We start from the raw sequence: 40,665 nt of genomic DNA, 5'->3' as shown, positions 1-40,665 counted from the left end.
TTACCTGTTCCGGACGCTTCGATTGACGCGTTGATCAGCACAAATACGATCTACTTCATCGATGATGTGTTCGCCGCATTCAGTGAGCTCAATCGGATTCTCGCTGGCAACGGCTGCGCCGTTCTCGGCATCGCAGATCCGGATGCTTTGCGAGCGATGCCGTTCACGCAGTACGGGTTTCATGTCCGGGAGTTCGATGCGATTGTCGACGAACTCCAGCGAGCCGGCCTGCATGTCGAGGAGCGGATCCGCGCCGGCAGTGTCGACTTTCCCTACTGGTTACTCGTCGCACGCAAGTCGGGTGTCCGGTAGCGGTTTTCGATGGCTCCGCTGCCTGGGTGCGCCTGACCGCCTCACTGTGCGGTCCGGCTCGCCCCGCAGCTTCGGGTAGGCGACGTCGCTGAAGGAAACTCGTGGCGGACAACAGCATCAATGCTGTTCAGTCCAGGGCGGTGTGACGTGGGGAAGGCATCTTGGGCCGTGACGACCGAATGCCTGAAGTTGTCGGCCTGTGCCCCGGTCGGTGCAGGCGAGACTCGGTCTGCCACGGTCGGCGGGCGTACTGTTGGATCGACGGTGAATGAGGTGTAGCGATGATGTTCTCTAACGGCGGCCACATGGGCAGTTTCGGGCACGGTTGGATGCTGCTCGTACTGATCGCAGTCTGGGCGTTGATCGCCGTCGGAATCACTCTGGCGATCCGTTCGTCGATACGCGCCTCTTCAAAGCTGGACCCCGAGTCTGTCCTCGGCCAGCGTTTGGCGTGCGGGGAGATTTCGGACGTGGACTACACGCGGATGGTTCGGCTGATTCGCGACGACCCCCAGGGGCCTCCAAACTGGTGAGAGCCGACCAGTCGGCGCAGTGGTCAGGCCTGTGGGGCTGGTGATAGTTCCCGTTGAACAGTGAGCCAGGACATGCCGTTGTGCGTGTTCCAATGCTGGCGACGGTGAGGGGCCACATTCGTATCGTCAGCATCGGTTCAAGGTTTCCTCAAGATCGTCCGCGAGGGTCGCTACCCGGCGCGTCGGAGACGACTCTGGGAGTGGACGTCCGCGATACATGCTCGCGGATTCAGTGCGGACCAGAAAGGCTGATCAGGATGGTTGAGGTTTCGAGGCGATCGGTGCTCATCGGAGGGTTGGCGGCGCTGGGGGTCGGGGTACTCGGCGCGTGCAGCCCGGACCGCCCTCAACGCCCTGAGTCGTCGCCGTTGCCGGGACCACCGTTGCAGGCGTCGCCGAAGCCGGGGCAGAAGGTGGTGGAGGCGTCTTTGACGGCCCGACCGGTGGCTGTCGACCTCGGTGCGGGCATTATCGCGAACACCTGGGCCTACGGCGACGAGGTTCCCGGGCGAGTGGTTCGCGCCACTGCGGGCGACTTCCTGCGAGTCAACGTCGACAACCAACTTCCTGCGCCGACGACCGTTCACTGGCACGGCATCCGACTTCGCAACGAAGCCGACGGAGTCCCAGACGTCACGCAGCAGGCGATCGCACCCGGAAACCGGTTCGTGTACGCCTTCACGGCCCCCGATGCTGGGACGCACTTCTTCCACCCCCACGTCGGGGCACAGCTCGATCGAGGTCTGTACGCGCCGATCATCATCGATGATCCGGCCGATGCGGGCGACTACGACGCGGAATGGATCGTCGTCCTCGACGACTGGACGGACGGGGTCGGGAAGAGCCCCGATCAGATTCTGGCCGACTTTCAGGCCGATTCCGGACCGTTGAAGTCGGGCATGGGCGGGATGGATCACTCGTCGATGCCGGGAATGAACCACGGCAATTCGTCGCTGGGTGACGCCGGAGACGTCGCCTACCCGCACTATCTCATCAACGGCAGGGTTCCGGAGGCGCCGACCGAGTTCCGCTGCCGACCGGGTCAACGAGTCCGGGTGCGACTGATCAACGCGGCATCGGACACGGTCTTCAAGGTCGCACTCGCCGACCACACGATGACGGTGACGCACAGTGACGGACATCGGGTCAACGACAAGCAGACCGGAGCCCTGTACGTCGCGATGGGTGAGCGCTACGACGTGACCATCACCGCCGGAGATGGCGTGTTCCCGCTTGTCGCGGCGGCCGAAGGCAAGAGTGGCCAAGCCTTGGCGCTCCTGCGGACAGCTTCGGGACAGGCCCCGCCGAGCACCATCCGCCCGCGCGAACTCGAGGGTCCAGTACTTCTTGGCGCCGATGACCTGGCCGCGGCGGAATCGGCACGATTGCCCGACCGCGATCCCGACACCACACTCAAAGTCACTTTGAACGGGCAGATGTCGCCGTTTGCCTGGGGGATCAACGGCAAGAAGTACGGCCAGGACACACCGCTGACTGTCCGGCCCGGCCAGCGGCTGCGAATGCAGATCACGAACTCGACGATGATGGTGCATCCGATGCACATCCACGGCCACACCTGGTCGCTGCCCGACCGATCGGGTTTGCGCAAGGATACGGTGCTGATCCGTCCGATGGGCCGCGTCAACGTCGACCTCGACGCCGACAACCCCGGCGCCTGGGCTCTGCACTGCCACAACATCTATCACATGGAGACGGGCATGATGACCACTCTCCGATACGCGTAGACGCACCAGCCCTGCGGCACCTAGACCGGTACATCGCGGGCCGACTGAGACACCTCGATCACCCCATCTACTAAGCTGCTTAGTAGATGGGGTGGTTTCGCCCCTCGCGGTCGCGTTCTGTGCACACGAGAGGTCGTATCCCATGGTCAAATTCCCTAGAGGCGGTACTGCCGCCTTCCTTCTTGCTGCCGTCCTGATCATCGCAGGGTGTTCGCAGCCATCCCGGGATCTGGTGGCCGATCCGTCGGTTGCGTCGGCCGCGCCGTCGATCGAGCTCACCCCCGACGACGGGGCGAGCGGAGTCGATCCCCTTGCCCCGGTCGTGGCCACTGTGCGCGGCGGCACCCTGGAGAACGTGACGCTCGTCAACGATGGGGGGCGGCCTGTCGTCGGCATCATGACACCGGACCGCTCCTCCTGGAAGGTCGGTGAACCGCTCGGTTATGGCCGGACGTACACCGTGACCGCCACGGCTCGCGGCGGCGGACAGCGCGCCTCGCGCACCGGGTCGTTCACCACGCTCACCCCCGACAATCAGGCCGGCGTCACCCTGCAGACGACCGGCGGCACGCCACTGTCGACCGGAGGGACCTACGGCGTCGGAATCGTCATCGTTGCTCACTTCGACGAGCCGATTGGTGACCGCGCCGCAGCCGAGCGGCGACTGTCGGTCCGCACCACGCCCGGAGTCGAGGGCTCCTGGTACTGGCTCGACGACCAGAACGCTCACTGGCGGCCGCGCGAGTACTACCGTCCTGGCACCGAGGTCACCGTTGAGGCGCGGATCTACGGCGCCGACCTCGGCGGCGGCCTCTACGGTCAAGAAGATGCCGAGGCGACTTTCACGATCGGTGACTCGCACGTAGCGATCGCCGACGATCGCACCAAGCAGGTCAAGGTGTACGAGAACGGCAACCTCGTCCGCACGATGCCGACCTCGATGGGGATGGGTGGCACTGAGGTCATCGGGGGCACCGAGATCAGCTTCTGGACTCAGCGTGGCATCTATACGGTGCTGGATAAGGCGAATCCGGTCGTCATGGACTCGTCCACCTACGGTCTGCCGATCAACTCCAGGCTCGGCTACAAGCAAACCATCGCCTACGCCACGAGGATCAGCACCGACGGTGTCTATCTGCATCAACTGGACGAGACCGTCTGGGCGCAAGGAAACACGAATCTCTCGCATGGCTGCCTCAACCTCAACGGCGCCAACGCCCGCTGGTTCTACCAGTTCTCGATCCCGGGCGACGTCGTCGAGGTCCGCAACACCGGCGGGGCGCCGCTGGAGCTCTGGCAGAACGGCGACTGGGGCGTGCCCTGGGAGCAATGGCGAGCAGGCAGTGCGCTGGCCTGATCAGAACTCCTGCGAGACGATCACGAATAGATCTCACTCCCGCAACGATCTACTAAGGCGCTTAGTAGATCATTGGGTCGACATCGACGGCGTTGCAGCCCGCGCTGACATCGACCTGTCGACCGCGCTGACCTCCATGTTCTGCGATTGAAGGCGGCCCGCACACGCATTGCCCATTCCGTCGAATGTCCGGTTTGGTGCTGGTGGTGCCAGTGGTGCGCAAGTGTCATAGTGGCGTCCATGACTAGAGATCCCCTCGTCGGACTCACCTCCTCGCCATCATCGGCAACGCTCGCACCTCGGGTGCGGCACTGGGTGGGCACCGCCCCTGTCGCTCTTGGTCTGGCCGCGGCGGTTGCGGCGGGGACGCTGAGTCCAGCGCCCGCCGTGGCTGAGACCGCCAACGGTGTTGACGGTCACGTCGTGGTCGAGCTGGCGGCCATCGTTAAAGACAGCGTGCGGGCCGTGGCCGGACCTGACGGACTGGTGAAGCTGCTGGCCCCGATGGCCACCGTGACCTCATGTCTGACCGTCTCTGCCGAGACCGACCCCGCCGCAGGCGATCGGGTCGGAGCTCTGGGGTGCTTCGCGGCCGCCGGGACTGCCTTCGGTGGGCAGGCGCCATTGATCCTCGACGCGGTCCCTGTGGGGCGCCTACTGGCGACACTCGCTGCCGCGGTCGCGCCGCACGACCCGTCGATTTCGCACGGGGGATCCTCCGATCACCTCGCCCCGGACGGCGCCCGCCCCGCTCCCGGGCAGACTGCGGCCACCCCCACCCCCGGCGGTGTCCTGACCTCCACGTTCGGTGACGGTCGCGGTCATCAGGGCATCGACATCGGCAACCGCCTGGGAGCGCCCATCCTGGCGGTCGAGGACGGCGAGGTCATCAACTCAGGGCCTGCGGAGGGGTTCGGCCTGTGGATCCGTATCCGTCACGCGGACGGTGCTGTCACGACCTACGGTCACAACGATCAGAATTCGGTCAACGTCGGCGACCGTGTGCGTATGAGTCAGCAGATCGGCACTGTCGGCAGCCGCGGGGTGTCGAGCGGGCCGCACGTGCACTTCGAGGTCGCCGACCCCGCCGGGACGGCGATCGATCCGCTGCCGTGGCTGCAGGCCCGCGGCGTCACCATCGCCACCGAGGCATCGCCGCCGCCGACTGCGACGCCTCCGGACGTGTCGGTGCTGGCTCGGGGGCAGGTGCGCGACCGCCGACACTGACCTACTATGTTGCTTAGTAGATGGAGGGGTTGGCAGTGACGCGAACAAGGGTCAGTCATCGACTCGCCGTGGCGGTCGGCGTTCTCGCAGCAGTCCTCAGCGGTGCAATGATCTTGGTCTATGCCGAGACCGTTGACTTGCGAGGGCGCCCGCATGCGCACCGCCTCGGCTGGCCGCCGACCTGGCATTGGGTGTGGGCGGCAATAGTAGCGGCGATCGTGGCGCTCGCCGCGCGAGCGCTGCTGCGGCGACTGGTATTCACCGCGCACGTTCGCCGTGATTCGACGACTGCCGACCCGGCGGACGAGACCGACTCGACTCGACGGGCCGAGACACAGATGCTGACCAAGACAAGAAGGAGTGGCCATGCTGCGTGAGTGGTCCCTGGTGCGCTGGGTGGTGGCAGCAGTCACGGCCATCGCGATCGGATTGGCCGTCGGTATTCCGTCCGGACTGATCGACACGCCGTGGTATTCACGCATGACGCCGACCCTGTGGTGGAACTACCCGATTTGGCTGGCGACCGCGGTGTTGGGCGGCCTGATCGCGGCCACCTACATTCAAGCCCGGACGGCGCCGCGGATGGAGAAGAAACTCTGGGCGACGGTCGGTTCGGCGTTGGCTGTCGGATGCCCGGTGTGCAACAAGGTGGTGGTCGCGGTCGTCGGTGTCAGTGGAGCATTGACCGTCTGGGCGCCGTTGCAGCCGATCCTGGCTGTGGTGTCCGTGGCATTGTTGGGTTGGGCCCTGCAGCGACGGCTGCAGGGCGAACGGCGATGCGCGGTCGCGGCCTGACTGCGCGGTTTGCCGCAGTCAGTGCAGTGGCGTGAGGGAAAGGTGTGCGATGCACGGTCTGGGCGAGCTGGAGGCACGCATCATGGAGGTCTTCTGGCGCGATGACGCGGACAAACGTGTCCGCGACGTGCTCGAAGGGCTGGACGCGGAGCGCGAACCCGCGTACACGACGGTGATGACGGTGATGGACAACCTGTACCAGAAGGGGTGGCTGGGACGCGACCGGCGCGGCCGGGCGTACTGGTATCACTCGCTCAAGTCGCGTGAGCAGACCGTCAGCGATGCCTTGCGTGCGGTGCTGGCCGACGCCGGCGACCCGTCTGGGGCGCTGCTGCATTTCGTGCGGCACGCCTCCGACCAGGAAAGCGCAGCAATCGCTCAGGGCCTGCGGGAACGGGACTGACGCGGTGGTCACGGCAGCACTGTTGGGCGTGAGTGCGCTGGCTGCGGCTCTGATCGGTGACCGGGTCCTCGACGTCCTGATCGCGCGTGATCGACTCACGGCCAGGACCCTGCTGCGGGTGTGGGCGGCGCTGACCGCTGGCGTGTTCGTCGCCGCTGCGAGCTCGGTGGCCATCGTCGCCATTCCCGGCCACGCGAGCGTCGTGGGTGGGGTGTTGCAGACCTGCCTGAACGGACTCGACAGTGCGGTCAGCCGCACCCTCGAGTTGGTCGCCGGGCCAGGCGTGTTCGCCCTCGTCCTGGCCGTGTCCGGGTGGCGGGCTGCGGCGTTCTGGCGGACCGCCCGTCGCCGTGACCTCGAGATCGGGGCGCACCACGCACTGCTCGCGCGGTTGCTGAACCCGACGGGCGCCCGGTCGCCACTGTGGCTGCCGACGAGCACACCCATGGCCTACAGCACGCCCGGACGGACCGAGGGCCTGATCGTGGCCAGCGAAGGGCTGCGGCAGCGACTGGACCCGGCGGCGTTGTCGGCGGTGATGGCTCACGAACAGGCGCACGTCCATGGTCACCATCATCTGTTCGTCCGCGTCGCCGACTGTCTCTCGCACGCGGTGCCCTGGCTACCACTGACTCGGCAGGCGAGTCCCATCGTGCGCGCCCTGGTCGAGTTCGACGCCGACGCACACGCCGCGCATGAGCACGGCGACGCTGCCGTCGTCCGCGCGATCACGCACGTTCACCCGACCGCGCCGGCGGGCGCTCTGGGGATCGCTCGTGACTGCGTCGATCTGCGGTTGCATCGATTGGGCCGTTCCGCCGCTCCCGGCACGCGACCGTCGCGTAGTTCGTCCTACGCTGCCCCGACAGCGGCCGCGATGTTCCCCATTCTGCTATTCCTCGCCGGTCTGGCCACCGTCTTCCTGGCTGCCTGCCCCGCCTGACCCTCCTGGGAACCGGCCGGTGCTCGCCCGGCCCGTCGCATCGATCGTGATCGAGAGTCCGCACGCCGACGCGCACCGTCAGGCCGGGGCCAGGCTCGTTGGGCGCCCGGTCACACGGGCAGGACGACGTCGTTGATCAGCGCCTTTCGGACCCAGTCCACGAACACATTCCACAAGCCCGTCACCAACATCACGCCGACACCGACCAGCAGGACGCCCCCGACGATCTGAATGGTGCGGGCGTGGCGGCGGAGGAAGCCAAGGCTGCGGACGGCCCATGCCGATGAGAACGCCAGGACCACGAACGGGACACCGAGGCCGAAGCAGTACGCGACGACCATCAGCGCGCCGCGGAACGGCGCGTCGCCGTTCGTGCTGATCGCTAGCCCGATGACGGCACCGAGGGTGGCACTGCTGCACGGTATCCACCCGATGGCGAACACGGCCCCCAGCAGCGGCGCGCCGACCATACCGGTGCGGCGGTGAGGCGTCATGCGGCGTTCTCGCCGGAAGAACGGAACCACGCCGACGAATACCAAGCCCATCACGATGGTCACGACCCCGCCGACGCGTTGCATCACTGCCAGGCGGGCCTGATCGAGGAAGACCGAGGTCACACCGAACAGCGCCACCGTGGCCAGGACGTAGACGAGCGTGAAGCCCAGGACGAACAGCCCTGCCGCGGCAACCACCCGCCACCGGCCGGACTTGGGGCCCTCACCGACCTGGACGGCGGGAGCTTCGGCACCGACCAGCCCCGCCAGATACGACAGGTAGCCCGGCACCAGAGGCACCACGCACGGCGAGGCGAAAGAGATGATCCCGACCAGCGCCGCGACACCCAGGCCCAGCAGCAGCGGACCACTGGTGACCGTGGCCGCGAACGTCGTTCCCAGATCCGCCAGAAACCACTGATTCACTGCGGCGCCGCCTTCTCCTCGGCCACCGTCACAACGGCAGCACGCAATTCGGCCTCGGTGATCGCTCGAAGGAACAGCTTCGCTGGGCGGTGCTGGCGGTCGAGGATCAGAGTGGTCGGGACAACACCCACGGGGACTCCGAGTGCGGCAAGGGTGGCGCCGCCGTAGTCGAAGATCGACCGATAGGGCACCTTGCGGTCGGTGGTGAAATCCTGTGCGGTCGAGCGCGAATCACGAAAGTTGATCCCCACGAACTGCACCCCACGGGCGCGGGTGTCGCGGTAGACGTTCTCCAGTGCCTGAAACTCGGTACGGCACGGTGGGCACCACGAAGCCCACACGTTCACCACAACAACGTCACCGCGGTAATCGGCGAGCCGGACAGCTCCCCGGTCGAACAAGTCCTCACCCTCGACCGCGCCGATCGCACGCCGCATGGCGGGCGCGTAGTCGATGACCGTCTGACCGTCAGGGGAGACGAACTGATTGGCGCGCACCGCAGACACGGCATCAGTGCCGGTACCGCACGCGGTCAGCACCGTGGCACCGATGAGCATCGCGCCGACGAGCGCCTGCGCGCGTCGCCGACGGCCACGCGCGCAGTCCGGCATCCTCTCGTCGATCCGGTACCTGTCCTCGGAAATGTGTCCGGGTGCCACACAACCACCTCCATCTACTAAGGAGAGTAGTACTAACTTGCTTAGTAAATGGTGAGAGTGATCGATGCCCGGGTGCTGACGGTGGCCGGCGGCGGACTAACCCGGCTAGCGGTCCAAGACTGCGCGCGTCGTTGATCCTGGATGCAGGTCGAGTCTGCGCAGCAGTTGTGCGTTCAGGGCCACGACGATGGTCGACAACGACATGAGGATCGCGCCCACCGACATCGGCATGACAAATCCGATGGGTGCAAGCACTCCGGCCGCGAGCGGGACGGAGATCAGATTGTAACCGGCCGCCCACCACAGGTTCTGTTTCATCTTGCGGTACGCCGCTCGCGACAGTTCGATCACCGAGAGCACGGAGCGGGGATCGTCGCTGGCCAGGATGACACCGGCCGAGGCGATAGCGACATCAGTACCTGCGCCGATCGCCAGACCGATGTCGGCCTGGGCGAGCGCGGGAGCATCGTTCACCCCGTCTCCGACCATCGCCACCCTGCGACCTTCGGTCTGCAGTTCCTGCACCTTGGCGGCCTTGTCTTCGGGACGGACACCGGCGAAGACACGGTCGATGCCGAGTTCATGAGCAACGGCATTCGCGACAGCTTCAGCGTCACCGGTGATCATCACGACCTCGACGCCCTGCGCATGGAGCGCATCGACAGCCTCGCGTGACTCGCGGCGGATCTCGTCGGCGAGTTTCAATGCGCCGATCAGCCGCCGGTCTTGAATGACATGCAAGATGATCGCCCCGTCCGCACGCCAGCGATCAGCGACAGGCAGTTCGTTGAGGTGTTCTTCGGCGAGCAGGTGCGGGCCCCCGACCCGCACTGTCGTTCCCTCGATCGTCGCGGTGACCCCCACTGCGGGCGATGAGGAGAAATCGCTGCTGGTCGGGACTCTGAGGCTGTGGCGATCGGCGGCGCCGACGATCGCGCGTGCGAGGGGATGCTCGCTGTCGGACTCAGCGGCCGCCGCCAACGCCAGCAACTGATCCTCGTCGACGTCGTCGACGGCAAAGACATCCGTGACAGTGGGTTCGCCCCGGGTGAGCGTGCCGGTCTTGTCGAATAGGACGCTGTCGACCGTCCGCATGCTCTCCAACGCAAGTCGGTCTTTGACGAGTACGCCGCCCCGGGCCGCACGCTCGGTCGCAATCGAGACGACGAGCGGAATCGCTAGGCCCAGAGCGTGCGGGCACGCGATCACCAAGACGGTGATCGTGCGAACCACCGCATCATCGGGCAAGCCGATCGCCGTCCACACAATCGCGGTGATCGCCGCGGCTCCGAGGGCAAACCAGAACAGCCATCCGGCCGCGGTGTCGGCGAGTCGTTGAGCACGAGACGACGAGTTCTGAGCATCGGTGACAAGCCGTTGGATCCCGGCGAGAGTCGTCTCGTCGCCGGTGGCCGTGATCACGATTCGTAGTCCTGAATCGGAAGCGACCGTCCCCGCGGTCACGGTGTCGCCAACACTGCGGGTGACCGTCTGGGACTCACCGGTGACCATCGATTCGTCCATCGCCGCACGCCCCTCGACGATCCGGCCGTCGGCTGGGATGCCCCCGCCGGGGCGAATGACGACGGTGTCGCCGACCTCCAGATCGGCGGGGGCCACGGCCTCGATTTGCCCGTCTCGGACACGTTCTGCTTGGTCGGGCAGAAGCGCGGCCAGGGAGTCCAGGGCCGAGGTGGTCTGGGCCAGCGACCGCATCTCGATCCAGTGGCCCAGCAGCATGATGACGATCAGCAGCGCCAATTCCCACCAGAACTCCAGTTGATGACTGACAAGTCCCAGCGTCGCCGCCCAGGACGCGAAGAACGCCACCGTGATCGCCAGTGCGATCAGAAGCATCATCCCGGGTTTCCGCGTCCGCAGCTCGCTCAGAGCGCCGGCCAGGAACGGCCAGCCGCCCCAGAGGTACATCACGGTGCCGAGCGCGGGCGCGATCCATTCGGCCCAGCCGGGGACCGAGTAGCCGACCAACATCGCGAACATCGGCGAGAAGGCGATTACCGGAACCGCGATGATGAGGTTGATCCAGAACAGTCGGCGAAACTCCCCGACGTGGTCACCGTGCCCACCATGCCCCCCGTGCGCACCGTGGTGGTCCCGGTGCCCACTGTGGTCTCCGTGTCCACTGTCGTGGTCCAGGTGCCCGCTACGCCCGCTGGGGGTGCCATGCTCTCCGTGATGGTCGGCGTGGTCGTTGTGATCTCGACCGTGCTCGCCGTGTTCGTTGTGCCCGCTGTGCGGTGGGTCTGCGACAGCATTGTGGCTCTCAGGCACTGCCGCGTCATGGCGGTCGACGCCGTGTATGGGGGCGCCGCCGACGTCTCGGTGGTGGTGGTGCGCGTGGGGGTCAGTCATCCTGCTGCCTTCCTCATCGTCATTCCCCAGCTGGGTTGGTGACTGTTGAAGTCGTCACCACCCCCCGGCTCAAGACGTCGGTTGAATTTCGCTCTCGACGACCCACTTATGGTTGGTCATCTTCATGCCGTCCGCCTCGTAATCGACCATGTAGACGGTCTGGTCGGTGGAGCTGGCGATTGTTGCCTTCGCCCCCTTCATGCCCGTCATGTGATCGGCCTCAAGGGTGACTTCGGTGCCATCGGCCAGACGTCGATCTCCTGCGTTTTTGATCTCCTGTTGGACTACCCACTTGTGATCCTTGACCGGCTGGCCGCCGGTGGTCGGGGTGAAGTTCACCGAGTAGGTGTAGGTGTCGAAGGCGCCGACGATTGTGGCCCGCGCACCGTCCATGCCCGCCATGTGGTCTGCGGTCAGCATGACCTGGCTGCCGATCGGAAACTTGGGTGCTGAGACCGCCTTGATGCCGGCAGGTGCCGGTCCGCCGTCCATCGGGTGGTCCATCGGCGAATCGCTCATTGCTCCGGCACTGCTGGCCATGCTGCCACTGTCATGGCCTTGGTGGTCCTGGCTTTCGCCGGCACTGCAACCGGCCAGAACCAGTACTCCGACGAGTATTCCGGCCGAGACGGCCGTCATGAGAGGCTTGCGCATGTGGTCTCCTATCCACTCTGATCTCACCGAACGACGCACCGGTGTGGTGCATCGCCGTTTTCTCCGTTGTCGGCCGATTGCGCTTTGCTCGGCGGCCGCACAGGGCTGAAGGTGTAAAAGTGCGTTAACCCGCGAACGTCACGCCGACAGCAGGACGCGAGCTGGCGTCCATCAAATCCGCACTGCCGAATAGCCGGCCGCTGTGACTGCGTCGACCACCGCGGCCTCGTCGACGAGGCCGACGGCGGTGACCACGAGCCTGCCGGTCTGCGCGCTCACCTGAGCGTCCTGAACACCCTCTACGGCTGCGACTTCCTCGCGCACCGAGGCCTCGCAATGCCCGCACGTCATGCCTGTTACCTGATACTCGCTCGACGACATGTCTTCCCACCTCTCCAGTTGATACCCCATGGGGGTATGATGTTCCGATGACGATATACCTGCCGCCGGCCGTGATGCAAGAGTGCCGCCGCGCATCGCAGGTCAGGCGACCTGGGGAGAGCTGCCAGGTGTGGGGCGACTCGGTCAGTTGCGGTTGACTACGTCTGCACGTGACCGTTCGGGCGTCTCGGCGGTGTACTGATCAGTGAGACCGAGACGGAGGTGTTCGCTATGATAAACGGCCTCGTCAAGCAGTTGAGCGACGTGGGTGTCATAGAGGCTGTACACAATGCTGCGGCCGTTGCGTACCCCCGTGACCAGGCCCAGGTTCCGTAACAGTCGTAGTTGGTGCGAGACCGCGGACGGCTCCATCTGCACGGCCGCCGCAAGTTCTCCCACAGCCATGGCTCCGCCTTGAAGCTCGGATAAGATCCGCAGCCTGCTCGGAGTCGCCAAAGCCTGCAGGGTGGTGGCGACGCGGTCGGCGGTCGCCGCGTCGAGTGAGGTCGTTGTCTCGCCGCCACTGCCGATCCGGTGTCCCATGATCAACATCATACTTCGCACTACTCACATGAAGAGGTGTTCATATATTCTGATTTGGTGATTGATTCGAACCAGAGAGAGTGACCCGGGATGGACATGGCGACGACACAGGTCGACCAAAGCAGGGGTGCCGCGAGGCGTGGCTATGCCGGGGCGCGGACCCGTCCATGGGACCTTGCCGAGGTCCGATGGGCAGTGGCCGCATTGGTGTTGTTCGTGGCCGGGCTGGCCGCGCAGCTCGGCGGCACGGCGCCGGCAGTGTGGTGGACGCTATATCTGGCCTGCTATGTCGTCGGTGGGTGGGAGTCGGCGCTGTCCGGTCTGCAGGCGTTGCGCGAGAAGACTCTCGACGTCGACCTGCTGATGGTTGTGGCCGCGATCGGTGCTGCCGCGATCGGGCAGGTCACCGACGGTGCCCTGTTGATCGTCATCTTCGCGACTTCCGGCGCCTTGGAGGCCTGGGCGACGGCTCGCACCGAGGATTCGGTGCGCGGACTGCTCGACCTTGCGCCGAGTCGGGCCACGGTCCTTGGCGCCGGCGGGCACGAGCAGATCGTTGACGCCGCGGGGTTGGTCGTTGGCGACGTGATCCGGGTCCGCCCCGGTGAGCGTATCGCCGCCGACGGCACCGTCATCGACGGTGCCAGTGAAGTCGATCAGGCCACCATTACTGGGGAGCCGCTACCGGTGATCAAGCGGGTCGACGACGAGGTCTTCGCCGGTACGGTCAACGGCACCGGCGCACTGACAATCCGCGCTGACCGGCCTGCCGCCGACTCGGTCGTCGCGCGTATTGCGGCGATGGTCGCCGAAGCGTCGCAGACGAAGGCGCGAGCACAGCTGTTCATCGACAAGGTCGAACAGCGGTATTCGATCGGCATGGTGGCCTGCACGCTCCTGGTGTTCGCGATTCCGCTCGCGTTCGGTGCCGAACTGCAGCCGTCTTTGCTGCGAGCGATGACGTTCATGATCGTTGCGTCGCCGTGCGCGGTGGTCTTGGCGACCATGCCGCCGTTGCTGGCCGCCATCGCCAACGCAGGTCGCCGCGGCGTCCTTATCAAATCAGCGGTGGTCATGGAAAATCTGTCGACGATCGACACTGTCGCATTCGACAAGACGGGCACAATCACCTCCGGCCGTCCTGTCCTGGCCACCGTCGACCTCACCGGGCAGGGCCTCGACCTCGGCCACGGCATCGACACGGTCCTCAGCGTCGCCGCAGCCGTCGAGTCACTCAGTGAACACCCACTGGCGGCGGCCATCGTCTCAGCTGCCCATGAGCGAGGGCTATCGGTCCCGCCGGTGGAAGGCTTTGCCGCGCAGCCGGGGAGCGGTGTGACCGGCGTTGTTGGCGGGCACCAGATCGCGGTCGTGTCTCCACACACCTCGGACACCCCCGCGGCGGTCGAGGTCGCCGAACTCGTTGCTGCCGCCGAAACGCGAGGCGACACCGCGGTCATCGTCGTCGACAACGGGGCGGCTATCGCAGTGTTGGCTCTGGGCGACTCGCAACGCGTCGACGCGGCCGCCAGCGTGGTCGCTCTGACTGGCGATGGAGTGAGTACCGTCCTGTTGACCGGTGACAACGCAAAAGCCGCGGAACGCGTCGCGGCCGACGTGGGCATCGTTGACATCCATGCTGAATTGCTCCCGGAGGGCAAAACGGACGCCATTGCCGCCCTGCACGCTGGCGGTCGCACTGTCGCTATGGTCGGCGACGGGGTCAACGACGCGCCCGCGCTCGCTGCGGCCGAGGTTGGGATCGCGATGGGCGGCGCCGGTTCTGATCTGGCGTTGCAGGCTGCCGATGTCGTCGTCGTCCGTGATGATCTGACCGCAGTGCCCTCGGTCCTCGCTTTTGCTCGGCGGGCGCACCGTGTCGTCGTCGCCAACCTCATCATCGCGGCGACGTTCATTGCGGTACTGGTGCTCTGGGACCTGCTCGGCACGCTGCCTCTGCCACTCGGTGTCGCCGGCCACGAAGGGTCCACCATCATCGTCGGGCTCAATGGTCTGCGACTGCTCCGGCGTTCTGCGTGGCCACGAATGATTGGGCACTGATCAGCGGAGCCTCCGAAAAACGGCGGCGAATCAGGCGGCTTGTGTGTGCGACGATGACATCCATGGAATCGGTCCGGCCCTCGGTTGCCGCCGTCCACGATCGTGTGACAGTGCATCTGGACGCCCTCGACGACGCGACACTGGTCGACCAACTGCGCACGCTGCTCGGTGCGCGTTTGGTTGCGTATCTGGCCGGCGCGCCCAGCACCGCTGCGGTCAGCGACTACATCACACACGCGGCCGCAGTCCCGGACCACGTCCGAGCCCGTTTGAAGGTGGCCTACAGCGTGGCGGCCCTGCAACACCAGCTCGGCGCTACCCCATCGTTGATCCAAGCCTGGTTCCAAGGACGCAATCCGCGCCTGGATGATCGAGCACCGGCACAGGTCATCGCCGACGATCCCGGCCGCTTCCGAGGCACGCTCATCGCGGCCGCCGTAACTCTGGTGGGTGGCTAGGTGGACACTGACGCCGCGTTTGCGGCCTCCTGGCGGATCGGCAGTCGAATCAATGCCGTTGCTCAGGCCGAGATCCTCGTCGACTCCGTGGTGGGACCGCCACAGCACATTCGGCGACGACTGGATGCCGTCATTGACGACCTCCTCGATCCTGCTGACTAGGCTGGCGAACAGACGAATCAGCCGATGGCCCTACGGTTGGGCGCGATGTGCGCAATGACGTTCTCGAACCGTGGGACGGGACGTGCGCCGGTTACCCGAGAATCGTCGGCGGTCTGTCGTCACTCGTCCGCCGTGTCTAGCCGGCCGTAGAGTTTGGCGATCAGCACGTCCTTGGCGCGAAGTTCTGCGCGGAGGCGACGGAGTTCGGCATCGTTGGCCGTTAACTGAGCGCGAAGCGCCGACACGATGGAGCTGTCGGTGGCTGCAGCCTCGGGTGGCGGGGCGATGGTGGTGTGGGCGCGGATCTTCTCCCGCAGGTCCGGATGGTTGTAAATCGTCTTGCGGGTGACGCCGGCACGTACAGCGACGGCGTTGATGTTGATTGTGGCCCCCGATCTCCGCATGGCGGTGAGGGCCTTCTCAATCCGAGTCCGGACGTCGGCGGAGCGCTGCTGTGCGTGGGCGTTGAGCGCGGCGATCGCCTGATCAGTCGGTGGCGTCATACCCCATTACCTCGGTTCTCAGCTTTCCCTAGTGCGATCTCGTGCAGCCCTCGAGTCTGGATCTGCAGCAGCGGTCGCCGATCGGAGGTGCCGGCCCCGGCCACCGCAGAATCGCGATCGGCCGATGCCTGGTCCTCTTCGGCAGCGAGTCGGGCGATGATGGCATCGAGCGAGGCGATCTCGCGGAGACGTTCGTGGACCCAGACATTCTCGTCGGAAAGTTGCCGACCCGTGCGCTCGTGGTATTGGCGGCGCCGCACCTGGAGAAGCGACTCGGTACGGGTGCGCTGGTCGGCGAGTTCGTCGAGGTGTGTGCGGTCGGTGGCGAAGTGACCGCAGGTCAGGCAGGCGTTGCCTTTGTCGCAGGTCTGCAAGGGCGGCAGCAGACAGACGCCGTTCGGGAGGACGCGGTCGGTGCGTTGGGACAGTTGGGTCATGTCGTAGACGTCGGTGGGGCTGATGCCCAGGTCGGCGCCGTGGGCGCCGATCTTCTTGTGCTTGAGGAACTCCGCTTCCGCAGTGGCTGCGAGGGTGGCCGCGTATCGCAGGGTCATCTCGGGTGAGGCGTGTCCGAGGTAGCGCTGCACGACGTGGATGGGGACGCCGTCATTGAGGAGCTCGGTCGCCCGGGTGTGCCGGAGCCGGTGGGTTTGGGTGAACCTCAGAGGGTTTCCGGCGCTGTCGGTGAGTCCGTGGACTCGGTCGAGTTTGGCCAGTGCGGATCGGTAGGAGGCATACGGGCGGGGGCGTTGCCCCTGAAATTGGTGCCGGACCCCGAGAAACAGGTACTTCGGGGTCAGGTCCGGGTAGTGGTCTCGGTTGTACTGTTGTTGTTCGGCGATGATGTTCACCACGGCCTGCTCAACCAGGATCGTCGGGATGACGCCGTCGACCTTGGTCTGCTGGTACCGGAGTTTGGCGACGAACGCATCGGGGTCGTTACTGTCTACGGGACGTTCGATGCCAGGGATCGCCTCCAGGGGTTCGTGGTCGAGCATCAGGATCTCCGAGGCTCGGCGGCCGGTCAGGGCTTGAAGCAGCCAGATGCGGGCGGTCTGCGGGTCACCGAGGCCGGCAACGACCGATAGGGTTCGGTCGGGGTGGGTGATCGACACCGGGAATCCGCGGTCGGCGGACAGGACGTCGAGGTAGCACAGCATCTGCTGCAGTTCGCTGGTGCTGTACCAGGTCAACTCCCGAACGCGGGAGGAGTGCCGAGTCCGGAACGCCGGCCCCCACAGCCGGGTGTGCGCGGCCGAGACCGCCAGCCAGCGACGATCGCCGGTCGCCGCCGCGGCTTCGGGGGCGTGGTCGGCCATGAACGTGTAGAACACCTGCGTCTGGCTGCGGGCCTCGTCGACGGCCGACGCCGACAACAATCGCCCAGGCCGGGCACAGGCCTGCGGTGAGTGCAGGTAGCCGGAGAAGTCGGTGAACACCTGACGCAATACTGCGGGGTCGGTGCTGATCACTGGATCGTCGATGCCCTGAGCCTGCAGGAACGGCCCGAGAAGGCGGGACAGGGTGCGGGCCCGCTCCACCGCCGACGACCACCGCAGCAGTTCGGTGCTCAGCGCGGTCCGCAACCAGAAGCGGACACCGTCGCGGAGCCAGCGCGGTTCGAGGGTGTCCAAGCGTAGCGCTTTGTCGTGGGCCGGTTCGTGCTCGCGTTGCGGGATCCGCCGATCGGCTCGCAGATCCCAGATGTCGTGCTCCCACCACGGCTTGGTGCCGCAGCGGACACTGACGTGCAGGTGCATCTGCTCGATGAAGTTGGTGATGTTGCGGCGCGAGTTCGCCGACGCCAGGCGGGCATTGCGCTGCTCGAACCCCACCAGCGCCGACCGGGTCAGGTCCGCGACACCCAGGTCGGTCACCGACGTCGGTGGATCACCGTGGACTCGTTGATAGTCGGCGACGGCCGCGGTCAACGTCAGGGAGAACCAGCGCAGCAGGGACGGTTCGATCTTGCGGAGTCCGTCGGCACCGCACAGCCACACCCACCACGCCAGCTCTTGCTGCAAGCGCAGCGGAACCGACTGCGGGGTGAAGTCGTGCCCGTCCGGGTTCCGCAGGTACCGCCGATTGAGCAGAAACACGCGATCGGCGGGCGCCTGGTCGATGCGGTACCGCAGCTGCCGCCATTGATCGGGGACCCGCGCCCACTGCGCCTCCCACAAAGAGTCCCCGGAGGGATCTGCGGCGTCGGCAGGTATCAGCCGCGGGGTGTGGTCAGGTGTCATGGATTCCCCTCCAGCCCGCGACGTAGTTCTTCCACTGCGACAGGGACCGCATCTGCGCGTCTTCGGTCACCCATCCGTAGGTCGAGAGAGTGGTCTGCACATCCTGGTGGCCCAGGCGCCGCATCACCACGTGCGGCGGAGTCCCGTTGAGGAGCAACGCGGTCGCATGCGTATGACGCAGCCAGTGCGGCGACCAGTCGGCCGGCACTGTGTCGGGATGGTGGCGCCGCACCTGGTCGACCCGGGCGTACACGGTCTCCACCCGCATCGGCGCGAACTGCTGCCCGCGAACGAGATTGACGAACACGAAATGTGAATCCAGGTTCTCCACGAGCACGTCAGCGCACATCTGCACGAGCATCCACACGTACTCGGTGTAGAGCGCGGCCAAGTCGTCACCGATGTAGATGCGGCGAGCCCCGGTTTTGGCGCGCAGGCCGTGAGGATGATCATCGCGGCCGACGATGTCGATGGATGGGGTGACGCCGCCAGTGATGTGGAAGTCACTGTGCCGCAACGATAACGTTTCACCCAGGCGCATGCCGGTCTCGGCCAGGACCGCCATCATGAGTCGGTCGCGGAGTCCGACAGGGCCGCCGGTCCAGCCGGTGTCGGTCTGGACCGCACAGTCGTCGAGGATCGCGACCACCTGCGCTGGATCCAGGACCGGCGTCGCAGACTGGTTCGGCAGCCGAGTCCGGTACAACGGCCGCCGGTGATCGCGGTGCGGGCCGACACCGTCGAGGAAGCCCTTGTAGGGGCTCGCCCAGCGTTGGGTCCGGCGGGCACTGTAGAGCCGCTCATACGGTTCGATCAGGTGATGAGCATCGGCGTGGAAGGTGTACAGCGCCAGCACAGCAGCACTGTAGGTGGCGACCGAGGATTCGGCGAGCCACCTCTCCCGCTCGGACAGTCGCGTCACGCCGGGCAGGTCCCCGTACCGCAGGTAGGTCAGGAAGTCGCCGAACCGGGACACCGGAAACTGGTCCCACTCGTCGCCGACATGCTCAAGCAAAGTCCACCAGTATCCCAGGCCACGGGCGTAGCCGCGGACGGTATTAGGTGAGCGGTCCTGATCGCGCAGAAACCGCAGGAACTCGTGCGCAGGCAGAACGGGTAGACCGGTGTCGTCGACGACGGTGTAGGAGTCGGGCCGGTCAGGGAATCTCATTCGCTGTGCTCGGGCCATCACCGCCACCTCCGCCGACGATCACGCTTGCCGCGAACGGTGAGCGCCGGCGAAGTCGACCTCGACAACCGCGCCGCGGCGGCCGGTGACCGACGGCGCGGCCGCTGACGCCGGCGTTGCTACAGCCTTCTGAGCCGGCCCTCGCTGGCCGACCATCAACTCGCCGATCACATCGACCGGCAGGATCAATCGGCGTGCGGCCAGAGCCTGCACAGATTTGGTGCCGTACACCGCTTCGACCCACCTGCTCATCAGGCGAGGACGCTCGGGAAGCCGATCGTCCCAGCCCGGTTCGGTGCGGCCCCAGGTGAACCCGGTATCAGGATTCACCCGCGTATACAACTGCTTGCGCAGCGTCTCGTAACGATGCTCGTCCATGGCGCCGGACTCGTAGAAGTGGCGCAGCAATGCGCCGAGCGAGATGCCCCACTTCATCTTCACCGGAAGGAGATTCACCAACGACGGTGCACTACGCAACGATGCCGACGCATGCGCGTACGGCGCCAGGAACTCCGAAGCGAATCGCGAGGCCTCTTGCTCGCGTTCGTCGGTCATCTCACCGGCATTGCGATGGAGCATCAGGTGCCCGAGCTCGTGTGCGAGCGTCCACCGCGTCCGTTCCCACGAGTCCAACTCCCGCGACGCGACCAGAGGCCGTTCCCGGAATTCTCCGATCCACACCGAGCACCCGAGATGCTTCTCCAGACGTCCGCGTGAATTGCCTTCCAGGCCTTGGGATCCGAATCGTTCACTCCGCATCATCACCGGGATCCCACTTCGTTCCATCAGATGAGTCAGGTCCGCAATCGGCGCATCCGGTCCGACATTGAGCATCTCCCTGGCCGCCGCGGCCGCAGCGACAGGATCCAACGTCGGTCTGGGCTCAATCAGTAAGGGCGGCAACTTCTGCGCAGCATGCAACTGGAGCAGGAAGTCACCTGACAACGCCATCACCTGCGCCATCCGATTTTTCTCGGCAGCGGTCATCGCCTTCGGCGCCCGGAACGACAGATCCGACGGCTCGACCCGCGACACCGGTGCGGTGGTGAAGAACTCCGCAGGAAACCGCAGAACCTCACTCAAATGATCGACGTCCTGGACGGCCAACTCGACGGTCTCCGCGCGCTCCATCCGCGTCAACCGCGCACCAGACCAGCCCATCTTCGCGAGTACTTCTTTGGCGGTCATCCGTCGGAGCAGTCTCGCTTGCCGGACCCTGAGTCCGTACACCTCACATGTGGTCATAACGTCCCCGATTCAAACACTCGCCGACTGACGGTAGCGACCGGGTCTGACAATTCCGCTAGGCCGGCGAAGGACCGTCGCCCTCCTGAGCCTTGCCCAGCAGGTCGCCGAAGTCGTCGTCGTTCTCGGCGACGACCTGACGAGGCTGCACTTGCCGCGGGAGTGGAGTCGACGCCAAAATCGCCACCGTCGACGATGAATCGATCCCGACCACCGCCGCCAGAAAAACCTCGGCCACCTGCACCGAGTCCGGCGTGAACGAGTAGAGCACGAACCATTCCACTGGGCCCGAGGGAATCTGCTGCTCCGGATCGGGAACAGGGAACGGAAGCACCCAGTCGGCCTCCGCCGGGCCGGAGTCCCGCTCGTCGGGAGTCACCGGAACCGGGCCGGTGCGCACGATTAGACGCTCGCCCTGCTCCGGGATGACCGACGCCGGCATCTTCCGGACCCGGATGCTGGTCCCTCGCTGGTCCTCGAGCAGTGCTGACATCCCCTGCCCGTAACGCATCGCGAACACGCCAGGCTTCGGCGGAGAATCTGGATTCCTGAAACCCACAGTGCGAAGCAACAGCATCCCGCGCACGTCCGTGCAGTGGATCATTCCGTGTAGGTCCGACACGGTCCCGCCGTGCTCGGTCACCACAGGTTCCCAGAGGTCGGCAACCGCCTGAACGGCGTCGGCCAGGTCGCGCCGCAACACCACGAACTCGCCGTTGAACTGCTCGACCAGCTGGTCGCACTTGGCCTGGAGTTGGCTGAGGTTCATGCATGAAGAATTTCATATCCGTTCCTACATATCAATAGGTTCACCGATGAAAGTTTTCGCATCTGAATACTCGGTTGATACCTAATAGTATACATGTAGATAACAATAAATGCAAAGGTCAAGGGCATATTTATAACTCATCTTGTCTTGCTACTACAGATAAGCGATCCAGGTGATCTTCGGAATGGCCCGGACCGCGGGCGGTCGACGGTCGATGACCGAGATCGGAGTGGTGGAACGGGATCGAGCCGGGCTGGTCCGGGTGGTGCCCGCGTGGCGGGCCGGAACCGGTTTCACCGACCGTCGGGAGACTCTCGTGCGGCTCATCGGGAGTCGGTCGTGACCGTGATTCCGCTGCTCCTCGCGGCAGCGGCCGCCGTCTTGCTGTGGCCGGCGCCGCAGGCTCACCGCAGACTCGAGGAACTCTGCGGTCGTGCCGATCGGGGCTCGCGCCGGCGGACCGACCCCTGGCTGACGGTCTGGGCGCTGCCCGCGGGCGCGCTGATCGTGTTCGGCGTCGCACCCGGTGTCGCCGGGGCACTGGTGGCCGGTGCGATTACCCGGCAGCGGAGGCAGACGCGACGGGACGCTGCGCGAGATCGCGACATGGGCGAGCTGATCGCCGCGCTCGGAGTGATGGGAGCCGAACTGTCGGTCGGTGCCCCTGTGGTCCAGGCGTGTCGCGCCGCAGCGTCCGACCTGCTGCAGTCCGGCTCGTCCGGACCGGTCGCGGACGAACTGGCCCGGATGGCGGCCCGGGCCGAACTCGGCGGCGATCCGGGACCACCCCCGTCAACCGCGTCGAACCCGGTCCGGCGTCTGGCGCAGGCATGGGCCATGTCGCTCGAGTTCGGGCTGCCCATCGGTGAGGTGCTCGCCGCGCTGCGGTCGGATCTCCTGTCGAGGCAGGACTTCGCCGCGCGGACCAGAGCCGGGCTCGCGGGGCCACGAGCCACCGCGGCGGTTCTCGCAGGTCTGCCGATGCTCGGACTGGTACTCGGACAGGCGATGGGAGCCGATCCGGCTCGAGTGCTGCTGGGCACGGGGACGGGCGGTGTTCTGCTGGTGATCGGCACGCTGCTGGCGGTCGCCGGACTCGCATGGGCCGGGCGGATCACGAATAGGGCGGTGGCGCCGTGAGTGCGGCGCTGGTGCTTCTGGCGGCGGCATTGCTCGCGTGGCCACCGCCCGGGTGGGTGCTCGCCCGGGTCCGGGAGTCCGAGCAGACCGGTGCGGGGGACGAGGCCGGAGGATCGCCGGATCCCTTCGACATCGCAGCGGGCTACGACACGCTGGCGGTGTGCCTCCGGTCCGGACTGCCGCTGGCGACCGCGGCGGCGGTCGCGGCCCGGACGTCGCCGCCGGTGCTGGGCAGGTCGCTCACCAGAGCCGCGGAACTCCTGGCGCTCGGCTCCGATCCGGACCAGGCCTGGGCAGCCGCAGAGTCCGACAGCCCGGAGTTCGCGGAACTCGCGGCGCTGATCAGGAGGGCATCGCGAGCGGGTTCGGCGGTGGCCGACGTGGTTTCGGGATTCGCCGACGGCACACGGCGGCGTGCGGAGAACGCCGCTCTCGAAGCGGCCGAACGTGCGGGAGTCAAGATCAGCGGACCGCTGGGGCTGTGCTTCCTTCCCGCGTTCGTATGTCTGGGCATCGCGCCGGTGGTGATCGGCCTGGCGTCGGGACTCCTCGCGGGCGTGTGACGGAGGCGTGCGCCCGTGCCGGGCGTCCCGGGTCATTCAGACGGCAGAATTCGGTTCTGCCGCTCTTTCCTCTTCTCGCCCGGACGCGCACGCTTCGTACATGGATACACATGCAGTCACCCGATGGATGGCCGTGGCGGCCGGCGCGGCGCTGCTGGCGGTCGGAGTCGCGTCTTGCGACAACGGCGACCGCGCCGTGCGGCAGAGCGTCCCGTCGACGGTAGTCACGGTCACGAAGTCGGTCGCGCCCGTGACCGACAGTGGGTCGCCCACGGTGACGGTCATGCCCACTGAGTCGACGGAGACGACCGAGGCGGCCACGGAGACCTCTCCCAGGTCGGATCTGTCGAGCTATTACGGGGAGTGGACCGGGCACGGACGGCAGATGACGCTGCAGCCGGATGGGACCGCATTGGTCACGCTGGCCTCCGGCGCCGCGAATGTGGAGAAGTGGACCGCCATGTGGGGAGCGCACGGCAACGGCATCGTCGTCACGCTGGACACCATGACCTGGCACACGGGCGAACCGCTCGGAAACCAGCCCGGCACGTCGTGGACCGCGGTCCTGGCGCCGTCGGCGGAGGACGGTGTCACGGTGCTCCACATGCCCGGGTTCGCCGACTGGTGCTCGACGAGATTCGGCCGGTCGGTGGTGTGCGGGGCGTGACCGGCCGACGTCGGCCCGCGCGCAGTTCTTAGCCGACACGCCCTACCGCCGCCGTCGGAACCGGTCCGGCCTTTCGCGCGTCTAAGTGATGCAGGGTTTCATCGACGAAAGGGGGACGTCATGACGATTCCGGGGACCGCGCGGCAACGATGGACGGAGATTCGGGAGTTAACGATCCGGCTCGCGGTCGAAGAGGAGGGCATGTCGACGGCGGAGTACGCGATCGGCACGATCGCGGCGGCGGCGTTCGGGGCGCTTCTGTACACGGTGGTCACCGGCGATTCGGTGCTCTCGGCACTGACCGGGATCATCGGCAAGGCGCTGAGCACGTCGGCGGGGTGAGCCGTGCGTGGCCGGACGGTCGCGCTGATCCGGCGGTGCGCCCGCGACGAGTCCGGGATGGTGACCGTGGAGGCGGCCTATGCACTCGCGGCGATAGCGGCGTTTCTGCTCATCGGCCTCGGAGCGGTGGCCGCGGTGTCGGCGCAGATCCGGTGCACCGATGCGGCACGCGAGGTGGCGCGGCTGACGGCCGCGGGAGACGAGTCGGCCCACAGCGTGGGCGCGGAGGTGGCGCCCGCCGGTGCGGGAATCGCGGTGTCCGGTGAGAACGACCGGGTGGTGGTCGAGGTGTCGGCGGACGTCCCGCTGCTTCCTTTCGTCAGAGTCTCGGCGAAGGCGGTGGCCGCTCGCGAGCCGACCGGCGATGAGGCGGGCGGACCGGGGGACGGCGATGAGCGTTCGGGGGACGGAGGGTGACGAGGGATTCTCGACCGTCGCCGGAGCCGCGGTGATCGCGGGGTTGGGGTTCCTGCTGGTGGCGATGCTGTATTCCGGTGCAGCGGTGGTGGCGAGGCATCGGGCGCAGTCGGCGGCGGACCTGTCCGCACTGGCGGCCGCTGCGGTGCGGGTCAGTGGAGACGGGGAGGCGTGTGCGACCGCGCGGCAGCTGATGTCGAGGCAGGAGGGGGATCCGAGGATGACCGGTTGCGTGGTCGACGGCGACGACGTGCAGCTGTCCGTCGCGGTCAGGGTTCGGTTGGGTCGCTTCGGTATTCGTGATGCGCGTGCGGTCGCGCGGGCGGGGCCGGTCGAGTCGCCGTAGGGCCGCGGGTCGGCCCGGAGCTACGTGTGCAGACGGCCGATCAGGCGGAGCAGTTTGATCGCGTGCTCCTTGTCCAGCGGTTCGTTGCCGTTGCCGCACTTCGGGGACTGCACGCACGACGGGCAGCCGGTGTCGCAGCCGCATGAGGAGACGGCGGCCTCGGTGGCTGCGACCCACTCGGTGAACGCCTCGTACCCGCGATCGGCGAAGCCCGCCCCGCCGGGGAAACCGTCGTAGACGAACACGGTCGGCAAGCCGGTTCCCGGATGCAGCGCGGTGGAGAGTCCGCCGATGTCCCAGCGGTCGCACGTTGCGACGAGCCCCAGCATTCCGATGGCCGCGTGCTCGGCGGCATGCAGTGCGCCGGGGAACTTGTCGAGTGCGATGCCGGCGTCGATCATCGCCTCGGGCGTGAGGGTGTACATCACGGCGCGGGTCTCGAGTCGGTGCTCCGGCAGGTCGAGCGGAACCGAGTCGAGGATCTCGCCGCTGAGCGACTTGCGAAGGAAACCGACCACCTGACTGGTGACGACGACCGATGCGAGAGCGACGGTGAGGGGACCGAACTCGCGGCGGTCCACGGTCTCGAGGATCGACACGTCGCTGACCTCGCGAGCCGACGTCGTCCAATCGGGTTCTTCGGGGTGACTCAGTGCGAGGCCGTCGTCGAGATCGAGTTCGTCGACCACGAAGCTCTCGCCCTGGTGCAGGTACACCGCTCCCGGGTACACCGAAGTCATGGCGCGGGCGGTGTCGACGGTGCCGAGCAGACGGGAGGACGTGACATCGACGATCAGCACCTGTCCGCCGATGCCGCCGCGCAGGTCGATGTCGCCGTGCGGGTCGAGCCCGGGTGCCGCGTACCAGCCGGCCTTGCGTCGTTTGAGCTTGCCCTCGGCGGCGAGGTCGGCCACCACCTGCTCGGCGGAGAAGGCCGCGACTTCGGCCTCGGTGAGCGGGAACTCGGTCGCCGCGCACAGCATGTGCGGACCGAGGACGAACGGGTTGGTGGGGTCGGTGACGGTGGCCTCCACCGCGCGCTCCAGGAGCGCCTCGGGGTGGTGCACCAGATAGGTGTCGAGCGGATCGTCGCGGGCCACCATCACGACGATCGACCCCTCGCCCCGCCGACCGGCGCGTCCGGCCTGCTGCCAGAAGGAGGCGACCGTTCCGGGGTAGCCTGCCACCACCACGGCGTCGAGCCCGGAGATGTCGACGCCGAGTTCGAGGGCGTTGGTGGTCGCGACACCGAGCAATTCGCCTTCGGAGATGGCCCGTTCGAGCCGGCGCCGATCGTCGGCGAGGTATCCGGCGCGGTACGCGGCGACGCGGTCGACCAACTCCGGTGCCGCCTCGGCCAGGATCTGCCGGGCCCGCACCGCGGTCACCTCGACGCCTCTCCGGCTGCGTACGAAGCACAGGGTGCGTGCGCCTTCGATGACGAAGTCGGCGAGCAGTCGTGCCGCCTCCGATCCTGCGGAGCGGCGTACCGGAGCCTCGTTCTCCCCGGTGACCTCTTCGAGGAAACCCGGCTCCCACATGGCGACGGTCCGTTCACCGTGGGGCGAGGCGTCCTCGGTGACGGCGACGACGTCCTCGCCGATCAGCCGAGACAGGGCCTGCGCCGGGTTCGACACGGTCGCGCTGGCCCCGATCACGACGGGGTCGGCGCCGTACTTCCGCGCGATCCGCAGTGCCCGCTGCAGCACCAGCGCGGTGTGCGAGCCGAAGACGCCGCGGTAGTGGTGGCATTCGTCGACGACGATGTAGCGGAGCTTCGCGAAGAACGGCCGCCATCGGGGATGGGTGGAGGTGATGCCGATCTGCAGCATGTCGGGATTTGTGAAGATCCACCGGGAATGCTGCCGCGCCCACTGACGCAGCTCCGAATCGGTGTCGCCGTCGTAAGCGCACGGCTGCAGGTGCGCGAACTCCGGCCGGCCGGCGATCAACTGCGCCACCGACCGGAGCTGGTCGGTCCCGAGAGCCTTGGTCGGGGACAGGTAGAGCGCCGTCGAGTCGGGGTCGTCGGCGAAGGTGGTGAGCACCGGGAGCTGGTAGGCGAGGGACTTTCCCGATGCGGTGCCGGTGCAGACACAGACGTGACGACCGCCGGCGGCGAGGCTCGCGGCCTCGGACTGGTGACGCCAGGGACGCTGCACTCCGCGTTCGACGAACGCCTCGCGCACCGCCGGGTGCACCCAGTCGGGCCAATCGGTGAACTCCCCGCCGCGGGGATCGATCACCGACATGTGCGTGAGGCCCGCGGTGCCCTCCGGCGTTCCCTCGAGGGTGCGGCCGAGAAGTTCGCTGCCGTAACCTCGCTGCGACATGCCGTGTTCTCGTCTCACTGCCCTCAATTCGTCTTGCCCGAAGCACCCATGGTACGCAGGGACTTTGGCGCCTCCTCCGGCGTGTCGCCGAACGACCTGCCGAATGAGGGTGTCATTGGCGTGAGGAACGTGATTAGCTTAAGGCGGTCGCATGCTCCGATCTGATCGAAGTTCGTTGCGGCCGGTGTACTGCAGTTGGTTTCATCGCCCTACGGCGAGGCTTGTTGAAGTATGGCGGTCGGAACAGGCCCCCGTCGCGGCTCCGTTGCGATGGGTGATGCAATGCAATGTAAAGGAATGCAGTAAATGGCACAGGGAACTGTGAAGTGGTTCAACGCGGAGAAGGGCTTCGGCTTCATCGCGCCTGACGACGGCAACGCCGATGTTTTCGTGCACTACTCCGAGATTCAGGGCAACGGCTTCCGTACCCTGGAAGAGGACCAGCGCGTGGAGTTCGAGGTCGGTCAGGGCACCAAGGGCCCGCAGGCCACCGGCGTTCACGCCCTCTAGTCTTCTCTGAGCCCGCCAGGGTTCGACACAAGACTTCACCGGACTCCCGGACCGCTTCGGCGGCCGGGAGTCCGGTCTTTTCGTCCCGCGTCGGCCGGAGACCTCACTGTCACATTCGGGCCGTACCATGGTCGTGTGAGTCAGATGTCGCTGTTCTCTGCGGAGATCGAGGACCCGGCCATCGCGGACCTCGCCGGATTACTTGCGGCACAGGGTCAGTCGGTGCACACGAGTTGGGGTGCACGCGTCTCCGTGGTGGTCGGGGAGCAATGGCGCGCGGAGGAGATCTGCGCGGAGATCCGCGGCGCCGGTCTCGAAGCGGAGATCGTGACCTCCGAGGAGGGCCGCCCGATCGCACGGACCGAGGCCAATCCGCGGATCACCGCGCTGCACCGTGCATGGTCTGCCGGTGCAGTGAAGGCGGTTCCTGAGGGGTGGACGCCGACCCCGCACGCGCTGCGCCTGTGGACTCTCGCGTCCGGCCGCCCGGACGGCGCTCATTACCTGCTCGGCCTCGACCCGAGTGCCCCCGACACTCACGCGCCGCTGTCGACCGCGCTCATGCGGGTCGGCATCGCACCGACCCTCGTCGGAACGCGCGGGCCGCACCCGGCGCTGCGGATCTCCAGTCGCAAGCGGGTCACCCGGCTGCTCGAGACCGTCGGCATCGCACCGGACGGGGCTCCGGAAGGTGTGTGGCCTTCCCCATAGGCCGTGAGGTGCGGCGACCCCACCGGATGTCGTCCGTTCGGACTACCCGACGTGTGTCATTCGGGACCAACGTCCCGACCCCACAATCCGAGGTGACGTGCAGAAGACGCGTTATATAAGGTACAACGGCATCGAGCAGCAATTCTCTGACTGAAGGGCACCCGTGGCCGCCTCCGACAACGCATCCTCAGCCGTCCGGCGTCTCGTCATCGTCGAGTCGCCGACCAAAGCCCGCAAGATCGCGGGCTACTTGGGCGGGAACTACGTCGTCGAATCGTCTCGCGGCCACATCCGCGATCTGCCGCGCGGTGCAGCCGACGTCCCCGCCAAGTACAAGGGCCAGCCCTGGGCTCGCCTCGGCGTGAACGTCGACGACAACTTCGAGCCGCTGTACGTGGTGTCCGCCGACAAGAAGTCGACTGTCTCCGAACTCAAGTCGCTGATGAAGGACGTCGACGAGCTCTACCTCGCGACGGACGGTGACCGCGAGGGGGAGGCGATCGCCTGGCATCTGCTCGAGACGCTCAAGCCGAAGATCCCGGTGAAGCGCATGGTGTTCCACGAGATCACGGAGTCGGCGATCCGCGCCGCCGCCGAGAATCCGCGTGAGCTCGACATCGACATGGTCGACGCGCAGGAGACCCGCCGCATCCTCGACCGGCTCTACGGCTACGAGGTGTCGCCGGTGCTGTGGAAGAAGGTCATGCCGAAGCTGTCGGCGGGCCGAGTGCAGTCGGTCGCCACCCGGATCATCGTCGAGCGCGAGCGTGAGCGCATGGCGTTCGTCTCCGCCGACTACTGGGACATCGCCGCCACCGTGGACGCCGGCGAGTCCTCGTCGCCGCGGACCTTCGCCTCCCGCCTGGTGAACATCGGCGACGACCGCGTCGCCACCGGGCGCGACTTCGGTGCCGACGGCCAGCTCAAGAAGACCACCGGGGTCACGGTGCTCGATCAGGCGCGCGCGAGGGCCCTCGCGACCGCACTGGAGGGCGCGTCGCTCACGGTGACGTCGGTGGAGGAGAAGCCGTACACCCGCCGTCCCTACGCGCCGTTCATGACCTCGACGCTGCAGCAGGAGGCGGGCCGCAAGCTGCGGTTCTCGTCCGACCGCACGATGAGGATCGCGCAGCGGTTGTACGAGAACGGTTACATCACCTACATGCGTACCGACTCGACCACGCTGTCGGAGTCGGCCATCAACGCCGCCAGGTCGCAGGCCCGTCAGCTCTACGGCGACGATTACGTCCACCCGACGCCGCGTCAGTACACGCGCAAGGTCAAGAACGCGCAGGAGGCGCACGAGGCGATCCGCCCGGCGGGCGACTCGTTCCGCACCCCCGGCCAGGTGGCGTCGGCGCTCGACACCGAGGAGTTCCGGCTCTACGAGCTGATCTGGCAGCGCACCGTCGCCTCGCAGATGGCCGACGCACGCGGTACCACCATGAGCCTGCGGCTGACCGGGCACGCGACCGCCGGTCCCAGCCCCAGCGGTGAACAGGTCACCTTCGCCTCGTCCGGCCGCACCATCACGTTCCCCGGCTTCCTGTCGGCCTACGTCGAGACCGTGGACGCGCTGGCCGGCGGCCAGGCCGACGACGCCGAGAACCGGCTGCCGAACCTCCGCGAAGGGCAGACGCTCACCGCCGCGTCGCTCACCGCTGACGGACACTCCACCAACCCGCCGGCCCGCTACACCGAGGCCTCGCTGGTCAAGGTGCTCGAAGAGCTGGGCATCGGCCGGCCGTCGACCTACGCGTCGATCATCGGCACCATCCAGGACCGCGGCTACGTGGTGAAGAAGGGCAGCGCGCTGGTTCCGTCATGGATCGCGTTCGCCGTGGTGGGGCTGCTGGAGGGTTACTTCAACAGCCTCGTCGACTACGACTTCACCGCGTCGCTGGAGGACGACCTGGACCAGATCGCGTCGGGGAACGCCGACCGCACCCGCTGGCTCAGCGAGTTCTATTTCGGCGCGGACGAGGCTCAGCACGACGACGACGGAGACGCGGCGGGCGCGATGGCCCGCGTCGGCGGACTCAAGAAGCTGGTCGGAGTGAACCTCGAAGGCATCGATGCCCGCGAGGTGAACTCGATCAAGCTGTTCGACGATTCGCAGGGCCGTCCGGTGTTCGTGCGGGTGGGCAGGTACGGCCCGTATCTGGAACGCAATGTCGCGGGACCGGACGCCGAGCCCGATCTGCAGCGCGCCAACCTGCCGTCGGACATGACGCCCGACGAACTGACGCTCGACGTCGCGGAGAAGCTGTTCGAGACGCCCCAGGAGGGCCGTGTGCTGGGCGTGGACCCGGCCACCGGACACCAGATCGTCGCGAAGGAGGGCCGATTCGGCCCTTACGTCACCGAGATCCTTCCGTCCGAGGACGACGAGGACGAGGACCCGGGGACGTCGGCGCCCGTCCCGACCATTCCGGCCGGGCCGACACCGCGCGGCGGCGCGGACGAGGTGGTCTCGCTCGACGACGTGCCGAGCGGCGGATCGGGCGGTGTCGCGACCGCGACGACCACGACGACGGCCAAGAAGACCGCGAAGAAGACGGCGAAGAAGGCTGCCAAGAAGGCCGGACCGAAGCCGCGCACCGGCTCGTTGTTCAAGGGCATGGACATCTCGACGATCACGCTCGACGACGCCCTGAAGCTCCTGTCGTTGCCGCGCGTGGTGGGAGTGGACCCGGAGAGCAAAGAGGAGATCACCGCCCAGAACGGCCGGTACGGTCCGTACCTCAAGAAGGGCACCGACTCGCGGTCGTTGACCAGCGAGGAGCAACTGTTCACGGTCACGCTCGACGAGGCGCTGAAGATCTACTCCGAGCCGAAGCGCCGTGGTCGTGCGGCCGCAGCGCCGCCGTTGCGCGAACTCGGCAACGACTCGGTCAGCGAGAAGCCGATGGTGATCAAGGACGGCCGATTCGGTCCGTACGTCACCGACGGCGAGACCAACGCCAGCCTCCGCAAGGGAGACGAGGTGGCGACCATCACACCCGAGCGGGCGATGGAACTGCTCGCCGACCGGCGTGCCCGCGGTCCGGCCAAGAAGACGGCGAAGAAGACCGCCAAGAAGACCACGGCCAAGAAGACCACAGCGAAGAAGGCCGCTGCGAAGAAGACGGCTACGAAGAAGACAGCCACCAAGAAGACTGCGCCGAAGACCGAGGACTGAGCGGGACCCGAGGCTGCCGGGGCCGGCGGATCGAGGCATTGCGACCCTTGGCCGGGACCGGTCGGCCGGGGGACACTGGACTGGTGGACTCCCGATCGACGCCTCCGGATCACAGTGCCCCCGACCGCGCTGCCCGACCTGCGACGATGCGGGTCTGGCGCGTGACCGACACCGGCCCGGTGTCGACGACGTCGCCGATCGAATGGACGCGGGAACCGGTCCCGACGCCCTCACCGGGCGAGCTGCTGATCCGCGTCGACGCGTGCGGCGTGTGCCGCACCGACCTCCACGTGGTGGAGGGCGATCTACCGGTGCACCGACCGCATGTCGTGCCCGGTCACGAGGTCGTCGGCACCGTGGTGGAGATCGCGCCGGGCACGACCACCGAGTTCCGGGTGAACGATCGAGTCGGGGTCCCGTGGCTGCACAGCACTTGCGGTCGGTGCGTGTACTGCCGGCGCGGAGCAGAGAACCTGTGCCCCGACTCCACCTACACCGGATGGGACGCCGACGGCGGATACGCCGAGTTCGCGGTGGTGCCCGCCGCCTACGCGCTGCGCCTGCCGACGGGCTACAGCGTCGACGAGCTGGCGCCCCTGCTGTGCGCCGGGATCATCGGCTTCCGTGCCCTGCGCCGCGCCGAACTCCCGCCCGGCGGGCGACTCGGTCTGTACGGGTTCGGCGGCAGCGCACATCTCGTCGCGCAAGTCGCGATTCATCAGGGTGCCCGCGTTCACGTTCTCACTCAGGCTCCCCACGCGCGTCGACTGGCCGCCGATCTGGGAGCCGTCTCCGTCGGCGGCGCCTACGACAGCCCGACCGAACCGCTCGATGCGGCCATCATCTTCGCGCCGGTCGGCGAACTGATCCCCACGGCACTCGAGGCGCTCGACCGCGGCGGAATCCTGTGCCTCGCCGGGATCCATATGAGTGCGACCCCGCCGCTGGACTACCGCAGGCATCTCTTTCACGAGAAGGAGATCCGGAGTGTGGAGGCCAACACTCGCGACGACGCCGTCGCCTTCCTCCAGTTCGCCGACGACCACCGCCTGCAGGTGACGACGAGGCCGTACCGGCTCGACGAGGCGCTGCACGCGTTGCGTGACCTGAAGGCCGGCCGGTTCGCGGGGGCTGCGGTGCTGCATCCGGCCGTCGAACCGGAGCCGTGACGCCTACGGGACGACGAGCACCGGGCACCGCGCGTGATGCACCAGGTTCTGGCTCACCGATCCCATGAACGTGCCCGCCACCGACCCCATCCCGCGTGAGCCGACGATCAGGAGCCGGGCGGACGACGATGCGCCGACCAACCCTCGTGCCGCGGACGAGTCGCCGTACACGATGTCGACGTCCACCTCCGGGAACTGCTCGCACGCGGGAGCGATCCGACGCTGCAGCCGTGCGATCCCGTCCTGCTCCACCAGGTTCCAATTGACGAGGTTGAGCGCGTATCCGGCGCCGATCATGGCGGCGGCCGGGAAGTAATAGGCGACGGTGAGCTCTTCGCCGAGAGCCCGCGCCTGATGCAGAGCCACGGTCAGCGCGCGGTCGGCGTGAGGTGAACTGTCGTATCCGACCACCAGTCCGTCGCGATCACTGTCGGCGTGATCGTCCTCGCGCCATGCGAGAACCGGACACGACGACGACCGGATGACCCCCATCACCTGGCTGCCGAGCAGGACGTCGCGAATGGGACCGGACCGCGTCGACCCGATGACCACCATCGACGCCCCGGAAGAGTACTCGGCGACGTGGTCGGCGAGGGTGCCGCTGTAGACCTGGGTGGCGATGTCCAGGTCCGGTGCGACCTCGCGGGCAGCGGCGAGGGCTTCGGTGAGCACCTTGGTCCCGGCTGTGTTCGCCTCTCGGCGGAGCGCTGGGTCGACGCACATCGCGAACGGATCGTGGGCGGCGAACCACACATCGTCCGGAACGGCGTACACGAGCCGGATCGGAGACCGCGTGCGGGCACACCACTCCGCAGCCCATCGGGCGGCTCCGAGCGCGCGCCGGGACCCGTCCACTCCGACGATCACGGGTCGGTCGAGGGTGTAGCTCATCGACCCATCCTCGCGCGTCGAGTCCCATCGCCGACAGTGCCGAACGGGACCGGAGACCACGTGACCAAGGACTGCCGGCCGGGCGACCTCGGGCCCGCCCCGGCGCTACTCCAGCGTGGACGTCGGCTCGGCGACGTCGATGTCGGGGCGGGCGAGGAGAGTCTCGATGCCGCGGCCGCGCAATTCGACGCCCTCGCCGATCCGCCAGTGCTCGGCCTCGCCCTCGCCGGCGAGGAAGACGGCGCGGGCGGAGCCGAGCACGCGGGTCGGCTCGTCCTTCGCCAGTTCGGTGAGGCGTGCCGCCTCGTTGACCGGATCGCCGATCACCGTGTACTCGAGCCGCTGCTCCGCGCCGATGTGGCCGGCCACCGCCTTGCCCGCGGAGACGCCGATACCCATGTCCACGTCGCCGAGCCGTCGCGCGAGTTCGACGCGCAGGTCGCGTGCGGCGGCCAGCGCCGAACCGGCGAAATCGTCCTGCTCGAGGGGCGCGCCGAAGATCGCCAGCGCGGCGTCGCCCTGGAACTTGTTGACGAATCCGCCGTGCCTGCCGACCACGTCGACGACCACCTTGAAGAATTCGTTGAGCAGTTCCACCACCTCGCGCGGCGGCCGGTTCACCGCCAAACGCGTCGACCCGACGATGTCGACGAACAGCACGCCGACGTAACGCTCCTCGCCGCCGAGTTCGGTGCCCGTCTCGATCGCCCGACGGGCGACGTCCTCGCCGACATAGCGTCCGAACAGGTTGCGCAGCTGCTGGCGTTCGCGGAGGTCGGAGACCATCTCGTTGAAGCCCGCCTGCAGCAGACCGAGGTCGTTGCCGTCGTAGATCTTCACCGCGACGTTGAGGTTGCCGGCGCGGACCTGATTCAGCGCCACGCGCAGCTGTTTCACCGGATCGGTGATGGACCGGACGAGGCGGGTGATCGCGAGCAGCCCGAACACCAGGGCGGCCGCGGCCATCCACAGGATGGGCCGCTGCAGGCCGACGGCGTCGGTGTCGATGACCGCCGTGCGCTGCAGGATGATGAGCGCGGCGATGATGGTCATCGGCACGGCTACCGACACCACCCAGAACACGGTGATCCGAGTGGCGATGCCGGGTGCGTTGGAGTTGTCCGGGTCGTTGGCCATCGCGGCCACGGTGATCGGCCGCAGCACCTTCTCCGCCTGCATGAAGCTCAGCACGCCCGTGACGAGGGCGCCGATCAGGCTGGCGATGATCACGACGACGAAGTCCTTCATCGACGTGCGCAGGTTGATGACCGCGAGGATCACTCCGCCGATGCCCCACAGGCCGAGGTTCACCGCGGTCAGCAGAGTCGGGAGGTTCAGCGCCCGTTTGCGTGCGGCGGCGTCGTCGAGTCTGGTCCGCCGACGGTGCCAGATCAGCACCGGCATGCTCAGCTGGATGGAGAGATACGCACCGACGATGATGGCGATGAACAGGTACAGCCCGAAGGCCACCTGATTCTGGGCGTTGAACTCGCTGATCGAGATCGAGTCGACGCGCGGCATGCCGAAACGCAGGAAGGCGAATGTGAACAGGGCACCGATCAGGTTCGCGCGAAGCATGTCGAGTGCGAGGACCGGCCACGGTGTGTGTGCCAGCCAGCGCAGGGTGTGCGCTGCTCTGGACAACCACGACCGTCGTCTTACCATGTCATCCAAGGTAGCGGCATGCTTGCAATTGTTAAACAGCGTGCGGGATGCGTGTTGTCTGAACTGGGCTTTAGGCTGGCTGATGTGACAAATGTCTTTGACCGGATGATCGGGCAGCAAGCGCTGATCGAAGAGCTTCTGGCGGCAGCGACGTCGGCGCGGTCGGTGGCCGCTCGACTCGACGAAGCGGACGCCGGGGCGGTGTCGATGTTCGACGAGGGCCCGGGATCCGAGTCCGAGGCGGGTCCGCGCGAGTCGATGACCCACGCCTGGCTGTTCACCGGTCCTCCCGGCAGCGGCAGGTCGGTGGCCGCGACCTGCTTCGCGGCCGCGCTGCAGTGTCAGGCGGCCGACGAGGTGGGCTGCGGTGAATGCCGTGCGTGCACCACCGTGCTGGCCGGGACTCACGGCGACGTCCGGCACATCGTTCCCGAGGGGCTCACCATCTCGGTGGCGCAGATCCGCGACATCGTCCAACTCGCGGCCCGCCGCCCGACCACCGGTCGCTGGCAGATCGTGGTGGTCGAGGACGCCGATCGGCTCACCGAACAGGGCGCCAACGCGCTGCTGAAAGCCGTCGAGGAGCCGCCGGACCGCACCATCTTCCTGCTCTGCGCGCCCTCGGTGGCGCCGGAGGACATCGCGATCACGCTCCGGTCGCGGTGCCGGCATGTGGGACTGACCGCGCCCGCGGCCGCCGACATCGCCCGCGTCCTGGTGGACCGTGACGGGATCGACGCCGACCGCGCGTCCTGGGCGGCATCGGTGTCGGGCGGGCACGTCGGCCGGGCCCGCCGCCTCGCCGTCGATGGGTCGGCACGCGCACAGCGCGACCAAGCGCTCGGCCTGGCTCGGGCAGCCACCCGCGATTCCACCGCGTTCGCGGCGGCCGAGACGCTCGTCAAGACGGCGACCGAGGCAGCGAACCAGATCAGTGCCGAGCGCGACGCCGCCGAGACCGAGGAACTGATGACCGCCCTCGGTGCCGGCGGAACCGGCAAGGGCACCGCACGGCCGCCCCGCGGAACGGCCGGTGCGGTGAAGGAACTCGAGAAGCGGCAGAAATCGCGCCGCACCCGGACGATGCGAGACGTGCTCGACCGCGCGCTCGTCGACCTCGCGGCTCTGTTCCGCGACGGGCTCTCGCTGTCGATGGGAGCACAGGTGACACTGATGCACCCGGACAAGGCTCAGGACCTGACCGTCCCGATGGCGCGGCACGCGTCTCCCGAACAGCTTCTGCGGTGCCTTGAGGCGGTGCTGGAGTGCCGTGAGGCACTCGAGACGAATGTGAAGCCCAAGTTCGCCGTCGACGCCATGGTGGTGCGGATCGGCAGGCAGCTGGCACGCCGCTGAACGCCCGAAGGCGGGCTCCACCGGAGCCGGTTTCTCCGGACCGGAGAATTTCTTCAGTCCTTTGACCAGCAGGTTATCCCGATTCTCGGATCCGGCGATTTCATCCGTCACGCGCGGGCGCGTGAAATGGTTGCATGCTCACTTGGGAGAACTTGGAGGACCGGATCGGCCGGAACTGGGCCATCGTGTCCAGGCTCGTGCTGGCCACAGTCCTCTATTACGCGGTCTCCGTCCTGTACCACGGGACGGTCGGCTACGCCGGCGGCGAGGTGTTCACTCGTCCGCTGACGGGGACTGCGATCTTCGCGGGCATCATGTGCATCCCGGCCGCGGCCGGGTGGTACGTGTCGCGACGGTTCGCTACGGCGGGGGACGCCTAGCGATCAGTCGTCGCCGTAGGCGGCTTCCGACTCGTCGTGCTCGGCGAGAGGATCGTCGCCGCCGGCACCCTCCAGCACCGTCAGCTCATTGTCGATCGCCGCGGAGACAGCTTCGGCCTTCTCTTTGATCTTGTCGATGAAGTCGGGCATGTGAGTCTCCTCGGACGGTGCGGAACCTGCCTCAACTATAGGTGCGCAGGGGAGAGGGACGAGGGTCAGCCGCCGGGGAGCAGCGGCCGGCCTGTCGGGGCTTACGCCCACGGCGCGCTATGAGAGGGGTTAGCGCGTCGGGGCGTGACGTCGAGGAGGCGTCGGAGAGACTGACGGTCGGCACACGACCGTCGGCGTGACGGCCGGTGTGCCGCTCGCACTGTCGGGGATGCGAGCGGCACGCCGGCTGTCGCTGTTGAGCGAGCGTCTGGTTCTTAAGCCGCTTTAGTTCTCAGGCCGGTTGGGTGAGCGTGTGGTTCTTAGGCCGCTTTCGTTCTCAGGCCAGTTGAGCGAGCGGAGCGAGTCGAAACACAGCCAGCGGGAGTTTCGACTCGCTTCGCTCGCTCAACAAGCCTGGGTGGTGGCTGCTCGCTCAACGAGCCTGGGTGGTGGCTGCTCGCTCAACGAGCCTGGGTGGTGGCTGCTCGCTCAAGAAGCCTGGGTGGCGACTGCTCGCTGAACAAGCCTGGGTGGTGGCTGGACGCCGAACAAGCCTGGGCGACTGCCCGCTCAACGTCCGGTGCCGGCAGGCAGAAGGCGCGGGTCACGCGGTGACGATGCTGCGCTTGGCCAGTCCCATCCAGAAGCCGTCGATCGGCTGCTCGGGTACGGCGTCGGCCCGGGTGGCGGCGCCGAGGGTGACGAACAGCGGCGCGAAGTGCTCGGTTCGCGGGTGCGCGTACGGCATACCGGGTGCGCGGTGCGCGAAGTCGAGGAGACCGTCGACGTCGCCGGCGGCGAAGCGTTCGCGTGTCCATTCATCGAAGTCGACCGACCACTGCGGGGGCGTCGCGCCGGGGGACGGATCGTCGAGGAAGGGCAGGCCGTGAGTGGTGAAACCGGATCCGATGATGAGCACGCCCTCGTCGCGCAGTTCGGTGAGCCGCTCGCCGAGACGCATGAGGCGCGCGGGATCGAGGGTCGGCATCGACATCTGCAGCACCGGGATGTCGGCGTCCGGGTACATGATCGTGAGCGGCACGTATGCGCCGTGGTCGAGTCGCCGCTCGGCGTCGCGATGCACCTGCTCGCCCGACGGCATCAGCCCGGCGACCCGATCAGCGAGATCGGGTGCGCCGGGCGATGGGTACGTCGTTCGGTAGTAGCGGTCCGGGAATCCCCAGAAGTCGTAGGTGAGGGGGACTCTCGAGTCCGTGGCTCCGATGGTCAGCGGTGCGGCCTCCCAATGAGCGGAGACCACCAGGATCTGCCGCGGTCGCGGAAGGTCGGCGGCGAGTCGTTCCAACTGGCCGACCCACCGTTCGTCGTCCACCAGGGGAGGAGCGCCGTGGCTGAGGAACAGCGCGGGCATGCGGTCGGCGGTCGGAGCGTTCATGGCTTCACAATCTCATCTGCGGTGTGACTGCGAATGGAACGTCGGCCGGCCGCCGGGTATTCCGCCCGCGTCAGCTGGCCGAGAGCAGGCTGAGGATGCTCGCGAAATCGGAGCTGCCGACGCCGGACTGCATCGCCAGGCTGCCGAAGTCCAGGACCGAGCCGATGCTGCCGATGCCGCTCGGGACGATCACCGGACGCACGGTGACGCCGACATCAGTCGGGTCGAGCAGGGTGCCCAAACCGCCGCACGTTCCGAGGAACAGGTAGACGCCGTCGCCGACCTTGACGTCCGTGGAGTTGCTGTTGGGTCCGGGACTGATCAGGTTGTTGCTCGCGGCGGGACCGAACCGCAGTCCGGAGTTCAGCATGATCTTGACGATCGTCCCGTAGTCGCCGGCGTTAAAAGCGACGAAGGCCTGCAGTGCCTGAGTGCCGTCGAGCAGCGCTGAGGTGCAGGAACTCCCCAGCACGGTGGCAGGGTTCGGATTGGTCAGTGTCAGCCGCACGTTCTTGCCATTGAACGAGCCCTGCTCCGATTTCAGGGTCGGACCCTGGTAGCGGTCGGCGGCGGCGGCCTCGCCGGGAGTCGCGACGGTCACACCGGCGACGGCCGTCAGCGCGACCGCGGCGGTTAGTACGAGAGTTCGGAGATTTCGGAGCATTCGGGGCACGTCCTGTCGGGTCCGGAACGGGGAGTTCGCCTGAAATATAGCCACCGAAGGCGGATTCGGCGTCATCGACGACGGTTCGTGGCACGGATCTGTACATGGCCGGAGAGTTTCGCGGAGCCGCCTGGCGTGTGAGACTGCGACCTCGGTGGCAGTGACCTCGACGCGGTGAGCCGATGCCACGATCGGGCATGACAACCGAAGACAAACGACTCGCGAAGGACCCCGCAGGGCTGGCGCGCCGGGCTCACGAGTTCCCCGTCATCGCCCCGGAACGACCCCGGCAGTGATCACCGACCGAATCATCGCACTGCGCCGACAACTGACCGCCGAAGACAAAGACGCCAGACCAGTGACCATCGGATGGTACCGACAACCCGCGAACCCCCGGAAAAGCAATGAGTCGCGACATCGTGTGTAAACGATGTCGCGACTCATCACACACGAGCCGCCTGGGGTGTGTGAGACTGCGACATCGTTGACACGTCTCATCGGGGGTTTTCCGCGCACATCGTTGACACCTGCGGCGCGACATCGTTGACGTTTTGGCCGCGGACATCGTTGACACCTGCAGCGCGACATCGTTGACAGTGACCTCGACGGTGAGCCGATGCCACGATCGGGCATGACAACCGAAGACAAACGACTGGTGATCGTCCGCGCGGTCCGCGACCAACACCTCACACCGACACAGGCTGCCGCGCGTTACCGAGTGTCCCGGCAGTGGGTGTACGAACTCCTCAAGCGATACGACCGCGAAGGACCCGCAGGTCTGGTGCCGCGCTCACGAGCTCCCCGTCATCGCCCCGGAACGACCCCGGCAGTGATCACCGACCGAATCATCGCACTGCGCCGACAACTGACCGCCGAAGGCAAAGACGCCGGACCAGAGACCATCGGATGGCACCTGCACAGGGAAGGACTGCAGGTGCCTGCGGCCTCGACGATCCGCCGCATCCTGCACGCCGCGGGCCTGATCACCCCAGAACCCCGCAAACGGCCCCGCAGTTCCTACATCCGCTTCGAAGCCGACCTGCCCAACGAATGCTGGCAAGCCGACATCACTCACTGGTACCTCGCCCACGGAGACCGGGTAGAGATCCTCGACTTTCTCGATGATCACTCTCGATTCCTGCTCCACATCAGCACGCAGAACGCATACACCGGAACAGATGTCGTCACCGTCATGAACGCACTGATCAACCAGTACGGGGCACCGTCATCGACCCTGACCGACAACGGGATGGTGTTCACCACCCGACTCACCGCACGCAACGCCGGCCGTAACGGCTTCGAGAAACTC

At 67.0% G+C, this 40,665-nt stretch carries 43 protein-coding genes; 26 read left to right on the top strand and 17 right to left on the bottom strand.

Going from position 1 to position 40,665, the window contains the following annotated elements; translation table 11 throughout:
• The 8 genes from GSI01S_RS18410 to GSI01S_RS18370 form a co-directional block, all read left to right on the top strand.
• A partial coding sequence (locus GSI01S_RS18410) for a methyltransferase domain-containing protein (RefSeq protein WP_006898161.1) occupies positions 1 to 312 on the top strand: 312 nt, incomplete at its 5' end.
• Between the two features lie 281 nt (positions 313 to 593).
• Positions 594 to 845 (top strand): hypothetical protein, encoded by a 252-nt coding sequence (locus GSI01S_RS18405; protein ID WP_006898160.1) that lies wholly within the window; start codon positions 594 to 596, stop codon positions 843 to 845.
• A 257-nt stretch (positions 846 to 1,102) separates the two neighbouring features.
• Positions 1,103 to 2,590: a multicopper oxidase family protein gene (locus tag GSI01S_RS18400; protein ID WP_006898159.1), complete on the top strand. Its 1,488-nt coding sequence runs from the start codon at positions 1,103 to 1,105 to the stop codon at positions 2,588 to 2,590.
• Between the two features lie 142 nt (positions 2,591 to 2,732).
• Positions 2,733 to 3,947 (top strand): L,D-transpeptidase, encoded by a 1,215-nt coding sequence (locus tag GSI01S_RS18395; RefSeq protein WP_006898158.1) that lies wholly within the window; start codon positions 2,733 to 2,735, stop codon positions 3,945 to 3,947.
• A 303-nt stretch (positions 3,948 to 4,250) separates the two neighbouring features.
• A complete protein-coding gene (locus GSI01S_RS18390) occupies positions 4,251 to 5,174 on the top strand; it encodes a M23 family metallopeptidase (protein WP_006898157.1) in 924 nt (307 codons plus the stop codon).
• A gap of 366 nt (positions 5,175 to 5,540) precedes the next feature.
• Entirely contained in the window at positions 5,541 to 5,969 is a 429-nt protein-coding gene (locus tag GSI01S_RS18380) for a hypothetical protein (protein ID WP_006898155.1), read from the top strand.
• 49 nt (positions 5,970 to 6,018) lie between these two features.
• The gene (locus tag GSI01S_RS18375; RefSeq protein ID WP_006898154.1) at positions 6,019 to 6,372 is read left to right on the top strand and encodes a BlaI/MecI/CopY family transcriptional regulator; all 354 of its coding nucleotides are present in this window, start codon (positions 6,019 to 6,021) and stop codon (positions 6,370 to 6,372) included.
• A 4-nt stretch (positions 6,373 to 6,376) separates the two neighbouring features.
• Positions 6,377 to 7,315 carry a M56 family metallopeptidase gene (locus GSI01S_RS18370; protein ID WP_006898153.1) on the top strand — a complete coding sequence of 313 codons (939 nt, stop codon included), beginning with the start codon at positions 6,377 to 6,379 and terminating at the stop codon, positions 7,313 to 7,315.
• A 110-nt stretch (positions 7,316 to 7,425) separates the two neighbouring features.
• Here GSI01S_RS18370 and GSI01S_RS18365 read toward each other — a convergent pair whose 3' ends face one another.
• The 3 genes from GSI01S_RS18365 to GSI01S_RS18355 form a co-directional block, all read right to left on the bottom strand.
• Entirely contained in the window at positions 7,426 to 8,235 is an 810-nt protein-coding gene (locus GSI01S_RS18365) for a cytochrome c biogenesis CcdA family protein (protein ID WP_006898152.1), read from the bottom strand.
• Positions 8,232 to 8,846 (bottom strand): TlpA family protein disulfide reductase, encoded by a 615-nt coding sequence (locus GSI01S_RS18360; RefSeq protein WP_039868132.1) that lies wholly within the window; start codon positions 8,844 to 8,846, stop codon positions 8,232 to 8,234. The genes GSI01S_RS18365 and GSI01S_RS18360 overlap by 4 nt, the downstream gene beginning before the upstream one ends.
• Positions 8,847 to 8,999: 153 nt before the next feature.
• Positions 9,000 to 10,895 carry a heavy metal translocating P-type ATPase gene (locus GSI01S_RS18355; protein WP_006898150.1) on the bottom strand — a complete coding sequence of 632 codons (1,896 nt, stop codon included), beginning with the start codon at positions 10,893 to 10,895 and terminating at the stop codon, positions 9,000 to 9,002.
• An 87-nt stretch (positions 10,896 to 10,982) separates the two neighbouring features.
• Between GSI01S_RS18355 and GSI01S_RS20420 the strand changes: the two genes are divergently transcribed.
• On the top strand, positions 10,983 to 11,309 hold the full coding sequence (locus GSI01S_RS20420; RefSeq protein WP_231650302.1) for a hypothetical protein: 327 nt from the start codon (positions 10,983 to 10,985) through the stop codon (positions 11,307 to 11,309).
• A 27-nt stretch (positions 11,310 to 11,336) separates the two neighbouring features.
• On the opposite strand, the gene GSI01S_RS18345 is transcribed toward GSI01S_RS20420, so the two are convergent.
• The 3 genes from GSI01S_RS18345 to GSI01S_RS18335 form a co-directional block, all read right to left on the bottom strand.
• Entirely contained in the window at positions 11,337 to 11,921 is a 585-nt protein-coding gene (locus GSI01S_RS18345) for a YdhK family protein (RefSeq protein WP_006898148.1), read from the bottom strand.
• Positions 11,922 to 12,092: 171 nt separating this feature from the next.
• Positions 12,093 to 12,302, bottom strand: a complete 210-nt coding sequence (locus GSI01S_RS18340; RefSeq protein WP_174302307.1) for a heavy-metal-associated domain-containing protein — start codon at positions 12,300 to 12,302, stop codon at positions 12,093 to 12,095.
• Positions 12,303 to 12,446: 144 nt separating this feature from the next.
• Positions 12,447 to 12,845, bottom strand: coding sequence for an ArsR/SmtB family transcription factor (locus tag GSI01S_RS18335; protein WP_006898146.1), 399 nt, complete (start codon positions 12,843 to 12,845; stop codon positions 12,447 to 12,449).
• A 96-nt stretch (positions 12,846 to 12,941) separates the two neighbouring features.
• Here GSI01S_RS18335 and GSI01S_RS18330 point away from each other — a divergent pair, with 96 nt between their 5' ends.
• The 3 genes from GSI01S_RS18330 to GSI01S_RS20265 are packed head-to-tail and all read left to right on the top strand — an operon-like array spanning position 12,942 to position 15,526.
• A complete protein-coding gene (locus GSI01S_RS18330) occupies positions 12,942 to 14,906 on the top strand; it encodes a heavy metal translocating P-type ATPase (RefSeq protein WP_039868140.1) in 1,965 nt (654 codons plus the stop codon).
• 53 nt (positions 14,907 to 14,959) lie between these two features.
• On the top strand, positions 14,960 to 15,364 hold the full coding sequence (locus tag GSI01S_RS18325) for a hypothetical protein (RefSeq protein WP_233500150.1): 405 nt from the start codon (positions 14,960 to 14,962) through the stop codon (positions 15,362 to 15,364).
• Positions 15,365 to 15,526, top strand: coding sequence for a hypothetical protein (locus GSI01S_RS20265; RefSeq protein ID WP_156150509.1), 162 nt, complete (start codon positions 15,365 to 15,367; stop codon positions 15,524 to 15,526).
• Positions 15,527 to 15,645: 119 nt separating this feature from the next.
• Here GSI01S_RS20265 and GSI01S_RS18320 read toward each other — a convergent pair whose 3' ends face one another.
• Genes GSI01S_RS18320 through GSI01S_RS18300 form a run of 5 tightly spaced genes read right to left on the bottom strand, consistent with a single transcriptional unit; the run spans position 15,646 to position 21,475 of the window.
• Positions 15,646 to 16,029 (bottom strand): hypothetical protein, encoded by a 384-nt coding sequence (locus tag GSI01S_RS18320; protein WP_006898142.1) that lies wholly within the window; start codon positions 16,027 to 16,029, stop codon positions 15,646 to 15,648.
• A complete protein-coding gene (locus GSI01S_RS18315) occupies positions 16,026 to 18,272 on the bottom strand; it encodes a tyrosine-type recombinase/integrase (protein ID WP_006898141.1) in 2,247 nt (748 codons plus the stop codon). Before GSI01S_RS18315 ends, GSI01S_RS18320 begins: the two co-directional genes overlap by 4 nt.
• Positions 18,262 to 19,461, bottom strand: a complete 1,200-nt coding sequence (locus tag GSI01S_RS18310; RefSeq protein ID WP_006898140.1) for a tyrosine-type recombinase/integrase — start codon at positions 19,459 to 19,461, stop codon at positions 18,262 to 18,264. The genes GSI01S_RS18315 and GSI01S_RS18310 overlap by 11 nt, the downstream gene beginning before the upstream one ends.
• Before the next feature lie 21 nt (positions 19,462 to 19,482).
• The gene (locus GSI01S_RS18305; RefSeq protein WP_006898139.1) at positions 19,483 to 20,706 is read right to left on the bottom strand and encodes an XRE family transcriptional regulator; all 1,224 of its coding nucleotides are present in this window, start codon (positions 20,704 to 20,706) and stop codon (positions 19,483 to 19,485) included.
• Positions 20,707 to 20,764: 58 nt separating this feature from the next.
• A complete protein-coding gene (locus tag GSI01S_RS18300; protein WP_006898138.1) occupies positions 20,765 to 21,475 on the bottom strand; it encodes a hypothetical protein in 711 nt (236 codons plus the stop codon).
• 214 nt (positions 21,476 to 21,689) lie between these two features.
• On the opposite strand from GSI01S_RS18300, the gene GSI01S_RS20650 reads away from it, so the two are divergent.
• The 7 genes from GSI01S_RS20650 to GSI01S_RS18270 all read left to right on the top strand — a co-directional run bounded on the left by GSI01S_RS20650 (position 21,690) and on the right by GSI01S_RS18270 (position 24,950).
• On the top strand, positions 21,690 to 21,818 hold the full coding sequence (locus GSI01S_RS20650; RefSeq protein ID WP_280512905.1) for a hypothetical protein: 129 nt from the start codon (positions 21,690 to 21,692) through the stop codon (positions 21,816 to 21,818).
• On the top strand, positions 21,815 to 22,615 hold the full coding sequence (locus GSI01S_RS18295; protein WP_006898136.1) for a type II secretion system F family protein: 801 nt from the start codon (positions 21,815 to 21,817) through the stop codon (positions 22,613 to 22,615). Before GSI01S_RS20650 ends, GSI01S_RS18295 begins: the two co-directional genes overlap by 4 nt.
• Positions 22,612 to 23,178: a type II secretion system F family protein gene (locus GSI01S_RS18290; RefSeq protein WP_006898135.1), complete on the top strand. Its 567-nt coding sequence runs from the start codon at positions 22,612 to 22,614 to the stop codon at positions 23,176 to 23,178. The genes GSI01S_RS18295 and GSI01S_RS18290 overlap by 4 nt, the downstream gene beginning before the upstream one ends.
• A 100-nt stretch (positions 23,179 to 23,278) precedes the next feature.
• Entirely contained in the window at positions 23,279 to 23,845 is a 567-nt protein-coding gene (locus GSI01S_RS19650; protein WP_156150481.1) for a hypothetical protein, read from the top strand.
• Between the two features lie 120 nt (positions 23,846 to 23,965).
• Positions 23,966 to 24,187 carry a DUF4244 domain-containing protein gene (locus GSI01S_RS18280; RefSeq protein WP_006898133.1) on the top strand — a complete coding sequence of 74 codons (222 nt, stop codon included), beginning with the start codon at positions 23,966 to 23,968 and terminating at the stop codon, positions 24,185 to 24,187.
• 3 nt (positions 24,188 to 24,190) lie between these two features.
• Positions 24,191 to 24,604, top strand: coding sequence for a TadE family type IV pilus minor pilin (locus tag GSI01S_RS18275; protein ID WP_006898132.1), 414 nt, complete (start codon positions 24,191 to 24,193; stop codon positions 24,602 to 24,604).
• On the top strand, positions 24,579 to 24,950 hold the full coding sequence (locus GSI01S_RS18270; RefSeq protein WP_039868130.1) for an Rv3654c family TadE-like protein: 372 nt from the start codon (positions 24,579 to 24,581) through the stop codon (positions 24,948 to 24,950). Before GSI01S_RS18275 ends, GSI01S_RS18270 begins: the two co-directional genes overlap by 26 nt.
• A 20-nt stretch (positions 24,951 to 24,970) precedes the next feature.
• On the opposite strand, the gene GSI01S_RS18265 is transcribed toward GSI01S_RS18270, so the two are convergent.
• Positions 24,971 to 27,283: a DEAD/DEAH box helicase gene (locus GSI01S_RS18265; protein WP_006898130.1), complete on the bottom strand. Its 2,313-nt coding sequence runs from the start codon at positions 27,281 to 27,283 to the stop codon at positions 24,971 to 24,973.
• A 306-nt stretch (positions 27,284 to 27,589) separates the two neighbouring features.
• Here GSI01S_RS18265 and GSI01S_RS18260 point away from each other — a divergent pair, with 306 nt between their 5' ends.
• The 4 genes from GSI01S_RS18260 to GSI01S_RS18245 all read left to right on the top strand — a co-directional run bounded on the left by GSI01S_RS18260 (position 27,590) and on the right by GSI01S_RS18245 (position 32,854).
• Positions 27,590 to 27,793: a cold-shock protein gene (locus GSI01S_RS18260; protein WP_006898129.1), complete on the top strand. Its 204-nt coding sequence runs from the start codon at positions 27,590 to 27,592 to the stop codon at positions 27,791 to 27,793.
• Positions 27,794 to 27,928: 135 nt separating this feature from the next.
• Positions 27,929 to 28,504: a hypothetical protein gene (locus GSI01S_RS18255; protein WP_039868129.1), complete on the top strand. Its 576-nt coding sequence runs from the start codon at positions 27,929 to 27,931 to the stop codon at positions 28,502 to 28,504.
• Positions 28,505 to 28,667: 163 nt separating this feature from the next.
• Positions 28,668 to 31,685 (top strand): type I DNA topoisomerase, encoded by a 3,018-nt coding sequence (topA, locus tag GSI01S_RS18250; protein ID WP_006898127.1) that lies wholly within the window; start codon positions 28,668 to 28,670, stop codon positions 31,683 to 31,685.
• A gap of 146 nt (positions 31,686 to 31,831) precedes the next feature.
• Positions 31,832 to 32,854, top strand: a complete 1,023-nt coding sequence (locus GSI01S_RS18245; protein ID WP_006898125.1) for a zinc-binding alcohol dehydrogenase family protein — start codon at positions 31,832 to 31,834, stop codon at positions 32,852 to 32,854.
• Positions 32,855 to 32,857: 3 nt separating this feature from the next.
• Here the strand turns inward: GSI01S_RS18245 and GSI01S_RS18240 are convergent, their stop codons facing one another.
• A complete protein-coding gene (locus GSI01S_RS18240) occupies positions 32,858 to 33,745 on the bottom strand; it encodes a universal stress protein (protein ID WP_006898124.1) in 888 nt (295 codons plus the stop codon).
• 105 nt (positions 33,746 to 33,850) lie between these two features.
• Complete coding sequence (locus GSI01S_RS18235) at positions 33,851 to 35,410, bottom strand: adenylate/guanylate cyclase domain-containing protein (protein WP_039868127.1); 1,560 nt, start codon at positions 35,408 to 35,410, stop codon at positions 33,851 to 33,853.
• Between the two features lie 84 nt (positions 35,411 to 35,494).
• Between GSI01S_RS18235 and GSI01S_RS18230 the strand changes: the two genes are divergently transcribed.
• Both GSI01S_RS18230 and GSI01S_RS18225 read left to right on the top strand, forming a co-directional pair.
• Positions 35,495 to 36,766, top strand: a complete 1,272-nt coding sequence (locus tag GSI01S_RS18230) for a DNA polymerase III subunit delta' (RefSeq protein WP_039868125.1) — start codon at positions 35,495 to 35,497, stop codon at positions 36,764 to 36,766.
• Between the two features lie 134 nt (positions 36,767 to 36,900).
• Positions 36,901 to 37,146 (top strand): hypothetical protein, encoded by a 246-nt coding sequence (locus tag GSI01S_RS18225; protein ID WP_006898121.1) that lies wholly within the window; start codon positions 36,901 to 36,903, stop codon positions 37,144 to 37,146.
• Between the two features lie 3 nt (positions 37,147 to 37,149).
• Here GSI01S_RS18225 and GSI01S_RS20365 read toward each other — a convergent pair whose 3' ends face one another.
• From GSI01S_RS20365 to GSI01S_RS18215, 3 genes are all read right to left on the bottom strand, one after another.
• Positions 37,150 to 37,296: a hypothetical protein gene (locus GSI01S_RS20365; protein WP_169317727.1), complete on the bottom strand. Its 147-nt coding sequence runs from the start codon at positions 37,294 to 37,296 to the stop codon at positions 37,150 to 37,152.
• Positions 37,297 to 37,900: 604 nt separating this feature from the next.
• On the bottom strand, positions 37,901 to 38,692 hold the full coding sequence (locus GSI01S_RS18220) for a dioxygenase family protein (protein ID WP_006898120.1): 792 nt from the start codon (positions 38,690 to 38,692) through the stop codon (positions 37,901 to 37,903).
• A 70-nt stretch (positions 38,693 to 38,762) separates the two neighbouring features.
• Positions 38,763 to 39,356: a hypothetical protein gene (locus tag GSI01S_RS18215; protein WP_006898119.1), complete on the bottom strand. Its 594-nt coding sequence runs from the start codon at positions 39,354 to 39,356 to the stop codon at positions 38,763 to 38,765.
• A gap of 631 nt (positions 39,357 to 39,987) precedes the next feature.
• Here GSI01S_RS18215 and GSI01S_RS18210 point away from each other — a divergent pair.
• A partial coding sequence (locus GSI01S_RS18210) for a helix-turn-helix domain-containing protein (protein WP_039868124.1) occupies positions 39,988 to 40,665 on the top strand: 678 nt, incomplete at its 3' end.

This window comes from Gordonia sihwensis NBRC 108236, from assembly GCF_000333035.1.
Lineage (GTDB): Bacteria > Actinomycetota > Actinomycetes > Mycobacteriales > Mycobacteriaceae > Gordonia > Gordonia sihwensis.
Note: the sequence above shows the minus strand (reverse complement) of the source record. Positions and strands in the feature narration are given on the sequence as shown.

Bases quoted from the DNA above. Each gene is read 5' to 3' on its own strand.
- GSI01S_RS18280 (WP_006898133.1), top strand. From the start codon at position 23,966: ATGACGATTCCGGGGACCGCGCGGCAACGATGGACGGAGATTCGGGAG.
- GSI01S_RS20365 (WP_169317727.1), bottom strand. From the start codon at position 37,296: ATGCCCGACTTCATCGACAAGATCAAAGAGAAGGCCGAAGCTGTCTCC.
- GSI01S_RS18225 (WP_006898121.1), top strand. From the start codon at position 36,901: ATGCTCACTTGGGAGAACTTGGAGGACCGGATCGGCCGGAACTGGGCC.
- GSI01S_RS18320 (WP_006898142.1), bottom strand. From the start codon at position 16,029: ATGACGCCACCGACTGATCAGGCGATCGCCGCGCTCAACGCCCACGCA.
- GSI01S_RS18335 (WP_006898146.1), bottom strand. From the start codon at position 12,845: ATGGGACACCGGATCGGCAGTGGCGGCGAGACAACGACCTCACTCGAC.
- GSI01S_RS18240 (WP_006898124.1), bottom strand. From the start codon at position 33,745: ATGAGCTACACCCTCGACCGACCCGTGATCGTCGGAGTGGACGGGTCC.
- GSI01S_RS20420 (WP_231650302.1), top strand. From the start codon at position 10,983: ATGCCCCCCGTGCGCACCGTGGTGGTCCCGGTGCCCACTGTGGTCTCC.
- GSI01S_RS18265 (WP_006898130.1), bottom strand. From the start codon at position 27,283: ATGTCGCAGCGAGGTTACGGCAGCGAACTTCTCGGCCGCACCCTCGAG.
- GSI01S_RS18355 (WP_006898150.1), bottom strand. From the start codon at position 10,895: ATGTTCGCGATGTTGGTCGGCTACTCGGTCCCCGGCTGGGCCGAATGG.
- GSI01S_RS18375 (WP_006898154.1), top strand. From the start codon at position 6,019: ATGCACGGTCTGGGCGAGCTGGAGGCACGCATCATGGAGGTCTTCTGG.
- GSI01S_RS18245 (WP_006898125.1), top strand. From the start codon at position 31,832: ATGCGGGTCTGGCGCGTGACCGACACCGGCCCGGTGTCGACGACGTCG.
- GSI01S_RS18400 (WP_006898159.1), top strand. From the start codon at position 1,103: ATGGTTGAGGTTTCGAGGCGATCGGTGCTCATCGGAGGGTTGGCGGCG.
- GSI01S_RS18330 (WP_039868140.1), top strand. From the start codon at position 12,942: ATGGCGACGACACAGGTCGACCAAAGCAGGGGTGCCGCGAGGCGTGGC.
- GSI01S_RS18325 (WP_233500150.1), top strand. From the start codon at position 14,960: ATGACATCCATGGAATCGGTCCGGCCCTCGGTTGCCGCCGTCCACGAT.
- GSI01S_RS18220 (WP_006898120.1), bottom strand. From the start codon at position 38,692: ATGAACGCTCCGACCGCCGACCGCATGCCCGCGCTGTTCCTCAGCCAC.
- GSI01S_RS18340 (WP_174302307.1), bottom strand. From the start codon at position 12,302: ATGTCGTCGAGCGAGTATCAGGTAACAGGCATGACGTGCGGGCATTGC.
- GSI01S_RS20650 (WP_280512905.1), top strand. From the start codon at position 21,690: ATGACCGAGATCGGAGTGGTGGAACGGGATCGAGCCGGGCTGGTCCGG.
- GSI01S_RS19650 (WP_156150481.1), top strand. From the start codon at position 23,279: ATGGATACACATGCAGTCACCCGATGGATGGCCGTGGCGGCCGGCGCG.
- GSI01S_RS18395 (WP_006898158.1), top strand. From the start codon at position 2,733: ATGGTCAAATTCCCTAGAGGCGGTACTGCCGCCTTCCTTCTTGCTGCC.
- GSI01S_RS18215 (WP_006898119.1), bottom strand. From the start codon at position 39,356: ATGCTCCGAAATCTCCGAACTCTCGTACTAACCGCCGCGGTCGCGCTG.
- GSI01S_RS18270 (WP_039868130.1), top strand. From the start codon at position 24,579: ATGAGCGTTCGGGGGACGGAGGGTGACGAGGGATTCTCGACCGTCGCC.
- GSI01S_RS18310 (WP_006898140.1), bottom strand. From the start codon at position 19,461: ATGGCCCGAGCACAGCGAATGAGATTCCCTGACCGGCCCGACTCCTAC.
- GSI01S_RS18405 (WP_006898160.1), top strand. From the start codon at position 594: ATGATGTTCTCTAACGGCGGCCACATGGGCAGTTTCGGGCACGGTTGG.
- GSI01S_RS18305 (WP_006898139.1), bottom strand. From the start codon at position 20,706: ATGACCACATGTGAGGTGTACGGACTCAGGGTCCGGCAAGCGAGACTG.
- GSI01S_RS18360 (WP_039868132.1), bottom strand. From the start codon at position 8,846: ATGCCGGACTGCGCGCGTGGCCGTCGGCGACGCGCGCAGGCGCTCGTC.
- GSI01S_RS18260 (WP_006898129.1), top strand. From the start codon at position 27,590: ATGGCACAGGGAACTGTGAAGTGGTTCAACGCGGAGAAGGGCTTCGGC.
- GSI01S_RS18345 (WP_006898148.1), bottom strand. From the start codon at position 11,921: ATGCGCAAGCCTCTCATGACGGCCGTCTCGGCCGGAATACTCGTCGGA.
- GSI01S_RS18235 (WP_039868127.1), bottom strand. From the start codon at position 35,410: ATGGTAAGACGACGGTCGTGGTTGTCCAGAGCAGCGCACACCCTGCGC.
- GSI01S_RS18315 (WP_006898141.1), bottom strand. From the start codon at position 18,272: ATGACACCTGACCACACCCCGCGGCTGATACCTGCCGACGCCGCAGAT.
- GSI01S_RS18300 (WP_006898138.1), bottom strand. From the start codon at position 21,475: ATGAACCTCAGCCAACTCCAGGCCAAGTGCGACCAGCTGGTCGAGCAG.
- GSI01S_RS18380 (WP_006898155.1), top strand. From the start codon at position 5,541: ATGCTGCGTGAGTGGTCCCTGGTGCGCTGGGTGGTGGCAGCAGTCACG.